The sequence below is a fragment of the Shimia sp. W99 genome (assembly GCF_053851455.3).
Genome location: NZ_JBSQBU020000001.1, coordinates 2516595 through 2573546, shown reverse-complemented (window position 1 = coordinate 2573546; position 56952 = coordinate 2516595). Strand labels below are relative to the sequence as shown.

Genomic DNA, 56952 nt, shown 5'->3' with positions numbered 1-56952 from the left:
CTGGCAGAACCTCGGTGGCTTCGCGGCTCATGTAATCGACCGGTCGGGGGAGGTCTGCCGGGTCCGACCGACCGTAGCCCGCGCGCGAATAGGCAAAGACCGGCAGGCCGGTTGCCTTGCCCAGTGCTTCTGGAAAGTCGCGCCAAAGCGCGACGCAGCCCAGCCCTTCATGCAGCATCACGATCACCGGGCCGTCCTTGGGCTCTGGTCCCCATGCCGCCCATTCCAACGCCTTGCCGCCCGCCGTCAAGCGCCCCGCGCCGGTCTTCCAGTCCAGCGCGGTCATGCGCTGTCCCGCAGTTTGAAACGCTGGATCTTGCCCGTGGCGGTCTTGGGCAGTTCGTCGACAAAGGACACCCAGCGCGGGTATTTCCACATGCCGATCTTGTCCTTGACGAAATCCTTGAGCGTCTGCCCATCCGGGGCGGTGGCGCCTTCCTTCATCACGATGAAAGCTGCGGGTTTGACAAGGTCCTCATCGTCGCGGCGTGCGACCACCGCGGCTTCCAGTACGCCGGGAAATTCGATCAGCGCCTGTTCCACTTCGAACGGGCTGACCCAGATTCCGGAGACCTTGAACATGTCATCCGTGCGGCCGCAGTAGATGTAACGCCCCTCGGAGTCGCGTTCGTACTTGTCCCCGGTGCGGGTCCAGTGACCTTCGAAGGTGGACTGGCTTTTGTGGCGGCGGTTCCAGTAACCCTCGGCGCTGGACGGGCCGCGCACGAGAAGTTCGCCAACTTCGCCCTCGGGCACGTCTTCGTCATGCTCGTCCACAAGGCGGACCTCATAGCCCGGAACCGCGCGCCCCGAAGTGCCATAGGCAATGTCGCCGGGGCGGTTGGAGAGGAAGATATGCAACATTTCGGTCGAACCGACACCGTCGATGATCTCGCAGCCCCAGAGTTTTTCCCAGCGCTCGCCGATTTCGCGGGGCAGGGCTTCGCCTGCGCTGGTGCTGATGCGGATGGCGTGATCCGGTGCGCCGCCCTTGGCCTCCTGTTCGGCGACCACCGCCGCGAAGAGCGTCGGGACGCCGCAGAAGACCGAGGGTTTTTCGCGGGCCATGATCTCGAACACCCCGTCCGGCGTGGGGCGGCCCCCAAAGATGACCGTGGTGGCGCCGACGGACATCGGAAAGGACATGGCGTTGCCAAGCCCGTAGGCAAAGAACATCTTGGCGACCGAAAACACGGTGTCATCTTCGCGGATGCCAAGCACCTGCGCGCCAAAGGTGTCGGCGGTGGCCTTGAGGCTGGAATGCACGTGGCGCACACCCTTGGGCGTGCCGGTCGAGCCCGAGGAGTAGAGCCAGAAAGCCAGCTCGTCGCCATGGGCATCGACCGTTTCGATTGGCTCCGCGCCCGTGGTAAAGGTGGTGTAGCTTTCGGTTCCCTCGGGGGCGTCGCCGATCACCAGAACCGCGCGCAACGCGGTGTTGTCGGCGATGGCCGGTTTCACGGTTTCCCAGAGCTGTTCCGACACCACGAGGATCGAGGCGCGGCTGTCATTCAGGATGGCCTCGTAGACCGAGGCCGACAACAGGGTGTTGAGCGGTACCGGAATGGCCCCGGCTTTCATCGCGCCCCAGAAGACGACAGGGAATTCGATCTGGTCGCGCACGATCATCGCGATACGCTCTTCGCGCCGCACGCCATGCCGGAGCAGCGCCCCGCCAAACCGCGCGGTTTCTTCGGCCAATTGCCTGTAGGTCAGGCTCCGCCGTGCCCCGTCCGCTTCGCGAAACGCGACCTTTTCCGCGCGTCCCTCGTTGATATGGCGGTCGACGAAATAGACCGCCGCGTTCTCGTTTCCTGACATGTCCTGTCCTCCCTCGCGCTTGGGCCGGCGCACCGTCCTCCCCGGTGTGCCGACTCGCCTATGCTTAATAGTGCACAAAAGATCGCGGATTTGTAGCAAAATTTTGCCAAGATAGGCAAAATAATGCATTAAATGGCGTTGAGTGGTCGATTGAGGCAGGGGAAAGGTCCGTGCGAGTGGGCTTGCCCCGCGAATTGGAATTCGCGGGGACGAGTGTTTTCCGGTGTCTTGATCGAACACGAAAAAGGGCCGCAGCAGATGCTGCGGCCCTCTCAACAGGTGATCCGTATTCGGATTACATGTTGTTCTTCTTGTACTCTTCCATCAGCGCACGCGCTTCGTCGATCATGGCCTGACCGTCAAGACCGCGCTTCGCCATGTCGGCGATCCAGGTGTCATAGATCGGCTGAACAACGGCTTTCCACTCCTGCGCATCGGCTTCGGAGACGGTGATGATGTTGTTCCCGCGGGCAACAGCTGCTTCACGCGCCGGGCCGTCCGAGTCGGCCTGGGTGCCACCGGCGAAGACCGAGAAGTCCAGACCCGAGTTCTTGTCGATTGCTGCTTTCAGATCGTCAGGCAGCGAATCGTAGCGGGGCTTGTTCATAGCCAGAACGAAGGTCAGGTTGTAGAGCGCCGGGCCTTGGAATTCAGTGTGGTTATCCACCAGTTCCGGCACTTTCAGAGCGGCGGTCACTTCCCACGGAATGGTGGTACCGTCGATCACGCCCTTGGACAGACCTTCCGGCACGGCCGGAACCGGCATGCCCACCGGGGTTGCCCCGGTCAGGGTCAGCAGTTCGTTCACGAGGCGCGAACCGCCACGGATCTTCATGCCTTCCAGATCAGACGGTTTGGCAACCGGCTTGTTGGTGTGGAACATGCCCGGACCGTGTACCCACGTGCCCAGAATGTGCACGTTCTTGAACTCGGTGTCCTTCATGTTCGCATCGAACATCTTCCAATAGGCATAGGACGCGGCGCGCGCATCTTCCACCATGAAGGGCAGTTCGAAAACTTCGGTCGACGGGTAGCGACCGGGGGTGTAGCCCACAACCGTCCAAACGATGTCAGCCACGCCGTCAATCGCCTGGTCCATCAGCTCTGGCGGCTTGCCGCCCAGCTGCATCGAGGGGTAGCGTTCGATCTTGATCTTGCCACCGGAGTCCTTTTCGACAGCGTCAGCCCAGACGTCCAGCACCAGCTTCGGTACGTTTGCCTGCGGCGGCAGGAACTGGTGCATGCGCAGGGTCACGTCCTGTGCCATGGCCGCGCCAGCGGTCAGCGCCGCGGCAGCCACGCCGCCGATGAGATTGAGAATTGTTCTGCGAGTGGTCATGTCTACCTCCCAAATGACCTTTGGCACTATAATGCCAAATTATTGCATGGTGTGCATAATAATGCCTAGCGTCACAATGCCAAGAACTATTTTACCGAGCGACACTGTGCCGATCCCCATTTCAAGGACGTCCACCTTAGCCTTTTTCTGAATTCTGCAAACGGGTTGTGCAGCATTCCAATCCCCTGAACGCAAATTCAATGAACAGGGGTGGGCTTCCAAGTGGAAACTTTTGCGTGGAAATCGGTAGTATTCGTGCTCCGTATTAGATGTTCGCGCATCATTGTTGCCAGACTTTTTCAAACCAGCAAAATGTAACCATCAAGGGCTAAATGTGCAGGAATCAGTAACATTTTGCACCATTGCTGATTTTGGGCTGGCAACGTTGCCCGCCGCGTCCCCTTTTCCGGCGTGCACTCCGGTGCATTGCGCTGCCTTGCAACACATCGTCCAAACCATGTTCCGGTTTGAGCCTGCACTTTATCGTGCACGGTAGTTGGGGCAGTGCCGCCGGTGGGTCATCGGCCCGAGCCAGCGGTGCCCGCTTGTGGTTGGCATTGGCTGGATCCGGCGGGTGCACGGCCTCTTCGGTGCGACAAACCGCCTGTGGCCGGGCAAGGATCCCGGGGCAGAATCGCCGCTTTGGTCTCTGACACTTTTGTCAAAAGAATCGAATCAAAGGCCGTCCTGTCGATTTTGTTTCGAAACGACCCCGCCTCGGCACCGGACACGGATTGTTGTATGGTTCGTCAACCCATGTGTGGCTACATTTCCGCATGGACTCTCAAAAACTCATGGGCTGCCAATGACCACACTCACCCGTCGGACCGTACTCAAGGGCGCTGCCGCCACAGCACTCTTTCCCACCATGCTGCGGGCCAATCCGGGGGAAACCCTGCTTCGGGCGGGTGCCGCCAATGTGCAGCTTGTCGAGGCAGAGTATCCCGCAACGCAGGTCTGGGGATTCAACGGGTCCGTGCCCGGACCAACAATCCGCGCCCCGCAAGGTGCGCAGACCCTCCTGCGTTTGCACAATGACCTGGAGCAGGCGACGGCGGTGCACTGGCACGGGCTACGGATTGACAATGCCATGGACGGGGTGCCGGGCATGACGCAGGACGCGGTGCCAAAGGGCGGAGAGTTCCTTTATGATCTGACCCTGCGCGATGCGGGCACGTATTGGTATCATTCTCACAACCGCTCCATGGAGCAGGTGGCGCGCGGGCTCTATGGCGTCATGGTGGTAGACGAACCCGACGCGCCCGAGGTGGACCGCGATCTGACGGTGGTTCTGGAGGACTGGCGCCTCACCCCCGAGGCGCAGGTGTCGGATGATTTTGGCAACATGCATGACCTGAGCCATGCCGGGCGCATGGGCAACTTTATCCAGGCCGTGATTGATCCTGCGCCCAAGGGGTTCGCCCCCAATGAAAGACTGCGACTGCGGCTGGTCAACGTGGCGACGGACCGGATCATGCCCGTTTCATTGCGGGGTGTGGAAGGATGGGTCGTTGCGCGTGACGGGATGCCGCTGCGCACGCCCGAAACGCTCGACATGCTGGTGCTCGGTCCGGCAGAGCGGGTGGATCTGATCGTCGATGTCACGGCAGAGACCGGCGGCGAGGTTCTGGTCGTGTTTCATCAGCGCGACACGGGTTACGTTTTGAACGAATACCCGGTCACGGGCGCGGGGACAGCGTCGCGCCGCCCCATGCCCAAGCCATTGCCGCCCAACCCGATTGCCACCCTGACCTCTACCGATGATGCACGCAAAGTGCCGCTCTTGATGCAGGGCGGGGCCATGGGGGGGCTTCAAGAGGGGCGCTACAAGGGCAAGACCCTCTCGATGCGCGAGCTTGTGGCCGAGGGGCAGCTCTGGACCCTGAACGGGGAGGCCGGGTTGCCCGAAACACCGCTGATCGAGGTTTCGCGCGGCGAAACCGTCGTGTTGTCGATGGGCAACGACACGGCCTTTCCCCATGCAATGCACATGCACGGCACCCATTTTCAGGAAGTTCTGGCAGATGGTACGTTCGGGACGCATAAGGATACGGTGCTGGTCAATCCCGGAGAGGCGCGGGATTTTGCCTTTGTCGCGGACAATCCCGGCAAATGGCTGATCCATTGTCACATGCTGTCGCATCAGACGGCGGGCATGAAAACATGGTTCCGCGTGACCTGATAGTCAGCTCAGCTTGGCCTGCTGCGCGGTGGGCGTGATGCCGAACTTCGTTCGATAAACACGCGCGAAATGTCCCGGGCTTTCAAAGCCGCAGGCCAGCGCCACTTCGGTCACGCTTTGATCCGTCTGCACCAGCAGGTTGCGGGCCCGTTGCAGGCGCAGGTCCATCAGGTATTTCTTGGGCGAGCAGTTGAGATGCCGTCCGAACTGGCGTTCCAGTTGGCGTGTGGAGATGCCGATCTCTTCGGCGATGAACGATGGAGATTTCGGACGTTCGATACAATCACTCATGATCTGGATCGCCTTCACGAGATGCGGATTGCGCATCCCGTGGCGTGATTGTAGCGAGACCCGCTGTTCCGCCGATCCCTCGCGCACGGCGTTGTAGACCATCTGGTCCGCCACGGCGATGGCAAGGTCCGCGCCATGGGTTTTCTCGATCAGGTGCAGCATCAGGTCCGCTGTCGCCGTTCCTCCCGACGCGGTGGTGATCGCTTCATCGGCAACAAATACACTGCTGACAAGGTTCACCCCCGGAAAGTCCTCCATGAACCCGTCATGGAAATCCCAGTGGATCGCCGCGCGCTTACCTTCCAGCATCCCGGCCTTGGCCAGAAGATAGGCAGCGGAACACAAGGCGCCCAGCTTGGCCCCGCGCGCCCGTTCGCGGCGCATCGTGTTAAGGAGTTCCGCGTCCACGTGTTTGTGGACATGGATGCCGGACAGGGCAAACACCCGGTCGCAGGCCGGTAGGTCGCGATAGGTGCAATCCACCAGTGTCACGATCCCGTTCGATGCCGTGGCGCTTCCGCCTTGCTTGCTGGCCAGCACCCATTCATAAAGCGTCTTTCCGGCGATGAGGTTGGCAATGCGCAACGGTTCGATCGCGCAGGAAAACGCGATGTGGGTGAATTCGGGCACCAGAAGAAAGGCAAAGCGTTCGGGACGGTCCATGGGCGGCGGGTCTCGTGATCAGGCGCAGCGTGTCTGGCGACTTTGCGCGCCCGAATCTGATTTGGCAATCGCTGCTTGCGTCCGCTTTAAAAGTCCTGGTTCAGGGCGTCTGCCGCCGGGATTTCCCGTTCGCGCCGCGCAATATAGTCCCGGAGCGCCTCGTCCCTGGCGGGATCCAGCAGCGGCTCTTCATAGGCGTTGAGCAGATTCCGCGCATGGGTCAGCGCCCGTTCGGTAATTTCGACCGACCCTTCCGCGATCCACTGCTCGATCGAGTTGTTGTCGAACATCTCGGGCATGAAGAACGCGGTTTGGAAATTCTCTTGTGTGTGCGGATGGCCAAGGTAATGCCCGCCCGGCCCGACATCCGGCACCGCGGCAAGCGCTTGGTCAAAATCGGCCCAGTTCACGCCCTCGGCCATACGATAGGCCATAGCACATTGTTCGGCATCGACGATGAACTTGGCGACCGAGCAATGCATGCCCGCTTCGTTCCACCCGGCGGAATGCCAGATGTAATTTGCGCCCGCATGCATCACCGCCGAAAGCGTGGTGGCGCTTTCGTATCCGGCCTGCGCGTCAAAGGTCTTGGCCCCCCCAAGCGTGTTCGACGTGCGCCACGGCACGCCGTAATGCCGCGCCATCTGGCCGATCATGAAGTTCATGAGGGAAATCTCGGGCGTCCCGGCCATCGGTGCGCCCGACTTCATGCTGACGGTCGACAGGTAATGCCCGTAAATCGCTGGCGCGCCCCTGCGGATCACCTGCGTATAGGCCAGCGCGCTCAGCGCTTCGGCATTGAGCTGTGCCACCGAGGCCGCCACGCTGGCGGGCGTATTGGCGCCGCCAAGCACGAAAGGCGAGCACAGCACCGGCTGGTTGCGCCGGCAAAAGGCGCGCATCGCCCCGAGCATGGTTTCATCCCAGACAAGGGGACTGTTGCCGTTGCAGTTTCCGGTGGTGACAGGGTGTTCTTCCATGAAGTCTTCGCCAAACAGGATAGCGCACATGTCCAGAACATCTTCGGCGTTCTTCGGGCTGGTGGTCATGCCCATGAAGGTCTTGTCCGAATACTTCATCGAGGAATAGGTGATACGCAGGTGCCGCTGGCTGATCGGGTGATCATAGGGCTCGACGATGTGATGGGCGCTGGAATGCAGGGCGGGCATCATGTGGCTCAGCTTGTGGAACATCGCCAGATCATCCAGCGTCGGGTTGCGCCGCACGTTGTCCAGATCACGCAGGAACGGTGCGCCGGTCATGGGCACGAACATCGCATGCCGCCCGCCAAGGCGCACATTGTTGGCCGGGTTGCGCGCGTGATAGGTGAAGTCTGACGGGATGGTCGCGATCAGCTCGCGCACCAGGCCGCGATCAAGGAACACGGTCTCGCCCTCGACCCGCGCGCCGGCCTTGCGCCAATCGGCCAGCGCGATTTCATCGCGAAACACCACGCCGACATTCTCAAGAATGTCCATCGAAGCCGCGTCGATCCGTTCGACCTGTGCCCCGTCCATGATTTCGCAACGCGGCAGGGTATTGGTCAGGCCGGGCAGCATCGTGAAATCATGTGCCGAACGCGCGGCACGACGGGCGGAGCGGCCGCCGGAACGGCGGCGGGAATCAAGAGCCATGAGGCATCTCCCGTTGACTGGAACGCCTTCAGCTTAGATCGGTGTTTCGCCGGGTTACTGACCGGAAACCGAACTGGGTTTGCAGGAAACGACGCCGCCGTCAGTGGCGCGTGCGCCGGTCCCAGACGATCCGGGTGCCGAGCTGCGCCATGTGATGCACGCCTTCGCCACGCGTCATCTCAAGGTGGGGCGGGGTCTCGATCACCTCTTCTTCGAAATGCTCGGGCGTCAGCGTCATCGCGCGCAGTTCCATGCCCTGACCATAATATTCCCGGCTCGATTGCACGGGCCTTATCAATTGGCCCTGCCATTCGAACACGGCCCCCGCATTGCGCCCGGTGCCATGGCGCGCCGTGATCTCGCGCCCCTCTGCGTTGACGGGATGCGCCTGCCAATCGCCGTCAATCGGGTCATCCGTGTGGAAAATCGCCAGCGCGCGGTAAGCCCCGCCCGAAAACGGCGATTCCATCGAGGTGATCAACCACCAGCGCCCGTCACGTTCGAAAACCACACTGTCCGCAGCGTTCACCCCGGTCAGGATCGAGCGGTGCAATCGCCATCCGTCCGGGAAGGAGGTGCATTCATAGAGGTCCAACCGCCCGTTCTTGCAAGTCTCGGGCAACATCCACAGCCGCCCGTCATGGCGAAACAGAAAGGGAAACGACGCATGTACGCCGGGATCGAGTATCGGGACGGCCTTGCGATTGCCGTGCAAGGGGATCGCGGCCAGCGTCGCCCGGTCTTTCCAGTAATTCAGGTCCTCGACAAACACCCATGTCTCTCCGTTCTCCTCGATCGGGAACGGATCGGCATAATAATGTCCAAACGGGCAGGGGAGTTCCTCTGGCGCGCCTGCGCCATCGCGGGTCATCACCACGAATTTCTCCCCCCACATGCGCCAGAACGGATCGTGGTCGAGATGGAATGCATCCAGCCGATGCAGGAATTGATCGACCACCTTGGCGATACGGTAACGCGCGCGTATCCATCTGTCCTGCCAAAACGGCGCGTCCGGTTTGACCTTGTTGCGGGTTGACAGGAACCGTGCCGGGCGGCCCGACGAGATATCGACGTCCTTTTCCGGGAGCACGATCTCGCCCTTGCAGACCCGCTCGGCGACCAGCGCGTTCAGCACCGCCTGATCGTGCATGTGCCGCTCAATGGGCTCTTTCGGGCGCATGATCTCGGGCTCTTCGGCCAGCGCGCACCAGCGCTTCATGATTTCGCGCATCTCGGGATTGCCCGCATCGACGCCGACCAGCCCCGAAACGCATTCCCGCATGCCCCATGTCCAGCGCGGTACGTCCAGTGCCTCAAGCACCTTGGGATCGCACCGCTCCTGCAACGGCGCCTGTCCGCGCAAAAGGTAAAGCCCATGCGCGCGGATATGGGCCAGCATCCCGTCAGGCGCCCCATGGGGCAGGTTGGCGCTGTCCATCCAGATCACCGGGCCGTCTGCGGCCTCGACCACATCCCAGAAGATCAGAGGTTTCCATGCATAGCTGCCCTCTGCAGGCACGTAATGGCCGGGCAGGGCGGCAAGATCGAGCGTGCGGAACGTGACCCAGTCAAAATGCGTTTCAAGCCTTTCGCGCTGATCGGCGCGCATGCCAAGATCATAGGCGACCCACGTCATATCCCGGTTCCAGCCCTTGCGCGCCACCGCCCGCAAAAGCTGATGCAGGGTCCGGGCATAGGTTGCGTCCGCGCCTGTCACAAAAATTGCATCATTCGGCCTTTGCATCGCGGCGCACCCGGGGTTATTTGCACTAACAAGCATTTAACCGGGCCGGACCGGGAATGACCAGATTTCATTCCGGGTCAGAGCAAGCCGGGGCGACAAGGGGCAAGGTGTTGATTTTTATCGCGGCAATCGTGGTGGCGCTGGGAATGGCCTATTGGCTGCATCACCTCTTTGAAGGGGAGCGATTGTTGCCCGACCTTCTGCGTGAACGCCGCCTTTCACGCCTGTCCCTGCAGGATCTGGACCAGCGTTGGCAGGCGGGCGAGACGTCGGACCTCATCGTGTCTCTGACCACCATCCCCAGCCGCATCTCGCGGCTTGAGACGGTGCTCAAGGGGCTGATCGACCAGTCGCGCCCGCCGAAGAAGATCGTGCTGAACGTACCGGATGAATCTCTGCGCGAGGACGAGCCTTACGTGATCCCCGAGGCGCTGAGAGGCCTGGCCTTTCTCGAAATCCGCCGGGGCCGTGACTGGGGGCCTGCGACAAAGCTCATCCCGACCCTGCTTGATGCCGCGCCCAACCAGGTGATCGTGGTGGTGGATGATGACCGTATCTATCCGCGCGACTTTCTGGAGACGTTTGAAAAAGGCATGGCGGATCATCCCAACACGGCGCTGACCATGGCCGGATGGGTGGTGCCCGAGGACTATCTGGACCGTCCGACCACCATCCTGAGCAACATCCTGCAGAAGCCTTCCGCCCCGGTGCGCGGCCATCGCCAGCGTCGCTTGTTTCCCGTTGACGTGTTCATGGGCGTTTTCGGCTATGCGGTGCAGCCCCGGTTCTTTGACCTTGAGGAGCTGACCGATTTCTCGGACACGCCGCGCGCCGCGTTTCTGGCGGATGATGTGCGCTCCAGCGCGCTCTGTCACGTGCCGCGCCGGGTGTTGCCCTGCAAGGGGCTGAGCTTTCTGCCCAAGGCCGATGCGGTGCATTACAAGGCCACCGCGCTGGGCAATCTGAACCGGGGCAACGGCGCACTTGAGGACCGCAACAATTCCAAGGCCATCCGCCACTATGCCGACCGTTGGCAGGTGGGCGGCCCGGCCAAAAGGTGACTGGTACATGGCAGGCAAACCCGATAGCGTTCCGGCCATGACGTCCGAGGGTAACGTGTCGATCGAACTCAGGAAAATTCCCGGACCGGAAGAGCGCGGCCTCAAAGCCCTGTTCCGGCGCCGCATGACCGTGATCCGGTTCCTGACAGTTACCAGCGGCGTGGCACGCGATCCGATCGTGCTTCTGACCCTGCTGGCCAGTATCAGCCGCTCGGGCATGATCTTTGCCATCAATGAAACCGCGCAGAATTTCGACGAGGGATTTGGCTGGAGCATCTGGCTTTTGATCGTGTCGGCGCTGACGATGCTTGTCGCTAGCTATTATCAACGCCTGCGCGCCTTTGGCATCATTACCCGGATCATGGCCCGGCTGCGGATGCGCATGGCGCATCAACTGCTGCGGGCCAATGTCGATTTCCTGAGTTCCAGCCCCCGGGGCGAGGTCTATTCCGCAGCCACCCGCGAAGTCGGGGAGCTTTCCGGCGCCGTGATCAACGTGATCGAGGCGATCGAGGCCGTCGTGGTTCTGCTCATTGCCGTGCCTTACCTGTTCTATGTGTCCTGGGCGGCCGGTCTTGCAGCGGTTTTCGCCGTCGTGATCGGCATCGCAGGGTATCTCCTTCTTGACCTGCCGGCGCGGCGCCACAACGCCAGCGCGTCCCAGACCTTTGCCAATTATTGCGACCGCATCGGAGACATGCTTTCGGGCTGGCGCGAATTGCGCCAGCGCCAGACCCGCCGCGAGGCGATTGAAGGCGTCACGATGCAGGCGATTTCGGACAATGTGGACAGCCATCGGAAATCGGAGACGCTTTATTCTGCGAGCACGCTGGTGGGGCAGTCCGCCATCGTGCTGTTGCTGTGTTTCGTGGTGATCGCCATTCCGCTGCTTCAGGGTGGGGACACGACCACGATGTTCCAGGTGCTGACCATCGTGTTCCTGACAAACGGTCCCATCGAACAGATGTTCAACATGATGCCCCGCCTGTCACGCGCCGAGAACGCCTATTACAAGATCCAGAATGTCGAGGAACGGCTGTCCGCAGCCCAGTCCAACGTTCTGTTCGGGGGCGGCGCGGTGCCGGACCGCTTTGAGCGGATCGAACTGCGTGAAGTGCGGGCCACGATCCGTGAACCCGGAAAACCGGATGCCGAACCCTTTCATCTCGGGCCGATCAACCTTGCCTTTGAACCCGGTGAAACCGTTTTCATCTGCGGTGGTAACGGCTCGGGCAAGACCACGCTTCTCTCTCTGATCACTGGGTTGCGGCACCCGGACAAGGGCGAAATCCTGCTCGATGGGCATGTGCTTGATGACGAGACGACGTCGGGTTATCGCGAATTGTTCTGTGGCGTGTTCAGCGGCTTTCACCTGTTTGACCGGGCATATGGCATGGATGACGGTGAGTTGGCGGAACTTGACCGGCGGATCACGCAGTTGGGCCTGTCCGAGCGGGTCAAGCTTCGCGAAGACCGCTTTTCCTCGACCTCGCTGTCGGCCGGACAAAGCCGTCGACTTGCCTTGGCCGTGGCGTTGGCGGAACAGCGCCCGATCATCGTGCTGGATGAATTCGCCGCCGATCAGGACCCCGCCAACCGGGCGTTCTTTTACGATGTGCTGGTGCCGGAACTGGCGGCTACCGGACAGCTTGTTCTGGCCATCACCCATGATGACCACCAGTTCGGCAAATGTGACCGCCTGATCAAGATGGAAGGCGGCCGCGTGGTGTCGGATGAACGTCAGACCAGAAAGGTCGCATCATGACGTCCCTGCCGCTGCCCGCGCGCCGCGACATCCTGCTTCTCTGGGTGGCCATCGCCTGCAATCTGCTGGTCGTGACCATGGTGAACCAACAGATCTATACCTCGCGCTGGGCCTTTGCGGAGCTGCGCCCCGACTATATCGCGCATTCGCCCCCCACGATCAGCCGCGCGCTTGAAGAGCCGTCCGTGGGGGATCCCTTTGCGATCTGGATGCTGATCTGCGCCCCGGCGCTGTTCCTGTCCATCCTTTTGTTCACCAGCTACTTCCGCAATCGGCTTGCACGACAGCCCGGTGTCGATCCGCGCCAGCTAAAATGGATCACGGTTTTTTCCATCGCGACCGTCGGCCTTCAGGCGCTGGCTTCGACGGGCATGATCATGCTCAGCCAGTTCCGCTTTCCCGATCACCACGAAATGCACATGGTGGGCAGCTACCTGTTCTTCTTTTCACAGGCAGGGGTGGTGTTTGTCGGTTCACACCTGTCGAACCTGCATGACGGGGTTGATGGCGCACAGCGGGTTCTGCCGCGATCGAGTTGCCGTTTCCGGCGCTATTACGTTCTGGTGCCTTACGCCCTGTCGGTGGTGTATCTGGGGCTGTTCATCGTCAAGGGGATCGATCTCTCGCCATGGAACGATGCGCTCTACATGGCCTATGTCACGACCGAGCTGATCCTGATCTCGTCGTTTCTGTTCTTTTTGCTGAGCTGGGTGTCGGATTGCCTGGTGACGCTGGGTGTTTACCGCCCGTCCTGATCCACCTGTCGCAACAGCCCGGTCGCGCGCCGCGCCCGTTGCAACGCCGTGACATGGGACAGGATTGCGAACCCGGCAAGGCCGACCCAGATCACCCAAGGGCCAAGAACCCCGGCAAGGATCAGCATCGCGCAGAGGTAAATCACCCGCTCCAGTCGTTCGAAGAAATCGGGCCAGTCCTCGTTGCTGATCTTGATCTCGATGGCGGTGCGCGCCTTGGCATATGAAGTGATCACGCTGCCCGAGAAACAGGCCAGCGCCAGCGGCCATTGGTCATAGACATGTGCAATCGTCGCCAGCACGGCGAGTTCCTGGTAGCGGTCGACCATGGCGTCGAAATAGCCCCCCGCCATCGAGCGCATGTCCCGCCGCCGTGCCACGGCCCCGTCCAGCGCGTCAAAGGCAAAGGCGACGGCAAGGCTCAGCCCGTAGATCAGCGGTGACCCATGCAGCAGGAACGCACCCGACGCGAGCAGGATCAGGACCAGCCCGGCGAATGTGACCTGGTTCGGGGTCATGCCTGCCTTGACCAGCGGTGTCGACATGGATTCCCAGATCGGGTCGATCTTTGCTTTCAACAGCCCGTCAATCATGGCTCAAACGTCCCTTGTTCATCCCCGTGCCCACCGTTTCGCCGATAGCTGCGCACGATGTCCGGGCGTATCCGGTTCAGTCGCTCAGCGCGGAGCGCCATAAGGTCGACCCGGACCGGGTCGGGTGTATAGATCGCGCTGGCGCGCTGGCCAAGGCGGGCGGCGGCCTGCGTGGCGCTGTCGGCCCAGCCCATGACCGGCGCGGCCAGCGTGGCCGCCCCCAGCATCCCGGCATGGCGCGCCTCGCCCACGCGCACCTCGCGGTCAAGCGCATCAGCGAGCATCTGTGCAAAGGCCGGCGTGGCCGCCGCCCCCCCGACAAGCGAAACCGGCCCGTCCTGACGCGCGCCTCGCTGGCGCGACACAAGGCCAAAGGCCCAACGCAGGTTTTGCACGACGCCCTCCACGGCGGCGCGGCGCAGGGCATCCGTATCGTGATGTAGTCCGAGCCCGTGAAACGTGCCGCGCAGGCGGCGATCATCCACCGGGACCCGTTCCCCCGTCATCCAGGGCAGGAACACCGGGTCATCCGCCATGAGCGGGCCCATCGTTTGCAGCGCGTCCTGCATGTCGCCCCCGGTGTTTTCGACCACCCATTGCATGGCCGACCCGGCGTTTTCCTGAGACGCGATCAGCAGTGGGCGATAGTCCAGCCCCGAGGTGATCGTGGCAAAGGAATGTGGCACGCTGAGCCGCCGGCCCGGAAAGAACCCGGCGATCCATGCGCTTGTCGCCACGCTGATATGCAGCGCGCCGTCTTCGACTTCGCCCGCCCCCAGCGCGGCGGCAGTGACGTCAATCGTGCCGCCCAGAACATCCACATCACGGTCCAGCCCAAGTTCGTCCGCTGCCTTTTCGGTCAGGCCACCTACACGCGCATCACCCTGGACGATGGGTGGCATCCGATCTATCGGCACACCCACCATCTTGCACAGGCGTTCGGACCAGCCCTCGCGCCCGCGCCGGGTGTCCATCACCCATGTCAGGTTGGCGGATTCAGCGCAGGAGGTGATTTCCCCGGTCGCCCGCGCCACCAGCCAGTCACGCGCATCCAACAGCCAGCGTGTCCGGGCCCAGATCTCGGGTTCGTTCTCGCGCACCCAGACAAATTTGGCTGTCGGGTCCATGCCATTCTTGGCCGGGGCGCCGTTGGCCAATGCTAGCCAGATCAACCCCTTGTCGGCGCGATACCCATGCACGCTGGGAAATCCGCCAATCAACTTGTTGCCGACCGCCGCGCCGCGTTTGTCCATCCATGTCAGGCAGGGGCGCAGTGGGGTGCCGTTCTCATCGGCGCAGATCACACTGCAGACCTGGCTGCAGAACACGATGGCGCCGACGCGTTTCCTGAGATCAGGCAACTCCGTGTGAAGCGCAGCGACCGCGCGGGCAAACCCGGCCCACCAGTCTTCGGGATTCTGTTCGGCAAACCCGTTGCCACCCAGCGCAAGCGGATAGGTTTCGGTTACGCGCGCGAGAATGTTCAGATCGCTGTCGACCACCCCGACCTTGACGCCCGAAGTGCCGAAATCCGCCGAAATCACCAGATCGCCATTGGCCAAGATGTCGTTCCCAATTGATGCCTGCCTGCCGCCGAAAAGGTCCGTGGCGGTGGTGTCCGGTCTGGCATGGTTCTCCCTGCCATTGCAACGGGACATTGCGGTGTTATTCGCTTGCCCCGGCGGCGGATGGGCGCAAATATGCAGAAATGACTGGTACGACCCCTCAATCTCCCTCAAATCCGGGCGAAAAAACCGACGTGGCGATCATGTGGGTCGATGACCAGTTCGACGGCTACCAGGCGCAACTGGCGCAATATGCGCGCACCACGCATGACACCAACCCCAACCGCACCCGCGACAATCTCGAATTGCTGCGCTATTGCCTGCGGTCGCTGGATGCGCACCTACCCGAGATGCGCCATCTCTACCTTTTCACGCAGCGCCCGCAAGTGCCCCCATGGCTGAACGCCGAGCACCCGGACCTGCGGCTGGTGCACCACGATGCGATCATGGATCCGGCCATTCAGCCGACCTTCAATTCCTTTTCGATCATGTCCCATGTGCATCTTTTGCCCGGGTTGAGTGACCAGTACCTGTTTTTCGAAGATGACATGATGCTGGCGCGTCCCGGCCTGTTGCAGGCCATGCAGCGCGACGGCATGCCGATCTCGTTTTTCAAGCAGAAGACGACAAAAAACGCCGATGCGCTTGATCCGGTCAAGGATGGACCGTGGAACCATGCGCTTGCCAATGCCAACCGGGTGCTCAACGAAACGTGGGGGGACAAGCCGCGCGCCTATGCGATTCATGGTCCGCGCCTGTTCGACAAATCCGCCGTTGCCGGGTTGATCGAGCAGTTTTCCGAAGATTTCGCCAAGACCCGCGTCACCCGCTTTCGCGACGGATCAAACCTGCCGCTCGAGTATTTTTACCCGCACGCCATGGTCGAACAGGGCGCGGCGGTGCCCTGCACCCCCGAGGAATCGGCGGCGATGGAAGGGTATGCCTCGCTGGAAAACGTGCTGCCATGGACATGGTTCCAGCTTTGGAACATGAAGCGCCGCGCGCCGTTCTGCTACACGCTGAACGACAGCTTTGGCCCTCGTCCCAACAAGCGGGTGGAACGATTGGTGCGGCGCTGGCTGGAGCGCGAGTTTCCCACCCCCTCGCGGTTCGAGCGTTAACCGAGCGCCTCTGCCAAGAGTTGCTCATAGGCCGGTCCGACCGTGCGCACGTCGAATCGCTGTGCCTGGCTGAGCGCCCAGCGGCGCATCTGGGCAAGGCGCGCAGGGTTTTCGGCCATGTCCAGTATCTTGCGGGTCAGTGCCCAGGTCTCTCCCGGAGGCACCAGCAACTCTTGTCCGGGGCCGCTTAGCACCGTGGCGTAGCCCGTATTTGCCGCTGCAATCGGCACGGTCCCCGCCGCCATCGCCTCGGCCAGAACTAGGCCGAAACTCTCGCCATGCAGGGCCGGGGCAATGAACAGGTCGGCCCCCGCCACAAGCGCGTGCGCGCCAGCTTGATCGGGAGGGGGGCAAAAAGTGACGCCGCCAATGTTGGAATGCTTGATCTGGTTGCGCAGCAACCCTTCTTCGGGACCGGCACCGGCCACGATCAGCTCTGCGTCGGGGCGTTCTTCATGCACACGCTTCCACGCTTCAAGAAGTACGGCCACGCCCTTGCGCTCTTCAAGCCGCCCCATGTAGACCGCGCGCAGCCCCTGCGCCAGAGGTGCTGCCTCTCCGGCGGCGCGCCATGCCGACAGATCCACCGCAGGTGGCAGGATGCGGGGCAGGGGGGCGACCTTGTTTGCCGCCCACTGGTTCTGCGGCGCTTTTGACGGCACGATCACCGTCTTGAGCCGCTTGTTGAAGTAATGCGCGCTGCGGCGCAGGAACCATGCCAGCGGGTCAAGCCCGGCTTTGGCGGGCAGGGTGGCGTGGAATGTGGCAATCGCCGGGAGCTCCAGTGCCCTCCAGACCTGCCATGGCATCATGGGTGTCCACGGCGTGTGCAGGTGCACCACCTCGGCGCCCCAGTTGCGCAGTTCCTCGACACAGGTCGCCACCTCGTCGCGCCGCGCGCGGCTGATCTCGAAACGGGTGCCGTGCACCGCGATATTGCGGAAATTGCCAAGGGTCTTCAGACCGGGCAGGTCGGCATGACCCGGGGGTGCCACGATTCGGACCTCGTGCCCCTGTTCTCGCAGCCACGCGCTCAGGTCACGAATATGGCTCTGGACCCCGCCAGGCCGGTTCATGGCATAGGGTGTGATCTGGACAATTTTCATTCGATGACCCGCTTCAGCGCAAAAACCACGTCCCCGATGCTGTAAATCATGACCGCGATGATTGCGGCCGGCATCAAGGAACCGGACAGCAGACACAAGGGGATAAGCCCGCTCAACCCGTCAAGAAACCAGGTCGCGCTCCAGATACGCGGCAGCGCGGAGGGCGCATCGGTCTCGGGGGCGCGGTCGTTGCAGACGCGGGCAAACAGGCGCAGCCAGGCCGCGGCGAACCCGATCATGGTCCAGAAGGTGCCACCCTCGGCCATCCGGTCCGCCAGAATCCCCATGGAGGCGTAAAGTACGCCCCAGGTGAACATGTCGAGCAGGAAGTCGTACCGCGCCCCGGCGGCGGAACTCTGGCCACTGGCCCGCGCCATGGCGCCGTCCGCACAGTCCAGTGCAAAGATCAGAAGTGCCAGCGCACAGGCCACGATCCCGGCCCCGGACAACGGCAGGAACAGCGCACTCAGCGGCAACAGCGCCACCGGGATCAACATCAGGCTCGTGACGCGGGTCGGAGTCAGCGGGATCATGAGAAACAGCCACGCCATGATCATGCCGGGCCAGCGGTAAAGCAGGAACACCGACCAGTTGGTCAGCCGCTCTTCGCGCGTTGTTTCACGGTTGCTTTCAAACACATGTCGCAGGGAATAGCGCATAGGACGGGTGCTCTTTTGCCTTCTTGCGGTTGGGGCGGACCTCACTTAGGGTCCGCCCCGTTCTTAGAGGGTTTTGGAAGCGGACAACATGGCTGATTTGAGCGCACTTATCCTTGCCGCCGGACGCGGTGTTCGCATGGGGCCTCGGGGCCGCTTGACTCCCAAGGGGCTGTTGGAAATCAACGGCGTGCCGCTGGTGGCGCGTTCGGTTGCGCTTTTGCAGGCGCGCGGGATCGAGGCCGTACGCATCGTCACCGGCCATCTGGATGACCAGTACCGCGCCGCGTTTGACGACCATGCCGGGGTCGAGCTGATCCACAACCCGCTTTATGATCAGACCGGCAGCCTGCAATCGCTGATGACCGGGCTTGAAGAACTGGACGGGCATGTGGTGCTGCTCGAATCGGACGTGATTTACGAATCGCGCGCCCTGTCACCCGTGGCCGCAGGTGAAACCCGCCTAATTGTGTCAGGCCAGACCAACGCCACGGACGAGGTCTATGTCTGGTCGCGCCCCGGCGTGAACGGAACTCCGGCCTTTGACACAATGTCCAAGAACATCAACGCCCAGCCGCAGCCGCATTTTGGCGAGCTGATGGGCATCACCTGTTTCGCCGCGCCCGAGGTTGCGCGCCTGCGCGACGCAGGGCGCGCGGTGCTGGCGCAGGACCCCAAGGCGGATTACGAGGAAGCGGTGATCGAACTGGCGCGGGACACCGACATCGAGGCGGTTCTGCTCGACGATCTGGCATGGACCGAGATCGACGACGAGACCATGTTCGCCCGCGCGATGAATACCGTTTGGCCCATGATTCTTGAACGGGACGGACTGGTGGGCTGACCCTCTATCGTCGCTGGATCTGCAGATAGCCTGCCTGCCGCAATTGCAGCAGAACGGCCAGAAGCACAGCCACCACCATCGGCCCAAGCGCCGCCGGATAGGGCGGCAGACGTCCGAAACTGCCCAGGGCCCAGAACACCTTGACCGACACCAGCGTGACATAGCCCAGCGTCGCCACCAGCAAGAGCCGGAACGGTGCCAGCCGCCGGACCTGTCGTGCGGCCATCGCAAGCGACATCCCCAGAAGAGCAAACACACCGGGCAGGAAAAACGCCGTATAGCGAATGGCCAGTTCGGTCGCGGCGTCATCCGCCGCACCGGTACCTTTGAGCCGTGCCACCTGGTTCAGCGCGCTGACCGGAACGTAATGCGCGCCGACCCCGTACCACTTGACCCTCTCCTGATTGAGCGGAAAGGCCAGTTCCATCTCGTCCAGCACTGTTGTGGCATTGCCGATCCCCGCCGCCCGGTCCCACAATGTCACCCCCTGCAGGACCCAGATGCCATCCCGCGCCGTTGGCTCTGCGGTCTCGGCAGTCAGCACTCGCGTCAGCGCGGGTTGATCAATGCCTTCAAACAGGTGCAGGTCGCGCAGCCCCGGCTCGGCGCCGCGCGTCACCTCGGCCCGGAGCGCACGCCCGCCGTCCACGAACCAGCGGTGGCTGAGGTGGGTCTCGGCAAAGCGTTCTCCATAGCTGCCCAACTGCAATGCCACCTGTTGCTGCACCGCCCAGGGACGCAGCCATGTCTGAAATGTGCCCTGCACGGCACCGGTCAACAGCCCGGTGATCAGCAGTGCTCCCAATGTCAGCGACGGCCCCGACCCGGCGGCTGAGAGGACAACATCCTCCATGCGCTGATGGCGCAACACCGTCGCCACGCCCGCGCCGATCAGCGCCGCCATGCCCAGAAGCCGGGTGATGATATCGACGGCGCGGTAGCCCGCATAGGGAAACAGCAGACGCCAAAGCGGCGTGTCGGTGTCATCGGCGCGCGTGCGGACCTGTTCCAGCGTGTCGGTCAGGTCGATGGTCAGCGCGATGATCAGCAGCGTGAAGAGGACAAATCCAATCGCCAGAAGATAGGCGCGCACCATCGCCCGCACGGCCAGCCCGGTATGTGCCCGCCAGTTCATGCGCCGCGCCCCTGCGGGATCATCAATGTTTCGCCGCGATAGGCGAGATAGGCCAGCGGCGGTGCGAGATAAACGACAAAGGACAACAGCGCCGTGAGCGCAAGCCCGATATCCGCGCTGATGCCAACCACAACCGCGCGCGCCATGACATCCCCGCTCATCAGCAGGACCGCCGCCAGCGGCAGGGCCACGAATCGTGCCAGACCGCCCCCTCCGGCCACCACCGCCGCAAGCGCCAGCAATGCGGCCGTCGGCACCATCAATGCCCGCGCCATGACCCGCGCAAGGCGCGGCGTTTCCTCGGTCGAGATGTCAAGTATGCGTTCCGCCCGGCTGCGTTCGCGTTTGGGCGGTGAGGTCACATCGGACATGCCAAAGGCAAAATCGGCGGAGCGGACGGCAAAGGTGCTGATCGACCGCATCGGGCGTGCCGGGGCGGGATAGGCGCCTTCATAGGCGGACAGATCCTCGAGCTCGATCTTGCGCTGACCTTTGTCGTCCGGGTCGGTCACGACCCAGTTGCGCGCTTGCATGGCCCGCCACAGTCCGTCCACATCCGGCTGAAAGATGAACAGCTGACCATGCCGGGTCAGGCTGTCGGGCGGCGGGGTGGCGATGAAGGTCACGTCGCGGATTGTTTGCAGGCTTTCCAGAGGGCCGGCGTGTTCAATTCGCGATACGATATGATCACGGCGCAGTTCAGCCATCTTGATCCGGCTGGCATAGCGCGCCATGGGCGACAGAAAGCCGGCGGTGGCAAAGCTGACCGCGCCGCCCAGAAGGCCCAGGATCAGAACCAGTTGCACGATCCGGCTCCAACGCACGCCGGCCGAGGCGAGGATCACCAGCTCACCACGGCTCCGGGCATCCGACACCACGAAATAGACTGCGATCAACACGCCGATCGCCAATGCAAGATCGGCAATCCGGGGCATCCGCAATACCAGCAGCACCCCGACATCCGCCGCCATCGCGTCATTGCGAAGGGCCTCTTCCATCAGGGTCGTGAAACTCTCGGCCAGAAAAATGGCCTCCACCGCCGCAAGGATCAGCAACAGGCGGATCAAGATCGGCAGACCCAGAATGTGAAAGAGCGATGCGAACAGTCTCATGGCGCGAGTGTCCCCGTTGCAGCCATCCCAGACAACCCGTTACAGCAGGGTCAGGACGAAATGCAGCGCCACCAGCCCGCCGCCCGCCGCGATCCAGCTATCCAGCGAATCCAGCACGCCCCCCTGGCGGCGCAGCACCACCGGGTAATCCTTGACCCCGGCCATCCGCTTGAGCCGCGACGCGGCCAAATCCCCCGCGATGGCCAGAACGGCCACCATGGCGGCGGCCCCAACAGACAGGCTCAGCGGCAGCGACAGCATCGGCGCGACCAGCGCGGTGATCAGGCACAGGCTCACTGCCCCGCCGATGAGTCCCTCGATCGTCTTGTTGGGTGAAAGCACCGGAAACGCCTTGCGCCGGCCAAAAAGCTTGCCCGACAAGAGCGCAAAACTGTCGAAAATCTCGACCATGGCATAGGCGGCAAACATCGTCACCCGCAGCTCGGGCTGTACTGTGCCATACGCCAGAAGCGTCATTGGCAGAACCGGGAAGACCATGAGGTCCACGATCCGGCGCGCGGCGCTGTCCGCGCCCTGTGCCATCAGCAGGCGCAGCAGCAGCAGCGGCCACAAACCCGCCATCGCCACGGCGACCCAGGGTTCGACCATGGCTGCAAGGCAAAGCCCGAGCGCCAGAACGGCCATGCCTTTTGCGGCCATCCCCGCGCCAAGCCGTACCGCGCCCGCCTCATACCCGGCCCGCAAAGCAACCAGCACCATCAGTGCGACTACCCCCACCGTGCCAGCAAGGGCGGCCCCGATCAGGATCGACGCGATCAGCGTCGCGCTGGTGAACACCTTGAGAAGCTCGGCCCCCGTGGCGCGGGTTTTCGGAAACACCCAGACAAGGCCCAACAGGACATAGCCCATGACCAAAAGCCCAGCCGCCGCCAGCGCCACCTGTTCAATCGACAAACCGCTCATGGGCCATACTTGCGGATGATGCGGCGCTGATGCCAGCGCAGGACGGGTGCGATCAGGCTTGTAAACCAGTGCAGCCCCGCCATCTGGAAACCGGGCGCAACGACCGGGCGACCGCGCGCCATGCCCTTGAGCATGCGGTCGGCCACGTCTTCAGGGGTCCACAATCCGCCCCCTTCCGAGATTTTCACGGTGGCGGCGGGCTTGGTTTCCATCTCGGCGGCCAGCATTGGCGTGTCCGTGTCCGGCGGATAGCAGATCGTGACGCTGATCTTCTGCGCCTCAAGTTCGAGATGCAGGATTTCCGCCAAAGCGCGCAGGGCGAATTTGGACGGCGCATAGGCGCCATAGCCATAGATGCCAAAAAACGCCGCGCCCGACGAAACCAACCCAATCTGTCCGCCACCAGCCGCGGCCATTGGCTCGGTCAGGGCGCGCACGAAATAGAGCGCACCGAAATAGTTCACGGCCATCTGCCGTTCATGCAGATCTAGGCTCTGGTCGCTGAACAACCCCGGCTGCGCGATCCCGGCGCTGGCAATCGTCACCTCGGGCGCACCAAGCGCGGCCACGGCCTCTTCCACGGCGGCCATGATCGCGGTGCGGTCGCTGACATCGACAGGGAATTCGCGCACATCGCAGGATGGCGCGACGTTCAGAATGGCCAGACGCGCCGCCGAAAGCTTGCTCGGGTCGCGTGCAAAAAGCGCGATGTCGTGGCCTTTTTGCGCCAATCGGATCGCAGCGGCCAAACCGATGCCGCTGGACCCGCCGGTGATAAAGGCCGGACGCATCAGGCGCCCGCCTCGCCCCCTTGGGCGAAATTCAGGATCACGTCATGGGCGTCGGTGTCTTCGATCTGTTCGGGGGGATGCTTGAACAGAAACGCGCTTGCGTCGACAATCGGCCCGGCCATGCCGCGATCACGTGCGATTTTGGCCAGACGGATCGCGACCAGCGCCTCTGCGGCCGCGTTCGGGCTGTCCTCGACATCAAGACGTACTTCGATATTGGTGCGCGCGCCACCGAACAGGCGGCCTTCCATGCGCACATAGGCGACCTTGCGGTCATTCAACCACGGCACGTAGTCGGATGGGCCAATGCGAATGTCGTCGTCCTGCAGACGGGTGTTGAGCACGGCCTGCACCGCTTCGGTCTTGCTTTCGCGCTTGTTGGTCAGGCGCTCCTGTTCGGTCATGTTCAGGAAGTCGGTATTGCCGCCGACGTTGAGCTGATAGGTGCGGTCGATCTCGACGCCGCGCATCTTGGCCAGGTTGGCAAGGGTGCGGTGCACGATGGTCGCGCCGAACTGTGCCTTGAAATCGTCGCCAAGGATCGGCACGCCTGCAGCGCGGAATTTCTCGGCCCAGACCGGGTGCGAGGCGATGAAGACGGGGATACCGTTCACAACGGCCACTCCCGCTTCCAGCGCGCATTCGACATAGAATTCAACGGCCTTTTGCGAGCCGACGGGCAGGAAGATGATCATCACTTCCGCATTCAGGCTGCGGAGTGTGTCGACCACCTCGGCCTTGCTCAGCGCCGGTTCCGGCGACAGGCGGAACGACCGGTCCTCGGGGTTTTGAAGCATATGCCAGGCCACGCCATCAAGATCCGGTCCGCGAAAGATCTGCGCGGTCTGATCGTCCAGCTTGGTATAGAATTTCTCGGTGCAGTTGGGCTGGGCAAAGGCGGCCTCGCCAAGCGGCTTGCCGACCTTGCGCAGGTCAACATCAAAGCCCCCGACCAGTTCGATATCTTGCGGGCGATACCCGCCAAGGTCGGGGAAGCTCACACCAACAGCGTCATCGCCCATGGCCTTGCAATAGGAAACGCCTTGAATCAGCGAGCTGGCACAGTTGCCAACACCCACGATCACGGTGCGGATGGGCGTAGGCGTCGTCTGAGAAGTCATTCGTGGTATTCTCCACCGGAAACGGCAATCAAGTGTGTGACATAACGGCCCGTCGCCGGATCCGTCGTATAAAGGCGCAGGCGCTCGACCCGGGGCAGTACACCGCCTTCATCAAGATCGAGAAACCCATAGACCAGCTCAAAATCACGATTGTTGCGCCGTGTCCATAGCGCGGCCTGAAAAGGTCCGGTCTGGCGCAGTTCGAGCGTCTCGGTGCGCATCGCATTGAAGGAAACGACAAAGTCCCGCCCGTTGGCATGGCGCCGCGTGCGGACGCCGTATCCGAAGACACGTTCATACCAGCGCAGGGCCATGGTTTGCCCCTGCTCCTCGTAGCGGCGCCAATAGCCGACGATCGGTCGGCGCGCGTCGAGCATGCCGTTGGCATCGAACTTCGCGGCATAGACCACGGTATTGGCGTTCATCGTGCGTTGAACAAAAAACAGCTGATGTCGGTCCTTGGGATGCGGAAAACCCTTTTTTGCGACCGGCAGCTGGCTTGTCGTCTTGCTTTCGCCCCAGATCAGGCGAGGCTTGGCCTCGACCTCCTGCGGCACCAGCGCGCTCAACACCCATGTCAGGCCCAGAAACAGGGCCAATGACAATGGGAGGTGACGCAACCGTGGCATGCCGTTACTCCGCGCTTAGACGATTCCGTGCCGCATGGGCGCCGCCCGAGGCCTCGACCACTGCATTGATCACCCGGTCGATATCGGCCTCGGTGTGGCTTGCGGAAATGAAGAACCGGATACGCGGCAGATCCTTGGGAACGCCGATCTGGATGACGGGCGGGGCATAGATCCCCTGATCCATCAGCTTCTTGGCAACCTGCAGGCATTCCATCGGTGTATCGAACATGATCGGCACAACCGCTTCGCCGACGGCAGTGCCGGTGTTCAACCCGGCCTCGCGCGCCTTGTTCAGGAACATGACGGAGTTTTCGCGCAGGCGCGTGACCCGTTCAGGCTCGCGGCGCAGAATGCGCAGCGCCTGGTGCGAGCTGGCCACCGTCGCCGGTTGAAGGCCGACCGAATAGATAAAGCCCTGCACGCCGAAACGCATGACGTCGATTGCCGCCTTGTTGCCCGCGACAAACCCGCCCGCCGAGGCAAAGCTCTTGGAGAGAGTGCCCACGGACAATTCGATCCGCTCGGGGTCAACGCCGTAATGCTCGCACAAACCGCGCCCCGTCGCGCCCAGCACACCATAGGAATGTGCCTCGTCCAGAAGGAGCCAGGCGTCGTGGCGTTCCTTGATCTCCAGAAGCTTCGGCAGGTCGGTGATGTCCCCGTCCATCGAGAACAGCCCCTCGGTACAGATGAGAACCCGCGTATACTTGCCGCGTTTCTCCTGCAAAAGCGCATCAAGCGCATCAAGGTCGTTATGCGGATAGGATACGACATCCGCCCGGACTCCCTGTGCCCCCACCATGATCGAGTTATGCGCCAGCTCGTCCACCACGATCAGGTCTTTATGGTGCATGAAAAGCCCGATGACGCTCACATTGGTCAGATAGCCCGAGATCATCGTCATGACCCCACCCACGCCAAGGAACTCGGCCATTTCCTCTTCAAAGGCGCGGTGCGCCATGCGTTCACCCCCCACCAGACGCGACGCGCCCGCACCGGTGCCGTGCCGGTCGATGGCGGCCTTGGCGGCCTCGGTGGTCTCGGGGTGGTGCATCAGGCCAAGATAGTCGTAATGGGCCATCGACAGATAACCGTCGGGCCACTGGTCGCTCATGTCCTCGAGCATGTCCGTGGCAACGAAATACGGGTTGTCCTCTTCGATCAGGAAGCCACCGCCAAGGCGAAAAAACCGCTCGGTGAATTTCAAGAAGCTTGAGGTCTTGCTTTCCATGTACGTCCCCGTTTCGGAGTATTCAATCAATCTGGTGCGCGTGATCTGGTTCGCGCTCAAACGAACTGCCAAAAAAAACCCGCTAATTGCGGCAATCCCTAATCCGTTGCCGCGCGAATATGAAGTCCCAAGTGGCAGGAGGCCACAAATTTCACCCGCGCCCTGGGCAAAAACACCCGTTTTCCCACAAGGTCACTTATCTTTGCGATAGACGAAACACCGCCCTTCAACCGCGCCGGGCGGGGTTGGCAGCTCGGTCAGGGCATCAAAGTACATCCGGTCCGACGACACCATGAGCCCGCCCACGGCCAGCATCGGTTCGATAAGCGGCGAGATTTCGCGCGCGAAGCGGTCGTTTTTCTCAAGGTTGTGGCCGCCGAGATCGGCGTGGATCAGGCTGGCCGTCGCGCCAAACCGCTCCAGCGCCGCCGGAAGCGTTTCACGCACGTCGCCAAGAATGGTCATCTCTGGTTCTGGTGTCGATGCCGGGTTGGATTCGACCTTGCGCTCGAACACGTAAATCGGTCGCCCCGCCATGATCTCACGCATGTGATCAAAGGTGCGCCCGTTGCCAAGGCCAAGCTCGAAAACAGGACCATCCATGCCCTTCGTCTGGTCGGCGGCGAAATTCAGGCTGGCGCGCTGTGACACCATTCTGTTGATGAAAACGTCCAGACGGCTCATGCGGGTCTCCTGATTTGCGGTCTTCAATCTCCTAGACCAGTTCCCGACCGGATGTCACCCCCACGTGGGTCCGGCAAATCACCTCTGATCAAAAGTCATCAAACTGTCGCGCCCTTGCGTCCATCAAGGCGCTAGAAGCTTGCGACAACGCGGATAATCATGTTCACTCGCAAAAAAAGCGTCCACCTGCTTGTCAGGGCGAATATCCGGGCGCGTCAGGGGAAATTGGTGTGACCGCATTATTGACTGTTGAAAACCTGACCATCGGCTTTGATAACGCCGCACCTGTCGTGGACGATGTCAGTTTTTCGGTGAAACCCGGCGAGACGCTCGCGCTGGTTGGGGAAAGCGGCTCGGGCAAGACGTTGAGTTGCCGCGCAGCGCTGCGCATCTTGCCTGCGGCGGCCCAGGTGCGGTCGGGCAAGGTGTTGTTTGCCGGACCCGAGGGGGCGACCCCCATCGACCTGATGCAGCGTAGCGAACGGCAGATGTGCCGGGTGCGCGGCGAACGCATCTCGATGATCTTTCAAGAGCCGATGCGCTCCCTTTCACCACTGCACAAGATCGGCAATCAGGTGACCGAGGTGCTGCGCCTGCACAAGCACATGGGCAAGGGCGAGCAGCTCAAGCGCGTACTGGCCATGTTCGAACGGGTCGGCTTCAAAGACCCGGAGCGCGTGTACAACAGCTATCCTTTCGAATTGTCTGGCGGGATGCGTCAGCGGGCCATGATCGCAATGGCCATGGTGGGCCGGCCCGAACTGGTGATCGCCGACGAACCGACAACCGCGCTGGATGTGACCACGCAGGCGCAGGTGCTGGGGCTGATCAAGGACCTTCAGCAGGAATATGGCATGGCCGTGATCCTCGTGACTCATGACCTCGGGGTTGTGGCGAACATGGCCGACAGCGTGGTGGTGATGAACCGGGGCCGCGTGATGGAATCCGGCCCCGCGCCGTTGGTGCTGAGTGATCCCAAGCATGGCTATACCCGCGATCTGATGGCCGCCGCGCCCGAAATCCCGGCAACCCCGGTCGACAAGGGCAAGGAGACCGAGCGCGACTACATCCTCGAAATGCGCGATGTTTCCAAGACCTTCACGCTCAAGGGATCCTCGCCGTGGAAACCCAAGACCGTTGTGCACGCGGTGCGTGGTATCGAATTCGGTGTCGAGCGCGGCAAAACCCTCGCAGTCGTCGGTGAATCCGGCTCGGGCAAGACCACATGCGCCCGCATGGCGCTGGGCGCGGAACGTGCTGATCCCGGCGCGTCGATCCTGTTCCGCTCGGAAAAAGGCGCTGAACCGGTGGACCTGCAAAAGCTGGACAATGTCGAACGGCTTGCGTTCCAGCGCAAGGCGCAGATGGTGTTTCAGGATCCCTATTCCACGCTCAATCCCCGGATGCGGGTCAAGGATGCGCTGATGGAGCCGATGGAGATCCACGGCATCGGCAACACGTCCGAACGCATGGATCGCGCAGCCGAAATGCTGCGCTGGGTCGGGCTGTCCCAGAACATGCTGACCCGCTATCCGCACGCCTTTTCCGGTGGCCAGCGGCAACGTCTTTCGATCGCGCGCGCCCTGATGCTGGGGCCGACTTTCCTTGTCTGTGACGAACCCACCTCGGCGCTGGACGTGTCGGTGCAGGAACAGGTGCTGACCCTGCTTGAGGAAATCCGCGACCGGCTCAACCTGAGCTACCTGTTCATTTCCCACGACCTTGCCGTTGTGGCACGGATTGCCGATGAGGTCGCGGTGATGCGCTCTGGTCTTGTCGTGGAACAGGGGCCGCCGGACCAGCTGTTCTACGATCCCAAACACCCCTACACCAAGGCGCTTATCGCGGCGCAGCCGGAACCGGACATCAACCGCCCGATCAACCTCAGGATCGTGGCGCAGGGCGCCGGGGAACCTTCGACATGGCCCGAGGCGTTCCGCTTTGACGGTCTGAATGCGCCGCCGCTCACCGAAACCGGGCCGGGCCACAAGGTACGTCGCCATGTTTAAGAAACATCTCTTTGCCATTGCCATGTCGCTGTCCGCCACGCTGGCCGGGGCGACCGAGGTGCAGGAAAGCGCCTTTTGGAAAGCCGAGGTCGATCTTGGCAATCTGCCACCCGTCGCGGACCGCGTTCCGTCCGAACCGCTCATTGTCGATCTTGAGCGCAAGGGGCGCAGTTTTGGCCAGCAGGGCGGCACCCTGCGCACCATGGTCACGCGGGCCAAGGACGTGCGCCAGATGGTCGTCTACGGCTATGCCCGCCTCGTGGGTTATGATGCCCGCTACGAGATCGTCCCGGATATTCTCCGGGCCATCGACATCGAGGATGACCGTAAGTTCACCATGCACCTGCGCGCGGGTCATCGCTGGTCGGACGGCCACCCGTTCACCTCCGAGGATTTCCGCTACTGGTGGGAGGACGTCGCCAACAACGAACTGCTCTCTCCCTCCGGCCCGGTCGATTTCTTGCGGGTCGAGGGCGAATTGCCCACCGTGACCTTCCCCGACGAAACCACCATCATCTACGAATGGTCCAAGCCAAACCCGCAGTTCCTGCAATCCCTTGCCGAGGCGCGCCCGCCCTTCATCTATCGCCCGGCGCATTTTCTCAAGAAGCTGCACGCCAAATATGCCAACGAGGAAGAGCTTGACGAGTTGCTCTACGAAGCCCGCGTGCGCAGCTGGCCTGCGCTGCACAATCGCAGCGACAACATGTACAAGTTCGACAACCCGGACCTGCCCACGCTGCAACCGTGGATGCTGGCCACCAAGGACGGCAAGAGCCGGTTCCTGTTCGTGCGCAACCCATATTATCATCGGGTCGATACCAACGGCGTGCAACTGCCATATGTCGACGTCGTGGAAATGCAGGTCGTCGCGCCGGGACTGGTTGCCGCCAAGGCCAACGCAGGTGAAGTGGACCTTCAGGCGCGCGGGCTGGATTTCAAGGATACCGCGATCCTCAAGAAGGGCGAGGCCAACGGCAATTACACCACCCATCTCTGGGGCAACGGTACCGCCTCGCAGATCGCGATCTACCTCAACCTGAACTACAACGATGACGGCTGGCGCGAGATGATGCGTGACGTCCGCCTGCGCCGCGCCCTGTCGCTGGCGATCAACCGCAAGATCATCAACAAGGGATTGTATTTCGGCCTCGCCAAGGAAGGCGCCATGACCGTGCTTCCGATCAGCCCCTTCTACAAGGAAGAAAACCGCAAGGCATGGGCCGATTACGACGTCGATCAGGCCAACGCGATCCTCGACGAAATGGGCCTGACTGAACGGGACAAGGACGGCTATCGCAAGCTGCCTGACGGGCGCCCGATGTGGATCGTGGTCGAAACCGCCGGTGAGCGGCAAGAGGTCGAAAACGCGCTCCAGATCATTATCGACAACTGGAAAGACATCGGGATCAAGCTGATCATGCGCCCGCTGGAGCGCGATATCCTGCGCAACCGTGTCTATTCGGGGAACACCATGGCGGCGGTCTGGTTCGGCTGGGACAACGGAATTCCCCAGACCTACACATCGCCCTCCTACGTCGCCCCGCATCACCAGGAGTTCTTTGCCTGGCCGAAATGGGGCCAGTACCACCAGACCAACGGTGATGCGGGCGAACCGCCCGACATGCCCGCCGCGATCCGCCTGAACGAGCTGGCCGAAGAGTGGAACCGCGCCTATACCGCTGTTGAGCGCGGGCAGGCCTGGCAGGAGATGATCGACATCCACGCCGATCAGGTCTTTGCCATTGGCATCCTGAACTCGGCCCCCCAGCCCGTGGTGGTGTCCAACCGCCTGAAAAACGTGCCGGAAAAGGCAATCTGGGCGTGGTCGCCCGGCGCCCATTTCGGCATGCACCGCCCCGACGAATTCTATTTTGAGGACTAGCAACACTTAATGGCCATCCTGCGCTTTGCCATCTTCCGGTTCTTCACGATGCTGGCCACGTTGCTGGTGGTGTCGGTGATGATCTTCATCATCATCAACCTGCCGCCGGGGGATTACCTTTCCAACCAGATCAATGAACTGCGCGCCACCGGGCAATCCAACGGCATCGCCAAGGCGGAATTCCTGCGCACCGAGTATTCCCTCGATCAACCGCTCTGGAAGCAATACATGATCTGGATGGGGTTCATGCCCGGCCCGCACGGGTTTCTGGGCATCATTCAGGGCGAGTTCGGCTGGTCCTTCGAATTTGACAAACCCGTGGCCGATCTGGTCGGCGGGGCGCTCTGGATGACCGTGCTGGTCAACCTTGCCGCCGTGCTGTTCATCTACGCCATCGCGCTGCCACTGGGCGTGATCGCGGCGGCGCGTTCCAAGACATGGATCGACTATACTTCGGCTTTTGTCGGCTATCTTGGCCTTGCCACGCCCAACTTCCTCTTGGCGCTGATCCTGTTCTATTACGGAAACCGCTATCTCAACCTGCCCATCGGCGGGCTGATGGATCCGAAATTTGAAGGCGAACCGATGTCGTTTGAGAAGATGAAATCGGTGCTGATCCACCTGATCATTCCGACCTTCGTGATCGGCACCTCCGGTGCGGCGGCCATGATGCAGCGCCTGCGCGCCAACCTCTTGGACGAGCTGGGTAAACCCTATGTGGAAACCGCCCGTGCCAAGGGGATGCGCGAAAGCGCGATGTTGGTCAAATACCCGCTGCGCGTTGCCTTCAACCCCTTCGTGGCCGACATCGGCACGCTGCTGCCTTCGCTGGTCTCCGGCTCGGTTCTGGTCTCGGTGGTGCTGGGCCTGCAAACCATCGGCCCCGTGCTGCTCACCGCGCTGAAATCACAGGACCTGTTCCTGTCGGCCTTCGTGCTGATGTTCGTGGCGCTTCTGACCCTGATCGGCACGCTGGTGTCTGACATCCTGCTGGCGCTGCTTGATCCCCGTATCCGCTTTGGAGGGCGTGAGAAATGACCATGACCCCCGACGGACGCTATGTTGACGACCAGCCCTATGAGCGCGACATTGGCGCAGAGGCGCGCCATGCCGATCTCGACATGTCCAATACGCGGCTTTTGTGGTTGCGCTTCAAGCAGCACAAGCTGGGGCTTATTTCGGCCCTGTTCCTTCTGCTCAGCTACCTGATGCTGCCTGTGGCGGGCTTCATCTCGCCCTACACGCCCAACGAGCGGCAGGAAGACTACCTCTACCACCCGCCGCAATGGATTCACTTCTTTCATGAAGGCAAGTTCATCGGACCGCATGTCTACGAGACAACAGCCCAGATGAACCTTGAAGAATTCGCGTGGGAATACGTGGCCGATGAAAGCAAACCCGCCAGGCTCGAATTCTTCTGCAAAGGCGGGCAATACCGCCTCGCCGGGCTGATCAAGACCGACACACACCTGTTCTGCGCCCCCGAAGGCGCCACCGTCTTCCTCTGGGGATCCGACCGATTGGGGCGCGACGTGTTCAGCCGCATCATGTACGGCGCGCAACTGTCGCTCACCGTGGGCCTTGTCGGCATTACCGTGTCCTTTGTGATCGGCATCGTGCTGGGGTCGATCGCAGGGTATTTCGGCGGCTTTCTCGACTGGATCATCAACCGGGTGATCGAAATCCTGCGGTCCCTGCCGGAATTGCCGCTCTGGCTTGCGCTTTCTGCGGCGGTGCCCTCGCACTGGGGGCCGGTTGCAGTGTTTTTCATCATCTCGATCATTCTTGGGATACTTGACTGGCCGGGATTGGCGCGTGCGGTGCGAAGCAAATTCCTGTCGCTGCGCGAAGAAGAATTCGTGCGCGCCGCCGAGATGATGGGGGCCAAACCAAGCCGCGTGATCCGCCGCCATTTGCTGCCCAACTTCCTCAGTCACCTGATCGCCTCGGCAACACTCTCGATCCCGGCCATGATCCTTGGCGAAACCGCGCTTTCGTTCCTCGGCCTCGGCCTGCGCGCGCCGGCGGTCAGCTGGGGGGTCATGCTGAATGATGCCCAGAACCTCGCCTCGATCGAGATCTATCCGTGGACCGCGATCCCGATGTTGCCCATCGTGGTTGTGGTGCTGGCCTTCAACTTTTTTGGCGACGGTCTGCGCGACGCGCTTGATCCCAACCGAAGCTAGGCCAAACAGGATGTGATCCGAAAAAGGCTCCCGCTCTTCCTTTTGCCAAAAATATCCCGGGGGGGGGCCGCCAAAGGCGGCGGGGGGCTGGCCCCCCTCCCAAAGCAACGCCCGCCGCGTTAATCCCGGTGTCGACCGATCCGATACCGACGCAATACCGACGCAACGCCGAAGCCGGTTTTGCCAACAAACAAAGGCGTTAACCCCCGAGTCGCCCCCTAGCGGTCGTCACCGCCCCCGGCGTCCGGTCCGTCGTCCTCGTCCATCGCGGCCTCCACCGCTCCGACAACCGCCTCGCGCTGCTTGGGCGTCAGGCCCTGCGCATCCTCATCCGCAATTCTGACCGTCACTTCGCGGTGGGCAAACTTGATGCCTTCGCGCTCGAACAGCTCGCGGATGTCCTGGTAGACTTTCTTGCGCACCAGCCATTGGTCGCCCGGCTTGGTCATGAACTTGACGCGGATGATCATCGCGCTGTCCTGCATCTCGACCACACCCTGAGACTTCAGGGGTTGGATGAAATTATGCCCGATCACCGGGTCATCCAGCAGCTCGATCCCAAGCTTCTTGACCAGCTTGCGCACCTTCTCGACATCGGTGTCATACGTCACGCGCAGCTTGAGTTTCATGATCACCCAATCCCTTGAGAAATTGGTCAGGTGCTGAATTTCGCCGAAGGGAATGGTGTGCAGCGGCCCAAGGTGGTGGCGCAGCTGAAACGAGCGGACCGAGATCTTCTCGACCGTGCCTTTGACGCTGCCGATGTCGATGTACTCGCCCTTGCGGAACGCATCGTCGAACAAGAAGAACGCGCCGGAAAAGATGTCCCGCACTAGCGACTGCGCGCCGAACCCGATGGCCAGGCCAACCACACCGGCACCGGCAAAGAGCGGGCTGACATTCACGCCCAGTTCCATCAACACGATCAGCGCAATCGTTACGATGATCACCAGCAGGATCACGCTTCGGAACAGTGGAAGCAGGGTCGCAAGGCGGCTTGCACTGTTGGCGCCGCCCTCGTCGCCAAGTTCCGCCTCCTCGGATTCATCCCCCTGTTCTTCCTGAATTTTTGTGTCGATCCAGATGCGGAAGACATGGAACACGATATAGCCGATGAACACGATAACCGCGACGTCGAGGAAACGGTCGGAAAGCGAGCTTTGCGACGACATGAGATCCTGTGCGCCAAAGATGCGCAGGGCTGCATAAAGCCCCGCGACCACGGCCAGTATCCCCGATACCCGCCGCGCAAGGTCCTCGAACGTGCTGATCCGGCGGTGATCGAGAAACCGTTGGATTTTCTCGAGTTCGTCTTCCTGCTGCGCATCAAGCGGCGCGCCGTCTTCCGCACTTTCGCGCAGCGCGTCCGCCGCCTCGTTCATTTCCTGCAGGTTTCGGGACCGGGCGAAATAGCGCTCGATGGCAAAGTTGATCGTGGCATAGACCACCATGATCGAAGTGAAGATGAAATACGCCCCGGCGATCAGCGGGATCGAGGTCGGCTGTCCCAGCACGAGGTCGAAGGCCAGCTCGGCCGAGCCGTAGAGAATGTAGAGTATGAAAATCGGGGCCCAGAGAATGCTGGCCCAACGGGTCAGCAGCGTCACGTTTTCCGGCGCACGCCCATTGCGCATCGCGGTCGAAATTGCCCTCTTGTTGACGAGAACCATCGAGATGTTGGCCACTGCGATCACCACAGTCAGTGCAAGCAGCATCACCGCGTAGACGTCGTAGTTCAGGCCCAGTTCCTTGAGCCAGGCGCCGAACACCGTCGCGCAGATGTCCAGAATGGCAAGCGAAAACGCCCAGTGATGCAGGCGTTTGGAATCCTTCGTGGTCAGCGCGGGGATACGGTATTGCGCAAGGTAGGGTGACAGGATCATACGCCAAACCAGCGACACGACCCGGCACAGGGCATAGGCCGCATTGATCGAGACAATGGTGAACCGGATCGCGGTATCATCGGCCGGGCCGTGAATGATCAGCCCCAGCAGGAAAGCGATGAACATCGAAATGGCCACGCCGATCACACCCGCAACAAAACGCACGACGAGGAATGGCAGCTTCTCGGAATAGCCCTGCGGGTTTTCCTTGATCATGGGTATGACAAACCGCGCAGCCAGTTTCGGCCCATAGACAAAGCGTTCAAACAGCATGCCCATGAAGAAAAAGCCCAGCATCCACAATAGCGTGCGAACGAAGGCCATGATCGTTCCATCCGGGCTGGACGCGCGCAGAATGAACAGAACCTCGTTGATAGCGGCCGGGAGCGCATCCAGACGGCTGTTCAGCACAGAGCGGAAATCGTCGACCTCGGATTGCACCTGCATCAGCGCACCCTTGTCCTGATCCTCGGATGCGTCTTCCGCGTCGCCGCTGGACGGGGCAGCATCGGGATCGACGGGCTGCCCGCTGGCGTCGAGGATGATCACGCTCATCCCGTTGCGCGCCGCTTCCTCGACGATGCTTGCAATTGCCGGATTCTGTGGCGCATCCACTGTTTCCTGGGCATCAGCCATGTGCAGCGGGAGCAGCAAAGCCAGGCAAAGAGCCACAATAATCGAGGTGAGTAACTGGCGCATGGTGGTTTCGCGATCCTCTTCTATACGTCCAATCTCTAGCGCGACTTGCAGGTGCGGGCAAATCGCAATGCCGTGCTGTTTGCTGCGCAACACAAACGCACTTTGGCATTGGTGTCCCACCTTTGTTTCCCTTGCGGGAGTTTTTCCCGCTTTGGGCGTGACAACAGGTGCCATTTTCTATAGCGCAGCACTGAACCTGTCAGACAAACGGATACTGTGAGGCAAGGAACCCGTGAGCCAAGCGAAACAGGACGAGATTGCCGTTTTGGGCCAGGGCCATGTGGGCCTGCCTTTGGCGCTGGCCCTTGGACGGTCGGGGTACGAGGTCATCGGCTTTGATACCGACACCCGCAAAACGCGCGCATCCGACATTGTAGACGAGCTGGAAAGCTGCTCGGCCGAGGTTCATGTCCGGGACCTACATGTTCATGCAGATGACATCCGACATGAGTATGGAATATCTCCGGTTTTGGAGCCAGACGCGGGTACATATGATGGGATCGTTATCGCGGTGGCCCATGGCGTGTTCGCCAGCATTTGCGGAGCAGCAATCAGGGCACTCGGAAAGCCGGGCGCTTTGCTTTACGATATCGAGGGTTTTTGGCAAAATCCGAGTCGGATTTGAGGTTGTAACAAGGTGGAGAGCGGGGCGAGGGCGTGTCTGACGCGATTTCCATAAACTGCGAAAACGGGGCAGGAGACTCGCCGCGCGTGCTGTTTTACAGCCATGATACCTATGGCTTGGGGCATCTGCGCCGGTCGCGTGCGCTGGCCAGCGCGATCACTCAGGCGGACGAACGAATTTCTGCGCTGATCCTGACCGGTTCGCCGGTGGCCGGACGGTTTACCTTTCCCGAGCGCGTTGATCATATCCGCTTGCCCGGTGTGACCAAAACGCCGGACGGGGACTACAAGTCGGAACGGCTCGGGTTGCATATCGACGAAACCACGGCGTTGCGGGCCGGGTTGATTAAGTCGACGGTCGAGCATTTCGATCCCGACATCCTGATCGTCGACAAGGAGCCGACCGGGTTCCGGGGCGAGTTGTTGCCCGCGCTGGACTGGCTTAGGGACAAGCGCAAGGCCCAGATCGTTCTTGGTTTGCGGGATGTGCTGGACGACCCTGAGGTGCTGGCCGCCGAATGGGACCGCAAGGAGGCGCTCGCCGCGGCGGAAAAATATTACGACGAGACGTGGGTCTATGGCCTGCGCTCGATTTGCGACCCGACCGAGGGGTTGAGCCTGTCGACCTCGTTCCGGTCGCGCATGAAATTCACCGGCTATCTGCGCCGGGACGAACTGACCGAAGGTGAAATCCCGCTGGAACCCTATGTGCTGATCACGCCCGGCGGCGGTGGTGATGGGGCCAGCATGGTGGACCTTGTCCTGTCGGCCTATGAACGCGCACCGGATCTCGGGCCAAACGCGCTTTTGGTCTATGGGCCCTTCCTGTCGGGTGTTCAGCGGGCCGAGTTCGAAATGCGTGTCGCCGCGCTGAACGGGCGGGTGCGAGCGGTGGGCTTTGAGAGTCGGATGGAGAACCTGTTTTCCGGGGCGCAGGGCATTGTCTGCATGGGCGGATACAACACGTTCTGCGAGGTTCTGTCCTTTGACAAACCCGCCGTGATCGTGCCACGGACGAAGCCGCGTCTCGAACAATATATCCGCGCCAGCCGGGCCGAGGGATTGGGGCTTGTCCGGGTGCTGGATGAATACCGCGACGGGCTGACGGCGGATGCGATGATCGCCGCAATTCGTGCCTTGCCGTCCCAGCCCAAGCCCAGCTCTGCATTTGTCCCCGGGCTTTTGGACGGGCTGGATTTCGTGTCTGGCCGGGTCCTGCAGATGCTCGGCCTGCAGAAGTCCCAAGGGGTCGCATGACGTCTGCAAAACGCAAGCTGGCGGTGGTCGTCAAGGGCTGGCCGCGGCTGTCCGAAACCTTCATCGCGCAGGAACTGGTCGCTCTGGAAGAGGCCGGTTACGCGCTCGATCTGTGGTCCCTGCGCTTTCCCACCGACAAGAAGCGCCACCCCTTGCATGACCGCCTTCAGGCCGAGGTGCGGTATCTACCGGAATACCTGCATCAAGAGCCGTTTCGGGTGCTGCGCGGCGTTGCAAAATGCGTGTTCCGCGACGGTTTTACCAGGGCATTTGGGGCTTGGTGGCGCGACTTGCGGCGGGATCGGACCCGGAACCGCGTGCGCCGTTTTGGACAGGCTTGCGTGATGGCAGCGGAAATGCCGTCAGAGACAGCGGCCATCTATGCCCATTTCATGCATACACCGGCTTCGGTCGCCCGCTATGCGGCGATCCTGCGAGGCGTGCCCTGGGCCGTGTCCGCCCATGCCAAGGATATTTGGACCTCGCCCGAGTGGGAAAAGCGCGAGAAGCTGCAGGACGACACGTTTGGCGCGACCTTCCTGGCCACCTGCACCGGGGTGGGGGCGTCGCATCTGCAAGAGTTGGCCGACCGCCCTGACCGGGTTGAACTGGTGTATCATGGGCTCGACATCGCCCGGTTTCCGCCGCCGCCCGAAAACCGCCCGGATGCCGACGCCACCCGGTTCCTGTCGGTTGGACGTCTGGTTGAGAAGAAGGGGTTTGACCGTCTTCTCGAAGCATTCGCACGCCTGCCGGATGATCTGGAATGGCACTGGGAGCATATAGGTGGCGGTGGGTTGAGCGATGCTCTCAAGACGCAGGCCGACCGGCTGGGGTTGGTGGGGCGGATCACTTGGCGCGGTGCGTGTGATCAGCCCGAGGTGATCGAGGCTATGCGCCGGTCCGACATTTTCGTGCTGCCCAGCCGGATCGCCGACGATGGCGACCGTGATGGTTTGCCCAATGTGCTCATGGAAGCGGCCTCGCAAAAACTGTGCCTTCTGTCCACGCCGGTTTCGGCCATTCCCGAATTCATCACCGACGGCGAACATGGCGTTCTTTCAAGCGATGCACCTTCGGACCTTGCCGCTGCGCTGGAACACCTGGCTCGCGACCCGGCACGCCGCGCGGAACTGGCAGAGGCAGCCTATGGTCGTCTGAACGCCCATTTCCTGATGGCACCGGGGATTGCGCAGTTGGACCGGCGGTTGCAAAGCCTGTTGACGGCGGCCCGCTGATGGCGCGGATCGCCTTTTTCGCCCCTCTGAAATCGCCCGATCATCCGGTGCCCTCGGGCGAGCGTGAAATGGCGCGCAACCTGCTCAAGGCACTTGCCCGCGATGGTCACCAAGTTGAACGGGTCTCCGAGTTTCGCAGTCTGGACAAGCAGGGGGATCCGGTCCGGCAGGCGGTGCTGATCACGCAGGCCGAAGCCGAGGTGCGCCGACTTGTGGCGAAAGCTCCTTGGCAGGCCTGGGTGACATATCACAGCTATTACAAGGCGCCCGACCTGCTTGGCCCGGCTGTCTGTGACGCGCTTGGCATTCCCTACCTCACCATCGAAGCAACCCGCGCTGCCAAGCGATTGTCAGGGCCCTGGGCGGTGTTCGAAGAAAGAGCCGCCGCGGCCTGTGACCGCGCAGACGTGCTGTTTCACTTCACCGCTCGCGACGCCGACGGGTTGCGCCCTTTCCTGCGGCCCGATCAACGCCTTGTGCATTTGGCCCCGTTTCTCGGGCAAGTGGACTTGCCGCACATCGCGGCGCCATGCGATCCCCCTATCATCCTGCTTGCCGGAATGATGCGGCCCGGAGACAAGCTTGCCTCCTATGAGATCGCCGCAAGGACCCTGGCGCAATTGCCTGACGGACCATGGCAGGCAGAGATTGCCGGGGATGGCCCGATGAGGGACGAGGTTGCCGCGTTGTTCGCGCCGTTCGGGCAGAAGGTTGTATTCCTTGGGCAGTTGGACAGCGATGGTATGGCTGCAGCCTATCGCCGGGCGCGGGCCTTTTTCTGGCCGGGGGTGAACGAGGCCTTTGGCATGGTGTATCTCGAAGCCCAGGCTGCCGGGGTGCCGGTGGTTGCCGAAGATCGCGAAGGGGTTCGCGATGTTGTCGCCCCCGGTGGCCTTGTGCCCGCGCAGACGGAAGAAGCCCTTGCCGCCGAGTTGCATCACCTGTTGAATGACACCACCTATCACGCACGCCGTGCACAAGAGGCGCGCACAAGGATCGCGGCGCGCCACCTGATCGGCGCAGCGCGTGACACGCTTTGGGGCACACTTGCCCCGATGATACCGGAGGCCGAATGATCCGCTTTGCCATGATGCGCCACGGACATACCGACTGGAACCGCGCGGGCCGGATTCAGGGCCGCACAGATATACCGCTGGACGACATGGCGCGCGCAGATTTGGCCGGATACGCACTGCCGGATGGCTGGCGCGACGCTGACGTTTATGCCAGCCCCCTGACCCGTGCTTGTGACACGGCCCGGATCGTGGCCGGGCACACACCAACGCTGGTACCTGAACTGATCGAGATGGATTGGGGTAAATGGGAAGGGCTCAGGGGCGTCGATCTCAAGGCGGACCCGACCTCTGGTTTTCGCGATATCGAACATTGGGGCTGGGATTATCGCCCTCCCGAAGGGGAAAGCCCCCGCGATGTCTGGGCGCGGTTGGAACCGTGGTTGATGTCGCTTGAACGCGACAGTATCGCGGTGTGCCATATCGGCACGATGCGTATCGTTCTTGCACGGGCCCATGGGTGGGATTTTGACGGCCCCGCGCCCTATCGCATCAAACGGAATCGCCTGTTCGTGGTCGAGATTTCGGACGCGGGTGTGCGTGTGGCGGACCCGGATATCGTGCGATTGGAGACGCGCCAGCCATGAAAGTTCTGATCGCGGTCACGCACCTGCTTGGGGCAGGCCACCTGTCGCGCGCGGTGACACTGGCGCGGGCATTTTCCGATGCGGGCCATGAGGTGACGGTGCTCTCGGGGGGGCGCGCGGCACCGCATCTTGACATGGATGGCCTGAACCTCGTCCAGTTACCGCCGCTCACCTCGGACGGCACCAATTTCACCCGTCTTCTGGATGAAGATGGGCAGGTGGCGGATGAAACCTATCTTGCGAAGCGGACGGCGGGCAAGGTGGAAACGCTGCGCGCCCTGTCCCCTGATGTGCTCATCATCGAGCTTTTTCCCTTTGGCCGCCGTTCACTGTCGGGCGAGTTTCTCGCGCTGTTGCAGGCGGCGGGCCAAATGCGCCCCGAACCGCTGGTGCTGGCCTCGATCCGGGACATTCTTGCGCCGCCTTCCAAGCCTTCCAAGGCTGACCGCGCACGGGATATCCTTCTGGAACACTATGACGGGGTGCTTGTGCATTCCGACCCGAAAATCACCCGGCTGGAAGACAGTTGGCCGGTGGCCGAAGTGATCCAACCTTTGTTGCATTACACCGGGTATGTCGCGCCGCCGCCCGCCGCGCCGCATCCAACCGGAGTGGGACAGGGTGAGATCATCGTCAGCGCGGGTGGAGGGGCTGTGGGGCAGGCTTTGTTTGAATGTGCAGTCGAGGCGGCGCGGCAATCTCCGTTGTCTTGGCGCCTGCTGGTGGGCGGCGCAGAGCGCAACGACCGGATCGCAGAACTTGCGGCGCGAGCGGGAGATCTTGAGATCACCATCGAACCCGTGCGCCCGGATTTTCGCGAGATGCTGACCGGGGCGGCGGCTTCGGTGAGCATGTGTGGATACAATACGGCGCTGGACCTGTTGCAGACCGGGCTTCCCGCTGTTCTGGTGCCATTTGATGACGGCGGTGAAGTCGAACAGAGCCTGCGCGCCCGCGCGCTCGCCGCGCTTCCGGCGGTGGATGTGATTTCGACCGCCGAGTTGACGCCCGAAGCCATGGCGGCAGCAGTCGACACCGTGATGTCAGAGGGACGGCGCAGCGGCGATGGCCTTGCCATGCGGGGCGCTCAGGACACCGTAGAGATTGTGGAAGACCTTCTCGGGAAGATGCGCAAATGAGGGTCGATTTTGCCAGTTTTCGTGCCGAGTTGACCTTGTGGCGCGCGCAGGGGAAATCCTTTCCGCTCTGGTGGCGGGACGACGACGCGGTGGCGCCGACCGCCGCACTGGACCGTCTTGCCGTGCTTAGCCACGAGACCGGCGTCCCCGTGCATCTGGCGATCATCCCGCGCGAGGCGACACCGGAATTGGCGCCGGCTCTTGACGACAGCTTTGTGCCGGTCGTGCATGGCTGGGCCCATGCCAACAACGCGCCGGAAGGGCAGAAGAAAGCCGAGTTCGGACCGGGCCGTCCACAGGCCGAGGTCGAGTCCGATTTGAAGGCAGGTCTGGCACGGATGGAAGACCTGTTCGGCGCGCGATTGGCGCGGATGTTCGTGCCGCCTTGGAACCGGTTGGACAATGGTGCACTGCCTTTGTTGCAATCGCTGGGATACGAGTCGGTTTCGACCTATTTGCCGCGCAAGTCGGCCGATGCCGCGCCGGGGCTGGAACAGATCAACACCCATATCGACCCGATCTTCTGGCGCGGCACACGTGGGCTTGTACCGCCAGAAGCTATTTTGGAACAGACGGTTGCCCTGTTGCGTGACAGGCGGGAGGGGCGGTCAGACAATGCCGAGCCCTTGGGGTATCTGACACATCACCTTGTACATGACGCGGATATCTGGGAGTTCTCGCGTCAATTCATCTTGGAACTTTGCGAGGGGCCCGTGACGCTCTTTCGGCAAGACGGAAAGGACAGGACATGAGCCGTTTGGATAGCATGATGCGGCGGCTGGCCGCCCAGCGGGACGGGCTGGAATGGGGGCACGCCTGTGTGGCCGGGGTCGAAGGTGACTATGTGGATATGGGGCTTGGCAATGGCCGCACATATGACCACCTGCGCGAGATCGCGCCCGATCGCCGGATCTGGGTCATCGACCGCGTATTGCAATGTCATCCTTCCTGCATTCCACCCGAACAGGATTTCCTGCAAGGCGAAGCCGAGGACATGCTCAGGAAACTGGCCGCGAGCGGCGCCAAGATCGTTTTGGCGCATTATGACTTTGGCTTTGGTGAGAAAGACAAGGACGTGGCCGAAGCCGCGCGTCTTTCGCCCATGATTGCCGACATCATGGCCCCCGGCGGTGTTCTGGTCTCAGGCCAGCCATTGGTCGGTTTTGAGCAGGTGCGTGGCCCGGAAACCGTCGCGCCGGACCGCTACTGTTTCTATAGAACCTGACCCAAAGGCGTTAACAAACGCTTTCCGCGCAGATCATTCCGCCGCTGGCAGCTTGAACGCGGCGGCCTCGGCCTTGGTGAGCATGGCCCCTTGTTTGCGCTCCTTGAGCACTTCGCGGGCATGGGCGTACATGTCGTCCTGCCAGAAAATCAGACAGCCGTTGCACCCCTTGCCACAGCAGCCTTCGGTGCCTTTGCGGTTGGTCTTGAAACGGCGCGTGTTGGTGTCGGCCTCGATCGCCTCGACCAGCGCGTCGCGGCGACGCTTATAGGCGGTTTCATTGGTGGAATCCTTCACCTCCATCGCCAGCGCCGTCTTGTCGAGTTGTAGCCTTTTCCACTGTTCCTCGGTCAGCGCGCGCTCCTTGCGCAGCACGGTCATCGGCGGGAAGTTCTGGCGCAGATCATCCATATCCTCTTGTTCAAAAAGAGAAAATGGCAGGCGGATCACGGTTTTGGTCGAGCCGTGGATGACCTCTTTCTTCTCACCCGTTTCGGCCACTTCATATTCGTAACCGCGCAGAAGGATCGTGTTGCGGGCCACCGGCGAAACGATTTCGATCACGTCGCCCGGCTCGAGCTTGTTCTTGACCTCGACAAGGAACGCGTCGTCCTTCACGTCGGTGACGAACCCGGCATATTCCCACTGGGCAATGGCCTGGGTCTGTTCGTACCCATGCGCGAGGTTGGTCAGGCGGCCTTTGTGGAAGGCGAGCGTGTAACCACGGTTGCCCACGGTTTCCAACTCTTCCATGTAGTCGGCTGCGTTCCAGTTTTCGGGGTCTGCATAATAGTCGTCAATGGCCATGCGGTAGGCGCGGGCGACGATGGCGGCATAGTATTCTGACTTGCCACGGCCCTCGACCTTGAGACTATCGACGCCGATGCGCAGATAGTCGTCGAGCTTGGGCATCAGGCACAAGTCTTTGGAATTAAGGATGTAACTGCCACGCTCGTCCTCCTGGATGGGTAGGAATTCGCCCGGGCGCACCCCTTCTTCCAGCAGGAATTCGAACATGTGCAGGTTGTCTTCGTCGACGATCAGCTCCTGCACGGTGCCATCCTTGAGGCGCATGTGGAACTTGTAGTTCCAGCGGCAGGAATTGGCGCAGTTGCCCTGGTTCGCGCCACGCTCGGCCATGAAGTTGGACAGGAGACAGCGGCCCGAGTAGGTCATGCACATGGCGCCGTGGATGAAGGCTTCGAGCTTGATATCAGGACATTTTCCGCGGATTTCTTCCAGTTCCGGAAACGACACTTCGCGCGCCAGAACCACCAGGTCGGCGCCTTGGGATTGCCAGAACTGCGTGGTCAGCCACGAGGCGATATTGGCCTGTGTCGACACATGCAGCGGGATTTCGGGCGCGCGTTCGCGCACGAACTGGAACACGCCGGGGTCGGAAATGATCAGCCCGTCAGGCTTCACCTTGCGTACCGTGTCGATATATTCGTCGAGCTTGGGTATATCTTTGTTATGACTAAACAAATTGAGCGTGAGATAGGCGCGGCGGCCATGCGCGTGGCAGAACTCGACGCCCTCGATCACCTCTTCCAGAGAGAATTCCGACTTGGTCCTGAGCGACAGGTCAGGCGTGCCAAGATAGACGGCATCGGCACCGTAAAGCACCGCCATCTTGAGTTTTCGCAGGTTGCCCGCAGGCATCAGGAGTTCGGATTTTTTCTGGGTCATGAGTCGCGCATCCATGATAAGAGGGCCGTCTTACACGGGATCTGCCATTGGCGCAAATCGCAGTTTTGGAGGCGTCGGTATTACGTCGGTATCATGTCGGTATTACATCGGTGTTGATATCAAGCCTGTGCAGATGGAATGAGTTTTGCTGTTTCGAGTTGGAAGTAAAGAAATCGGCTTGGCCTACCGGCGAAAGGTCAGGAACCCCGGTGTCATGTTCGGGTGGGATTGTACCGCACGTGCGTTCGGACGTAGACCCGGCGGGCCAGATCCGGCGGGTCGAATCTCAGCCGGGGCACTGGTGATCCGTGGGCGTAGAACGCTGATGCCCATTGCCAAATGTGAAGCAGAGGTGATCCGGACATGAGCATTGCCGACAAACACGCCATCGTCCTTGGCGGTGGCTCGGAAGCAGGGGCTGCAATCGCGGAAGCACTTGCCCACGCCGGGGCGCGGGTGACCGTCTTGGGCCGAAGCGAAGCGCCTTTGCGGGAGGTTGCGAAGCAGCACAAGGCCATTGGCTGGGTGACATGCGACGTGACCGACCGGGACGCCGTCGGGGATGCGTTTCGCCAGGCGCGGGGGCTAAACGGTACCGTTGAGATCGTGGTTGCCGCTACCGGGGTCGGGGAGCGCGTGCCATTTGAGGAGATGACGAACGAGCAACTGGATGCTTCGCTAGCGGTCAATCTCAAGAGCGTGTTTCATTGCTGGCAGGCCGGGTTGGCTGACATGCGCCGGCATGACTGGGGGCGGCTGATCGCGGTGGCCTCGATGGCCGGGTTGAAGGGCTCCCCCTGTGTCAGCGGCGATTGCGCCGCCAGATTTGGGGTGGTGGGGCTGACGCAGGCATTGGCGATTGAGTTGGATACGAGCGGGATCACGGTCAACGCGATTTGTCCCGGCTATTCGGAAACCCGGATCCTGGACCAATCGCCATCTGATATCGTGGAAAAATCCGGGGTGGATTTGGACAAGGCAAGGGCCGCCTTGCTGCAGATCAACCCGCAGCGCCAATTCAATCGGACAGACGAAATTGCCGGTGCGGCGCTCTGGCTGTGTTCAGAAGAAGCGGGCGCGGTCAACGGGCAAGTGCTCAGCCCGTCGGTGGGTGAAAAATGAGGAGCCCCGGCCGGAAGCTAGCGGTAGTGGCAGCCCTGCGGCGCATTGTGCGACACCCGCAATCCTATGGTGTGCCGGGTTCTCAGCCATGGGAAAGGGGGATCACCCGCCATGGCGTAACGCTTGCAAAACCATGTCAAAGCGGTCATCGAATCCCATAGTTATCCCCGGTCCGTAGCCGCCATCGCGGTTCCGACCTTGTCCGAGACCGGGACATTCCAACCTTTTCGATTGCGGGAAGACACATGACCAAGCCCCCCTTTGACCCAAGCCGGGACGGCGCGAAGATGTCCTTTGTGGATGCGATGTCCTATGGCGACTACCTCCATCTGGACGCGTTGCTAGACCAGCAGTTCCCACTTTCCGGTGCCCACGACGAATTGTTGTTCATCATCCAGCACCAGACCAGCGAGTTGTGGATGAAACTGGCCATTCACGAACTGGGTGCGGCGCGGCAAGCGCTGGTCGACGGCGACATGGCGCATATGTTCAAGATGCTGGCCCGAGTGAGCCGGATTTTTGAACAGCTCAACAGCGCGTGGGATGTGCTGCGCACCATGACGCCCGCCGATTATACGCGGTTTCGCGAGGCGCTGGGGCCGTCGAGTGGGTTCCAGTCGTGGCAATACCGGATGATCGAATATGTGCTGGGCAACCGGAACCCGAACCTTCTGAAGCCGCATGAGCATGTGCCGGACGTGCACCGCATTCTGTCCGCAGAGCTGGCGCGTCCGAGTTTCTATGACGAGGTGATTGCCCTCTTGTACCGCGAACTGGACGGACCGGATGCCACCCCGCCCGCGCCCCGGCTCAATGCGCCCCATGAGGCGATCCCCGAAGTGCAGGCGCGGTGGAAGCGGGTTTACGAAGATGTCGACGCCCATTGGACCCTTTACGAACTGGGCGAGAAGCTTGTGGATCTTGAGGATTATTTCCGACGCTGGCGGTTCAACCATGTGACCACGGTGGAACGGGTGATCGGGTTCAAGCGCGGGACAGGGGGAACTTCGGGTGTGCAATATTTGCGTAAGATGTTAAGCGTCGAGCTGTTTCCCGAACTTTGGCATCTGCGAGGAGAATTGTGATCATGGGTGTGACACTGCCAAGAAAAGAGCTGTTCGATATCCCCGAAGGGGTCATCTATCTTGATGGCAACTCGCTGGGTGTTCTGCCCAAAGGGGCGGCCGAGCGTGCCGCGCGCGTGATCCGCGAGGAATGGGGGCAGGAGTTGATCCGGGCGTGGAACACAGCCGGGTGGATGGCCTTGCCGCAGGATGTGGGTGATACGCTGGCGGGGCTTCTGGGCGCGCCTGCCGGATCGGTAGCCACCGGGGATACCCTGTCGATCAAGGTTTATCAGGCTCTTGCCGCCGCGCTGAAGATGCGCCCGGACCGTCGGGTGATCCTGTCGGACAACGGCAATTTCCCGTCCGACCTTTATATGGCCGAGGGGCTGATCGGGACCATCGACAAGGGGTACGAGCTGCGCACACCCGCGCCTGAAGAAGTAATGGAGGCCATCACCGAAGAAGTGGCCGTGGTGATGCTCACGCAGGTCGACTATCGCTCGGGGCGGATGCATGACATGGCGGCGATCACGCAGCGCGCGCATGACATGGGCGCGGTGATGATCTGGGATCTGGCCCATTCGGCGGGCGCGGTGCCGGTGGACCTGACGGCCAGCAACGCGGAATTCGCGGTGGGCTGTACCTATAAATACCTCAACGGCGGGCCCGGCGCCCCGGCCTTTGTCTATGTGCGCCCTGATCTTGCGACCAGGGTACAGCCGGCGTTGTCGGGGTGGCTTGGTCATGATGCGCCCTTTGCCATGGAGCGCAATTACCGCCCGGCCATGTCGACCGAACGCATGCGCGTCGGTACTCCCGCGATCCTGCAATTGTCGGTGCTGCAAGAGGCGCTCAAGGTGTGGGAGGGCGTTGACATGGCCGATTTGCGCGCCGCGTCGATGCGCCTGTGTGATCTGTTCATCACGGAAGTTGAGGCGCGCTGTCCGCAGCTGGAACTGGCCTCGCCGCGCGATGCCGCGCTGCGCGGTTCGCAGGTGTCGTTCGGGTTCGAGCACGGCTATGCAGCGATGCAGGCAATCATTGATCGTGGCGTGATCGGCGATTTTCGCGCGCCCAACATCATGCGGTTTGGCTTCACACCCCTGTACATCGACGAGAGCGACGTGATCGTCGCAGCGAAAATCATTGAAGACGTGATCACGCAGGAGCTTTGGCGGGACCCAAAATACCAGACGGTTTCAAGGGTCACGTAACATCGGGCTGCCCGTTTCGGCGAGTTTGCCGGGTGGTCAAATTCGAGCGTGCGCGCCCGGCTGCTTTGCGCAGGCCGGGCGCTTTCTGTTCAGGGTTGCGTCAGAACTGCCAGCGTGCGCCGAACATCACGGACGATGCATCGCGATAGGTTACGCCGGTTTCGTTCAGGCTGTACTGGCGATAGCCGAGATAGGCCTGCACTCGGGCGCGGTCAAAGTTCTGAACCACGCCGATGCCCACCGAATCCGACTCGGACCCGGCAGAAGTCTTGTCCTGACCTGAATAATAGTCGATCGCGAGCGCGGTCTTGCCCGCCGCCAGCCAGTCCGCCTGATAGCCGATCTTGCCATAGACATAGTGCCCCGTCTCGCGACGGTCGCCAGCGGCGACGGTGACGTTCCAGCCCGAGTCATGCAGGGCGCTGAACGAACCGATCGTGTCGCGGCGTTTGGTGCCGTTGCCAAACTCGTTGTGCGAATACGCCAAGCCACCCGCGAGCTTGTAGGCGCCAATCTGGCGCGCATAGTGAATGCCCACATCCGTCACCTCCTGGTTGACGTTCTTTGCAAGCACTTCTTCGCCATAGCTCACCGACAGCTTGAAGCCCTTGTAGGCCGGGGTGTCATAGCGGATGCGGCCCTTGCGCCCGCCGTCAAAGCTGCCAAACGCCTGCGCGATGGTTTTCAGGGTCAGAGCGCCAGCGGTGGTGCGAAAGCGGAATGCACCGGCGGTGTCGGGGATCGAGTTGTAGAGCACGAGCGTGGTGCCCGACAGATCTTTGTTGGCCGCGCTGTCGCTCGACATGCTGCCCTGACCGAGGAAGAACGTGCCATACCGATCGGATTTCCAGATCGCCTCGACCTTACGGATATTTGTCCGGCGCCAGTTGGCGGCATCCGGCGTGAAGCCCTGGGTCATCGCCGCAGAGGGGCGCAGACCAAACGAGGTTTCAAGGTTGATGGCGAATTCGCCACTGTCCGTAGGCTGGCGGAACCAGATGCCCATGCGGCTGTTCGAGTTGGTGTTGTCGACAATGCCGTCCTTGGTCGAAACGCCGTCGTCAAAGGACAGGTAGGCCGGGTCGAACTGACCGTAGAACTGGAAACTGCCACCGCCCGAGGTCTCCCAGCGGAATTCTGCAAGGGCGGAGGTCGAGGTGGCGGCAAGCAGTGCGGCGGCAATGAACGGGGCTTTGATCGGCGCGGACATGGCGTAAAACTCTTTTGGCTGTGGGGTGGGTCATGGGCGTCTTCCAATCAAGACGCGCGGCCCGTGCGCCTTCTAAACCTCATCGCTGGCCCTAGGACCAGAGATACGAGGGTAATGCGCCAGGGATTGTCGCTTTGAGACAACAAATTCTGCTGCGCGTTGGCGGATTTTTGCGTAGGTCTGACTTACGAACGGCACAAGGAAACGCACATGACCCGGATCACCCCCGATCTTCTGTCCCAGATCCGCGCGCGATTTGCGCAGGTGGAGGCCTGTCCCGAACAGGGAGAGCGCGTCTTCTTCGAAAATGCCGGGGGTGCGCTGACGCTGAAATCGGTTGTGGAAACCTCGACCCGTTATGCCGCCATTCCCGACAACCAGGGGCGGGACAATCCGGGCAGTCATGCGCTGGTGCGCACGATCGCCAAAGCGCGCGAGGATATGGCCGCCTTCATGAATGCGCCGGGCGGACAGTTCTTTGTGGGCGAGAGTGGAACCGAACTTCTGTTCCGCCTGATCATGAATGCCTGTCTGGGCGCCGGGGAAGCGGGCGGCATCGTGCTTGGCACGACGCTGGAACACCCCGCAACCCGAAGTGCTGCGGCGCGCTGGGCGCGGGTGGCGGGGCTGGATCATGTTCTGGTGGCGCATGACGCTGCCACGGGGACCGTGGGGGCCGAGGCCTATGCCGCCGCCGTGACTGCGGACACACGCGTGGCGACCATCGTGCACACTTCGCCGGTGACGGGCATGGGTGTTGATGTGGCAAGTGTTGTGGCCGCGATCCGTGCCGTGGCGCCCGCGTGTTTTATCATCATCGACGGCATCCAGCACGCTGCGCATGGGCGCATCGACCTCACCGCCTATGGCGCGGATGGCTACGTGATCTCGCCCTACAAGGTTTTTTCCCGGCATGGCTATGGCGTGGCATGGATTTCCGACCGCCTGACAGCCTTGCCCCATGACAGCCTCATCGGCGGCCCGGAAGACAATTGGGAAATGGGCACGCGCGACACGGGCGCCTATGCCACCATGTCGGACGTGGTGGCGTATTTCGAATGGCTCGGGGGGCAGGTGAGCGACGCCCCGGACCGGCGCGCGAAATTCGTCGCGGCGGGGGATGCGATCCACGCACAGGAGGCGGCCCTCTGCCACGCGATGATCCATGGCACCGGCAACCTGCCCGGTCTGGCCGAGATGGAGAAGGTCACGATCATCGGTGGAATCGATAACCCGGCGCGCGAGGGGCTGGTGTCGCTCGTGGTCGATGGGGTGCCATCGGTCGAGGTGGTTGCGCGGCTGAACGCCGAAGGCATCCGCACCCATCTGCGCAAGGACGACCATTATTCCGGCAATATCCTGACGCCCCTGGGGTTGAACAGCTGCGTGCGGGTGTCGATGTGCCATTACAATTCAGTGCAGGAAGTGGCCAAGTTCCTTGAGGTGATGAAACGGATCGCGGGCTAGTCGGGCCTGCGCCGGGTTTCATATCCTCGACAAGGCCCTGTCACAGAGCTGTAGTATACTCTGCCTAGGGTTCGCGCCAAACTGGACCGAATTTCAAGGATGCCTATTATGAAGCCGACCCATCTGATTGCTGTTCTGGCAACGTCGACCTGCCTGACCTCTGCAGCTTTGGCGGATACGCTGACCCGTGTCGCCACCGTGCCTGTTGGCGGTGAAATCACCGGCATGTTCCTTCAGGACAAAGACCTCTTTTTCAACGTGCAGCACCCGGCGTCTGACCTGCCCACGGCCTTTGCCAAGGCCACCGTTGGCGTGATCGCCAACGCCGATTTTGCTACCGGTGAACTGGCCGTGCCGACAAGTGATGCCGACAAGGCCGTGGTCAAGAGCACGCTGGGCGATTACCAGATCCTCGTTCAGGAAGGCGATTTTGGCCGTATCGGGCACATTGTCGGCGCGGGGGGCGAGATCAAGATTTCCAACGACCCGGATTTCAACGCGTTTGTTCCGACAGGCGACAATGCCGGGTATCTCTTCACCAACTGGGAAGACCGCCCCGGCGGCATGTCCCGAGTCAAGATGAGCCGGGCCGTGGACGGGATGTGGCGCGTGGACGAAACCGACGCGAAGATGCTGGATTTCTCCGGTGTGCAGGGCACATGGGTGAACTGTTTCGGCACGCTCAGCCCGTGGGGCACGCCGCTCACCTCCGAAGAGCTCTATTTCGATGCAACTTCGGATTGGAACAACCCCGAATACAAGTATATCGACGGCGTCAAGGCGCTGGAGAGCTATGTCGGCGCCTATCCGAACCCCTATCGCTATGGTTATATCGTGGAGATCACCGACCCGGCCGGGGCGGCGACTCCGGTCAAGCTTTTTGCCCAGGGGCGTTTCAGCCATGAGAACGCGGTGGTCATGCCGGATCAGCGAACCGTGTATCTCTCGGACGATGGCACGGATGTGGTGTTCTACAAATTCGTGGCCGACACGGCGGGCGACATGAGCGCTGGCACGCTCTATGCGGCCAAGGCCAAGCAACTGGGTGCACCGGGCGCGGATTCGGCCAGCACGGGTTTCCAGATCAGCTGGATTGAACTGGCGCATGGTTCAAACGCGGAGATCGAAGGCTGGATCGCGCAGTATGACGGGATCACGCAGGACGATTACGTAGCCGGGGAAAACAGCTATATCTCCGATACCGAGGTTGCGGCCTGGGCCATGGGCGAAGCGGAAGACAATCGCGTGGCTTTCCTTGAATCCCGAAAGGCCGCCGTTGCCAAGGGCGCCACGGCCGAGTTCCGCAAGATGGAAGGTGTGAACATCAACCTTGACGCCGTCAAGGACGGCACGGTGCCTTACATGTACATGGCCATGTCCGCCGTGGAAAAAGGTATGTCGGATGATGCGGGCGACATTCAGGTGTCTCAGAACAAATGCGGCGTGGTTTACGAGATGAAGCTCGATCCCAACTATAACGTCGGCATGATGGTGCCCGCCGTCGCCGGTGGCCCCTATGACAAGAACAACGGCGCCAACGCCTGTGCGCTCGACAATATCTCGAACCCCGACAACATTGTGGTTCTGGATAATGGTGACGTGCTGATCGGGGAAGACACCGGCAAGCACGAGAACAACGCCATGTGGCTGTGGCGTCGCGGCTAAGCCGTGGCTCAGGGTAAACGACCTGTCGGGGTGGCTCAGGCGAGCCGCCCCGTCTGCACAATCAAGGACGCGCCGCGATGAAAGCTCTCACAGTCCCTCTTTGCCTTCTGTTGACCGGGCCTGCGTGGGCGGGGTCCGACCTTGACAGCATGGACAGCGCGGCCTTGATGCAGGCCCGGCCCGGCTCCGAGGAGCTGGCCGCTGTCGGGCGGCGCTACAACCCCGAAGCGCCGGTGCCGCCGATGTGCTACACGCGGATCGAGGGCAAGCATAACCCCTGCTATGTTTGTCATCAGAGCTATGACGACGTCACGCGACCCAACTACATGGGCGACGGGTCGCTTCAGCAGGAGTACGCCTTTTCCGACGCGGCGCTGGTCAATCACTGGACCAACCTTTTCGTGGACCGCTCTGAAGCGGTGGCGGCGATCCCGGATGACGAAATTCTCGCCTATATCAATCAGGACAATTACGATGCGCTGCCTGCGCGCCTGCAGGCGCAGGACTGGCAGGGCTGGATGCCGGATCTTGCGGATTATGGCGCGGGCGCGGCGGCTTTTGATGAACAAGGGCTGGCGCGGGACGGATCGTGGTGGGTGGCCTTTGTCTACAAACCTCAGCCATCGACCTTCTGGCCGTCAAACGGGTCGACCGATGACGTGCTGATCCGCCTGCCTGCGCCCTTCTATACCGATGAAAACGGCGCCGAGTCGCGGGCCGTCTACATGGCCAATCTCGCGCTTCTGGAAATGGCGTTTCAGGACTTTGAAGACACCACCCTGCCGATGGTGGACGAGGGGGCGATTGGCGCGGATATCAACGGCGATGGCGTGCTGGGCAAGACCGGCAAAATCCTGCGTCGCGATCACTTCCTCGGCGCGGCGTCGGATCAGCCGGTGCTGCGCATGCTCTATCCCGAAGGCACCGAGTTCCTGCATTCCGTGCGTTATGTCGGTGTGGGCGAGGATGGCGCAATTCATGTGCCACGGCGCATGAAGGAGCTGCGCTATATGGTGAAGTCGCGGCTCTATACCGCCCCGGCGCTGGCCTCGCTTTATGGCAATGAAAACCAGGAGAAGCTGGACGAGAACCTGCCCCGATATATCGACCTTGGGGATCGCGGCATGGATACCGGCTTTGGCTGGACCCTGCTGGGGTTCATCGAGGATGCCAATGGCGAGTTGCGGCCCCAAACCGACGAGGAACAGCTGTTTTGCCGGGGTTGTCATGCCTCGGTTGGGGCGACGCTGGACCAGACATGGGCCTTTCCGCGCAAGCTTCCCGGTGCCGAAGGCTGGGGCTATATCGACCTCAGATTGATGCAGGATGTGCCAAACCGGGGTCAGGCACGCGGCGAGATCGCGACCTATCTGGAACGCGCTGGTGGTGCTGATGAGTTCCGCTCGAACGACGAGATGCGGGCGCGGTGGTTTGATGCGAAAGGACAGGTCAATCACGCGGCCATGCAGGGGCGCAGCGTCTACGACCTGATCACGCCCAGCCCGGAGCGTGCGCTGGCAATGAACAAGGCCTATCGCGTGATTGTCCGGGAACAGAGTTTCCTGTTCGGGCGCGATGCCACGGTCAAGCCGCCGGTCAACGTCCATGCCGAGATCGACAGCGCAACCGCACCGACCCTTCCGCCGGAGTTCCGCTACAAGCATGACATCCGTTTGGATTGGCACCGCCGCGCCGAGTAAAGGAGCCAGTAAAGAAAAAGCCCAACCGGATCGCGCCGGTTGGGCTTTGTTCTTGTTTGTCTTGTGCGGTTCCTAGTCTTCGCCGCGGGCGAGGAAATAGGCGCTGAAATACCCCAGCAGGCACCAACCCACGGCAGCCACACCCAGCGAGATCGTGGCGAACTCTGCCGAAAGCTCGGGCGGGGCGATGCCGAAATAGGTGTCCAGATGCGGCGCGCCGAACAGGTGCGGCATCAGGATCAACAGCAGGGCAACAGCGTGGACAAGAACGCCCCTGCCAAAGGCAATCAGCGCAAGGCCAATCGCCGTGGCAAGGATCGTGCCGATCCACCAGACCTGCCGCGGGGCCACTTCGGCGGCGGGTGTTCCGGGCAGTTCCGGCGGCAGGCCCATTGCCGGGGCAAGTTGCACGGCGATAAAGCCACACAGCCCCCAGATCAGGCCGTTCTGCACGGTGATCTGCAGCCCGGTGCGTTCACGGGCAAAGCCCATCGCCGCCACAAGCAAAAGGCCGTAGCCGGTATAGGTCACGACATTGAACGCCACGGTCATCAAGTGACGTCCCCATTCATTGCCAAGGCCGGGCGCGCCCTTTTCGGACTGGGTCATGCCATCAACAAGAAAATGCACACGCGCACCGGATTCATAAAGTTCGCCCTCCAGCAAAAGCGGGATGACAAAAACGAACTGAAGCAGGGCTGCGATCAGCCCTGCAATCAGGCCAGCGAACACGGCGCTGGATAACAGATTTTTGGTCATTGTCTTACGACAGGCGCCTGCTTAGTGGCAGGGAAAGGCCATCGCGTGACGTTGATCGTGCGCGGCGTCATGCAGCACGGTGGCCTGCGCCATTCCCGAAACGGTCAGCAGGGCAACGCCAACGGTCATCGCGAGAATGAATGCGAGGCCGTGGGTTTTGGCTGCGGCGAAAGATGCAGTTTGGGTCGTCATGGTCCTAGTCTCCTTTCCCGTCACACCCGACGGGCGATTGGGGTTGCATTGCGCACGGCTGGTCTCCTGGCTTGCGGGTCAACGCGGTGCATTCCCTTCCCAGAGCCGGGGCTCCAGTGGTATTGAACGCGCGCTCGCCGCTTACAGTCGCGGGGGCGGCTGCGGCTTTGGGCTAGGCCCGTTTCCGCATTCCCATTTCATCCTTGGACACGCATTTGCGTCCGCAGAAACCGTACTTTTCCTGTTTGGACTGTTCGCCCCCCCTTGGTCAAGGCGGATTCCGACCTCTGAATGCGCTGAAACGGCCTGTGGCGCATTTGCACTTTGGTCGGGTTTGTTCAATATCTTGTGGATAACTGGCGGTCCGTCGCCACATTCAGTGGTTAGGCGTTGACTCAGGGGCGGCGCAGTTTGCAGACTTGCCGAACCCGGAATCAGGAGACGCACGACTTTTGCGCTTTTCGAAACTCAGACTCAACGGCTTCAAGAGCTTTGTCGATCCGACCGACCTGATCATCGCGGATGGTCTGACCGGGGTTGTCGGGCCGAACGGCTGTGGCAAATCCAATCTTCTGGAGGCGCTACGTTGGGTGATGGGCGAGAACCGTCCGACGGCGATGCGGGGCGGTGGCATGGAGGACGTGATCTTTGCCGGGGCCGCGACCCGTCCGGCGCGTAACTTCGCCGAGGTGAACCTGCTTCTGGACAACTCTGAACGGCTCGCGCCCGCCGGGTTCAATGACGAAGACAGCCTTGAAATCGTGCGCCGCATCACGCGGGACGTGGGCAGCGCCTACAAGGTCAACTCCAAGGACGTGCGCGCGCGCGACGTGCAGATGCTGTTCGCCGATGCCTCGACCGGTGCCCATTCCCCGGCGCTTGTCCGGCAGGGCCAGATCGCGGAGCTGATCAACGCCAAGCCCAAGAACCGCCGCCGCATTCTTGAGGAAGCCGCCGGGATTTCGGGCCTGTACCAACGTCGCCACGAGGCGGAACTCAAGCTCAAGGGCGCCGAGACCAATCTGGCACGCGTCGATGATGTGATCGAGCAGCTGGCCAACCAGCTGGCGCAACTTGCGCGGCAGGCCCGGCAGGCCGCTCGCTACCGCGCGATTGGCGAGGAGCTGCGTCAGTCTGAGGGACTGTTGCTCTATCGTCGCTGGAAAGAAGCGGACGAGGCGCGCGCCAAGGCTGATGACGAATTGCGCGAGCGCACCACCGGCGCGGCGCAGGCCGAAGGCGCGGCGCGCGCTGCGGCCAAGGCGCGGGTGGCGCGGGATGAAGCCCTGCCGCCCTTGCGCGAGGAAGAGGCTATCGCCGCCGCCGTTCTGCAGCGCCTGCAGGTACAGCGCGATACGCTCAACGATCAGGAAGCCCACGCGCTGCAGATCATCGAGACGCTGAAGAATCGCATCGTGCAACTGGCCCACGACATGGAACGCGAGGCCGGGTTGAACCGGGATGCCGGGGAAACCATCGAGCGGCTTGAATGGGAACAACGCGAACTGGCCAAGGCCGGGGAAGGCCACGCCGAGCGTCTCGAAGCGGCCGCGGACGAAGCGCGCGAGGCGGCAAGCGTGTTGCAGGAGCGCGAATCGGAACTGGCGCAGCTGACCGAGGACGTGGCGCGGCTTGCTGCCCGGCACCAGTCGGCGCATCGTTTGCTGGAGGACAGCCGCAAGACCCAGGCCAAGAGCGAGACCGAAGCCGAAAAGGCGCGCGCCGCCGTGGCCGAGTCGCGGGAAGCACTGGAGCGGTCTGCCCAGGAGCTTGAGCACGCGCGTGAGGCCGAGGAAGAGGCCATCGAGGTGGCGCAGGCTGCCGAGGAACGGCTGGCCGCGACCGAAGAGGAACGCGCCGAGACGCAGGCGCGCGAGGCAGATGCCCGCGCCGAACGCTCCGAGGCCGAAGGCGAGCTGAACGCGCTTCGGGCCGAGACCACGGCACTGGCCAAGCTGGTGGAGCGGGACACGGCCGAGGGTGGGCAGATCCTTGATCGGCTTCAGGTGCAGCAGGGCTTTGAGAAGGCGCTGGGTGCGGCGATGGCGGATGATCTGCGCGCGCCGGAAGTGGACGAGGATGGCCCCTCTGGCTGGTACGTGCTGCCGCCCTATCCCGAGGATCAACCCTTGCCAGACGGGGTCACATCGCTGGTGCAGCACGTGTCGGTGCCCGAGGTTCTGGAACGGCGGATGAGCCAGATCGGACTGGCGTCGAGCGAAGATGCACCGCGCTTGCAGCCCTTGTTGAAGCCGGGTCAGAGGCTGGTGTCTCTGGAAGGCGATCTGTGGCGCT

At 61.9% G+C, this 56952-nt stretch carries 48 protein-coding genes and 1 riboswitch (2 of these 49 running past the window's edge); of the genes, 25 read left to right on the top strand and 23 right to left on the bottom strand.

Translation table 11 applies throughout. The features are described from left to right. The 3 genes from ACS3QZ_RS12650 to ACS3QZ_RS12640 form a co-directional block, all read right to left on the bottom strand. Positions 1–286: the 5' portion of an alpha/beta fold hydrolase gene (locus tag ACS3QZ_RS12650; RefSeq protein WP_456038150.1), read on the bottom strand. 539 nt of this gene lie to the left of the window's left edge; the window shows 286 of its 825 coding nt (coding positions 1–286); it begins with the start codon at positions 284–286; its stop codon lies beyond the left edge, outside the window. Continuing rightward, positions 283–1821, bottom strand: coding sequence for a benzoate-CoA ligase family protein (locus ACS3QZ_RS12645; RefSeq protein ID WP_456038149.1), 1539 nt, complete (start codon positions 1819–1821; stop codon positions 283–285). The genes ACS3QZ_RS12650 and ACS3QZ_RS12645 overlap by 4 nt, the downstream gene beginning before the upstream one ends. 295 nt (positions 1822–2116) lie before the next feature. Continuing rightward, the gene (locus tag ACS3QZ_RS12640; RefSeq protein ID WP_456038148.1) at positions 2117–3160 is read right to left on the bottom strand and encodes a TRAP transporter substrate-binding protein; all 1044 of its coding nucleotides are present in this window, start codon (positions 3158–3160) and stop codon (positions 2117–2119) included. Between the two features lie 805 nt (positions 3161–3965). On the opposite strand from ACS3QZ_RS12640, the gene ACS3QZ_RS12635 reads away from it, so the two are divergent. After that, positions 3966–5342, top strand: coding sequence for a multicopper oxidase family protein (locus tag ACS3QZ_RS12635; RefSeq protein ID WP_456038147.1), 1377 nt, complete (start codon positions 3966–3968; stop codon positions 5340–5342). A gap of 3 nt (positions 5343–5345) precedes the next feature. On the opposite strand, the gene ACS3QZ_RS12630 is transcribed toward ACS3QZ_RS12635, so the two are convergent. The 3 genes from ACS3QZ_RS12630 to ACS3QZ_RS12620 form a co-directional block, all read right to left on the bottom strand. Beyond that, positions 5346–6296, bottom strand: coding sequence for a GlxA family transcriptional regulator (locus ACS3QZ_RS12630; protein ID WP_456038146.1), 951 nt, complete (start codon positions 6294–6296; stop codon positions 5346–5348). 86 nt (positions 6297–6382) lie between these two features. After that, positions 6383–7930, bottom strand: coding sequence for a trimethylamine methyltransferase family protein (locus ACS3QZ_RS12625; protein ID WP_456038145.1), 1548 nt, complete (start codon positions 7928–7930; stop codon positions 6383–6385). Between the two features lie 100 nt (positions 7931–8030). Further along, positions 8031–9647: a glucosamine inositolphosphorylceramide transferase family protein gene (locus ACS3QZ_RS12620; protein ID WP_456038144.1), complete on the bottom strand. Its 1617-nt coding sequence runs from the start codon at positions 9645–9647 to the stop codon at positions 8031–8033. Positions 9648–9730: 83 nt separating this feature from the next. On the opposite strand from ACS3QZ_RS12620, the gene ACS3QZ_RS12615 reads away from it, so the two are divergent. The 3 genes from ACS3QZ_RS12615 to ACS3QZ_RS12605 are packed head-to-tail and all read left to right on the top strand — an operon-like array spanning position 9731 to position 13255. Then, entirely contained in the window at positions 9731–10735 is a 1005-nt protein-coding gene (locus ACS3QZ_RS12615; RefSeq protein WP_456038143.1) for a glycosyltransferase family A protein, read from the top strand. A gap of 7 nt (positions 10736–10742) precedes the next feature. Continuing rightward, the gene (locus ACS3QZ_RS12610; RefSeq protein ID WP_456038142.1) at positions 10743–12500 is read left to right on the top strand and encodes a cyclic peptide export ABC transporter; all 1758 of its coding nucleotides are present in this window, start codon (positions 10743–10745) and stop codon (positions 12498–12500) included. Continuing rightward, entirely contained in the window at positions 12497–13255 is a 759-nt protein-coding gene (locus ACS3QZ_RS12605; protein WP_456038141.1) for a Frag1/DRAM/Sfk1 family protein, read from the top strand. The genes ACS3QZ_RS12610 and ACS3QZ_RS12605 overlap by 4 nt, the downstream gene beginning before the upstream one ends. Here the strand turns inward: ACS3QZ_RS12605 and ACS3QZ_RS12600 are convergent. Together ACS3QZ_RS12600 and ACS3QZ_RS12595 are read right to left on the bottom strand one after the other, a co-directional pair. Then, complete coding sequence (locus ACS3QZ_RS12600; RefSeq protein WP_456038140.1) at positions 13240–13848, bottom strand: CDP-alcohol phosphatidyltransferase family protein; 609 nt, start codon at positions 13846–13848, stop codon at positions 13240–13242. The two genes, ACS3QZ_RS12605 and ACS3QZ_RS12600, sit on opposite strands and share 16 nt — an antisense overlap. Continuing rightward, on the bottom strand, positions 13845–15410 hold the full coding sequence (locus ACS3QZ_RS12595; RefSeq protein WP_456038139.1) for a xylulokinase: 1566 nt from the start codon (positions 15408–15410) through the stop codon (positions 13845–13847). The genes ACS3QZ_RS12600 and ACS3QZ_RS12595 overlap by 4 nt, the downstream gene beginning before the upstream one ends. A 146-nt stretch (positions 15411–15556) precedes the next feature. Between ACS3QZ_RS12595 and ACS3QZ_RS12590 the strand changes: the two genes are divergently transcribed. Then, on the top strand, positions 15557–16534 hold the full coding sequence (locus tag ACS3QZ_RS12590; RefSeq protein WP_456038138.1) for a stealth family protein: 978 nt from the start codon (positions 15557–15559) through the stop codon (positions 16532–16534). On the opposite strand, the gene ACS3QZ_RS12585 is transcribed toward ACS3QZ_RS12590, so the two are convergent. Both ACS3QZ_RS12585 and ACS3QZ_RS12580 read right to left on the bottom strand, forming a co-directional pair. Beyond that, positions 16531–17640, bottom strand: a complete 1110-nt coding sequence (locus ACS3QZ_RS12585) for a glycosyltransferase family 4 protein (RefSeq protein WP_456038137.1) — start codon at positions 17638–17640, stop codon at positions 16531–16533. The genes ACS3QZ_RS12590 and ACS3QZ_RS12585 overlap by 4 nt on opposite strands. Next, a complete protein-coding gene (locus tag ACS3QZ_RS12580) occupies positions 17637–18299 on the bottom strand; it encodes a CDP-alcohol phosphatidyltransferase family protein (RefSeq protein WP_456038136.1) in 663 nt (220 codons plus the stop codon). The genes ACS3QZ_RS12585 and ACS3QZ_RS12580 overlap by 4 nt, the downstream gene beginning before the upstream one ends. A gap of 88 nt (positions 18300–18387) precedes the next feature. Here ACS3QZ_RS12580 and ACS3QZ_RS12575 point away from each other — a divergent pair, with 88 nt between their 5' ends. Continuing rightward, positions 18388–19140 carry a phosphocholine cytidylyltransferase family protein gene (locus ACS3QZ_RS12575; protein WP_456038135.1) on the top strand — a complete coding sequence of 251 codons (753 nt, stop codon included), beginning with the start codon at positions 18388–18390 and terminating at the stop codon, positions 19138–19140. A 4-nt stretch (positions 19141–19144) separates the two neighbouring features. Here ACS3QZ_RS12575 and ACS3QZ_RS12570 read toward each other — a convergent pair whose 3' ends face one another. From ACS3QZ_RS12570 to ACS3QZ_RS12535, 8 genes are all read right to left on the bottom strand, one after another. Beyond that, positions 19145–20275, bottom strand: a complete 1131-nt coding sequence (locus ACS3QZ_RS12570) for an LptF/LptG family permease (protein WP_456038134.1) — start codon at positions 20273–20275, stop codon at positions 19145–19147. Continuing rightward, positions 20272–21387, bottom strand: a complete 1116-nt coding sequence (locus ACS3QZ_RS12565) for an LptF/LptG family permease (protein WP_456038133.1) — start codon at positions 21385–21387, stop codon at positions 20272–20274. Before ACS3QZ_RS12565 ends, ACS3QZ_RS12570 begins: the two co-directional genes overlap by 4 nt. 39 nt (positions 21388–21426) lie before the next feature. Next, the gene (locus ACS3QZ_RS12560) at positions 21427–22311 is read right to left on the bottom strand and encodes a phosphatidate cytidylyltransferase (protein WP_456038132.1); all 885 of its coding nucleotides are present in this window, start codon (positions 22309–22311) and stop codon (positions 21427–21429) included. After that, entirely contained in the window at positions 22308–23102 is a 795-nt protein-coding gene (locus ACS3QZ_RS12555; protein ID WP_456038131.1) for an SDR family oxidoreductase, read from the bottom strand. The genes ACS3QZ_RS12560 and ACS3QZ_RS12555 overlap by 4 nt, the downstream gene beginning before the upstream one ends. Further along, positions 23102–24223, bottom strand: a complete 1122-nt coding sequence (locus ACS3QZ_RS12550) for an inositol-3-phosphate synthase (RefSeq protein WP_456038130.1) — start codon at positions 24221–24223, stop codon at positions 23102–23104. The genes ACS3QZ_RS12555 and ACS3QZ_RS12550 overlap by 1 nt, the downstream gene beginning before the upstream one ends. Then, positions 24220–24852, bottom strand: a complete 633-nt coding sequence (locus ACS3QZ_RS12545) for a DUF4833 domain-containing protein (RefSeq protein WP_456038129.1) — start codon at positions 24850–24852, stop codon at positions 24220–24222. Before ACS3QZ_RS12545 ends, ACS3QZ_RS12550 begins: the two co-directional genes overlap by 4 nt. Before the next feature lie 4 nt (positions 24853–24856). Continuing rightward, positions 24857–26083 carry an aminotransferase class I/II-fold pyridoxal phosphate-dependent enzyme gene (locus ACS3QZ_RS12540; protein WP_456038128.1) on the bottom strand — a complete coding sequence of 409 codons (1227 nt, stop codon included), beginning with the start codon at positions 26081–26083 and terminating at the stop codon, positions 24857–24859. A 192-nt stretch (positions 26084–26275) separates the two neighbouring features. Then, complete coding sequence (locus ACS3QZ_RS12535) at positions 26276–26767, bottom strand: class I SAM-dependent methyltransferase (protein ID WP_456038127.1); 492 nt, start codon at positions 26765–26767, stop codon at positions 26276–26278. Positions 26768–26997: 230 nt separating this feature from the next. Between ACS3QZ_RS12535 and ACS3QZ_RS12530 the strand changes: the two genes are divergently transcribed. The 4 genes from ACS3QZ_RS12530 to ACS3QZ_RS12515 are packed head-to-tail and all read left to right on the top strand — an operon-like array spanning position 26998 to position 32847. Further along, positions 26998–28776, top strand: a complete 1779-nt coding sequence (locus ACS3QZ_RS12530) for an ABC transporter ATP-binding protein (RefSeq protein WP_456038126.1) — start codon at positions 26998–27000, stop codon at positions 28774–28776. Continuing rightward, entirely contained in the window at positions 28769–30661 is a 1893-nt protein-coding gene (locus ACS3QZ_RS12525; RefSeq protein WP_456038125.1) for an ABC transporter substrate-binding protein, read from the top strand. Before ACS3QZ_RS12530 ends, ACS3QZ_RS12525 begins: the two co-directional genes overlap by 8 nt. Before the next feature lie 9 nt (positions 30662–30670). Continuing rightward, positions 30671–31699: an ABC transporter permease gene (locus ACS3QZ_RS12520; RefSeq protein WP_093091588.1), complete on the top strand. Its 1029-nt coding sequence runs from the start codon at positions 30671–30673 to the stop codon at positions 31697–31699. Beyond that, on the top strand, positions 31696–32847 hold the full coding sequence (locus ACS3QZ_RS12515) for an ABC transporter permease (RefSeq protein WP_093091586.1): 1152 nt from the start codon (positions 31696–31698) through the stop codon (positions 32845–32847). Before ACS3QZ_RS12520 ends, ACS3QZ_RS12515 begins: the two co-directional genes overlap by 4 nt. Positions 32848–33065: 218 nt before the next feature. On the opposite strand, the gene ACS3QZ_RS12510 is transcribed toward ACS3QZ_RS12515, so the two are convergent. Continuing rightward, on the bottom strand, positions 33066–35429 hold the full coding sequence (locus ACS3QZ_RS12510) for a mechanosensitive ion channel domain-containing protein (RefSeq protein WP_456038124.1): 2364 nt from the start codon (positions 35427–35429) through the stop codon (positions 33066–33068). A gap of 232 nt (positions 35430–35661) precedes the next feature. Between ACS3QZ_RS12510 and ACS3QZ_RS12505 the strand changes: the two genes are divergently transcribed. The 8 genes from ACS3QZ_RS12505 to ACS3QZ_RS12470 are packed head-to-tail and all read left to right on the top strand — an operon-like array spanning position 35662 to position 42572. Beyond that, entirely contained in the window at positions 35662–36054 is a 393-nt protein-coding gene (locus tag ACS3QZ_RS12505) for a UDP binding domain-containing protein (protein ID WP_456038123.1), read from the top strand. Between the two features lie 32 nt (positions 36055–36086). Further along, positions 36087–37310: a glycosyltransferase family protein gene (locus ACS3QZ_RS12500; protein ID WP_456038122.1), complete on the top strand. Its 1224-nt coding sequence runs from the start codon at positions 36087–36089 to the stop codon at positions 37308–37310. Next, entirely contained in the window at positions 37307–38548 is a 1242-nt protein-coding gene (locus ACS3QZ_RS12495; RefSeq protein ID WP_456038121.1) for a glycosyltransferase, read from the top strand. Before ACS3QZ_RS12500 ends, ACS3QZ_RS12495 begins: the two co-directional genes overlap by 4 nt. Further along, entirely contained in the window at positions 38548–39624 is a 1077-nt protein-coding gene (locus ACS3QZ_RS12490) for a glycosyltransferase family 4 protein (RefSeq protein WP_456038120.1), read from the top strand. The genes ACS3QZ_RS12495 and ACS3QZ_RS12490 overlap by 1 nt, the downstream gene beginning before the upstream one ends. Further along, a complete protein-coding gene (locus ACS3QZ_RS12485) occupies positions 39621–40208 on the top strand; it encodes a histidine phosphatase family protein (RefSeq protein ID WP_456038119.1) in 588 nt (195 codons plus the stop codon). Before ACS3QZ_RS12490 ends, ACS3QZ_RS12485 begins: the two co-directional genes overlap by 4 nt. Continuing rightward, positions 40205–41347 (top strand): glycosyltransferase family protein, encoded by a 1143-nt coding sequence (locus tag ACS3QZ_RS12480; RefSeq protein WP_456038118.1) that lies wholly within the window; start codon positions 40205–40207, stop codon positions 41345–41347. The genes ACS3QZ_RS12485 and ACS3QZ_RS12480 overlap by 4 nt, the downstream gene beginning before the upstream one ends. Then, positions 41344–42099, top strand: coding sequence for a polysaccharide deacetylase family protein (locus ACS3QZ_RS12475; RefSeq protein WP_456038117.1), 756 nt, complete (start codon positions 41344–41346; stop codon positions 42097–42099). Before ACS3QZ_RS12480 ends, ACS3QZ_RS12475 begins: the two co-directional genes overlap by 4 nt. Next, complete coding sequence (locus ACS3QZ_RS12470) at positions 42096–42572, top strand: class I SAM-dependent methyltransferase (RefSeq protein WP_456038116.1); 477 nt, start codon at positions 42096–42098, stop codon at positions 42570–42572. The genes ACS3QZ_RS12475 and ACS3QZ_RS12470 overlap by 4 nt, the downstream gene beginning before the upstream one ends. A 33-nt stretch (positions 42573–42605) precedes the next feature. On the opposite strand, the gene ACS3QZ_RS12465 is transcribed toward ACS3QZ_RS12470, so the two are convergent. After that, positions 42606–44261 (bottom strand): U32 family peptidase C-terminal domain-containing protein, encoded by a 1656-nt coding sequence (locus ACS3QZ_RS12465; RefSeq protein WP_456038115.1) that lies wholly within the window; start codon positions 44259–44261, stop codon positions 42606–42608. A 363-nt stretch (positions 44262–44624) separates the two neighbouring features. On the opposite strand from ACS3QZ_RS12465, the gene ACS3QZ_RS12460 reads away from it, so the two are divergent. The 3 genes from ACS3QZ_RS12460 to kynU all read left to right on the top strand — a co-directional run bounded on the left by ACS3QZ_RS12460 (position 44625) and on the right by kynU (position 47664). After that, positions 44625–45383 (top strand): SDR family NAD(P)-dependent oxidoreductase, encoded by a 759-nt coding sequence (locus tag ACS3QZ_RS12460; protein ID WP_456038114.1) that lies wholly within the window; start codon positions 44625–44627, stop codon positions 45381–45383. Positions 45384–45628: 245 nt separating this feature from the next. Further along, positions 45629–46468, top strand: a complete 840-nt coding sequence (locus tag ACS3QZ_RS12455) for a tryptophan 2,3-dioxygenase (protein WP_456038113.1) — start codon at positions 45629–45631, stop codon at positions 46466–46468. Positions 46469–46470: 2 nt separating this feature from the next. Continuing rightward, entirely contained in the window at positions 46471–47664 is a 1194-nt protein-coding gene (gene kynU / locus ACS3QZ_RS12450; RefSeq protein ID WP_456038112.1) for a kynureninase, read from the top strand. Between the two features lie 100 nt (positions 47665–47764). Here the strand turns inward: kynU and ACS3QZ_RS12445 are convergent, their stop codons facing one another. Next, the gene (locus ACS3QZ_RS12445) at positions 47765–48874 is read right to left on the bottom strand and encodes a porin (RefSeq protein ID WP_456038111.1); all 1110 of its coding nucleotides are present in this window, start codon (positions 48872–48874) and stop codon (positions 47765–47767) included. 210 nt (positions 48875–49084) lie between these two features. Between ACS3QZ_RS12445 and ACS3QZ_RS12440 the strand changes: the two genes are divergently transcribed. The 3 genes from ACS3QZ_RS12440 to ACS3QZ_RS12430 all read left to right on the top strand — a co-directional run bounded on the left by ACS3QZ_RS12440 (position 49085) and on the right by ACS3QZ_RS12430 (position 53706). Beyond that, positions 49085–50341 (top strand): aminotransferase class V-fold PLP-dependent enzyme, encoded by a 1257-nt coding sequence (locus tag ACS3QZ_RS12440; protein ID WP_456038110.1) that lies wholly within the window; start codon positions 49085–49087, stop codon positions 50339–50341. Positions 50342–50449: 108 nt separating this feature from the next. Then, entirely contained in the window at positions 50450–52006 is a 1557-nt protein-coding gene (locus tag ACS3QZ_RS12435) for a PhoX family protein (RefSeq protein WP_456038109.1), read from the top strand. A gap of 77 nt (positions 52007–52083) precedes the next feature. Further along, positions 52084–53706, top strand: a complete 1623-nt coding sequence (locus ACS3QZ_RS12430) for an Aq_1262 family (lipo)protein (RefSeq protein WP_456038108.1) — start codon at positions 52084–52086, stop codon at positions 53704–53706. 72 nt (positions 53707–53778) lie between these two features. Here the strand turns inward: ACS3QZ_RS12430 and ACS3QZ_RS12425 are convergent, their stop codons facing one another. Both ACS3QZ_RS12425 and ACS3QZ_RS12420 read right to left on the bottom strand, forming a co-directional pair. Beyond that, positions 53779–54465 carry a CbtA family protein gene (locus ACS3QZ_RS12425; protein ID WP_456038107.1) on the bottom strand — a complete coding sequence of 229 codons (687 nt, stop codon included), beginning with the start codon at positions 54463–54465 and terminating at the stop codon, positions 53779–53781. A gap of 21 nt (positions 54466–54486) precedes the next feature. Then, on the bottom strand, positions 54487–54657 hold the full coding sequence (locus ACS3QZ_RS12420; protein ID WP_093091554.1) for a CbtB domain-containing protein: 171 nt from the start codon (positions 54655–54657) through the stop codon (positions 54487–54489). A gap of 39 nt (positions 54658–54696) precedes the next feature. Next, positions 54697–54907: riboswitch (cobalamin riboswitch) on the bottom strand. A gap of 202 nt (positions 54908–55109) precedes the next feature. Between ACS3QZ_RS12420 and smc the strand changes: the two genes are divergently transcribed. Next, positions 55110–56952: the 5' portion of a chromosome segregation protein SMC gene (gene smc / locus ACS3QZ_RS12415; RefSeq protein ID WP_456038106.1), read on the top strand. 1613 nt of this gene lie beyond the right edge of the window; 1843 of the gene's 3456 nt are visible here — the first part of the coding sequence; its start codon is at positions 55110–55112; the stop codon falls past the right edge of the window.

Coding starts and splice junctions, on each gene's coding strand:
- ACS3QZ_RS12645 (WP_456038149.1), bottom strand. CDS start 1,821: ATGTCAGGAAACGAGAACGCGGCGGTCTATTTCGTCGACCGCCATATC.
- ACS3QZ_RS12640 (WP_456038148.1), bottom strand. CDS start 3,160: ATGACCACTCGCAGAACAATTCTCAATCTCATCGGCGGCGTGGCTGCC.
- ACS3QZ_RS12635 (WP_456038147.1), top strand. CDS start 3,966: ATGACCACACTCACCCGTCGGACCGTACTCAAGGGCGCTGCCGCCACA.
- ACS3QZ_RS12630 (WP_456038146.1), bottom strand. CDS start 6,296: ATGGACCGTCCCGAACGCTTTGCCTTTCTTCTGGTGCCCGAATTCACC.
- ACS3QZ_RS12625 (WP_456038145.1), bottom strand. CDS start 7,930: ATGGCTCTTGATTCCCGCCGCCGTTCCGGCGGCCGCTCCGCCCGTCGT.
- ACS3QZ_RS12615 (WP_456038143.1), top strand. CDS start 9,731: ATGACCAGATTTCATTCCGGGTCAGAGCAAGCCGGGGCGACAAGGGGC.
- ACS3QZ_RS12610 (WP_456038142.1), top strand. CDS start 10,743: ATGGCAGGCAAACCCGATAGCGTTCCGGCCATGACGTCCGAGGGTAAC.
- ACS3QZ_RS12605 (WP_456038141.1), top strand. CDS start 12,497: ATGACGTCCCTGCCGCTGCCCGCGCGCCGCGACATCCTGCTTCTCTGG.
- ACS3QZ_RS12600 (WP_456038140.1), bottom strand. CDS start 13,848: ATGATTGACGGGCTGTTGAAAGCAAAGATCGACCCGATCTGGGAATCC.
- ACS3QZ_RS12590 (WP_456038138.1), top strand. CDS start 15,557: ATGACTGGTACGACCCCTCAATCTCCCTCAAATCCGGGCGAAAAAACC.
- ACS3QZ_RS12585 (WP_456038137.1), bottom strand. CDS start 17,640: ATGAAAATTGTCCAGATCACACCCTATGCCATGAACCGGCCTGGCGGG.
- ACS3QZ_RS12580 (WP_456038136.1), bottom strand. CDS start 18,299: ATGCGCTATTCCCTGCGACATGTGTTTGAAAGCAACCGTGAAACAACG.
- ACS3QZ_RS12575 (WP_456038135.1), top strand. CDS start 18,388: ATGGCTGATTTGAGCGCACTTATCCTTGCCGCCGGACGCGGTGTTCGC.
- ACS3QZ_RS12570 (WP_456038134.1), bottom strand. CDS start 20,275: ATGAACTGGCGGGCACATACCGGGCTGGCCGTGCGGGCGATGGTGCGC.
- ACS3QZ_RS12565 (WP_456038133.1), bottom strand. CDS start 21,387: ATGAGACTGTTCGCATCGCTCTTTCACATTCTGGGTCTGCCGATCTTG.
- ACS3QZ_RS12560 (WP_456038132.1), bottom strand. CDS start 22,311: ATGAGCGGTTTGTCGATTGAACAGGTGGCGCTGGCGGCGGCTGGGCTT.
- ACS3QZ_RS12555 (WP_456038131.1), bottom strand. CDS start 23,102: ATGCGTCCGGCCTTTATCACCGGCGGGTCCAGCGGCATCGGTTTGGCC.
- ACS3QZ_RS12550 (WP_456038130.1), bottom strand. CDS start 24,223: ATGACTTCTCAGACGACGCCTACGCCCATCCGCACCGTGATCGTGGGT.
- ACS3QZ_RS12545 (WP_456038129.1), bottom strand. CDS start 24,852: ATGCCACGGTTGCGTCACCTCCCATTGTCATTGGCCCTGTTTCTGGGC.
- ACS3QZ_RS12540 (WP_456038128.1), bottom strand. CDS start 26,083: ATGGAAAGCAAGACCTCAAGCTTCTTGAAATTCACCGAGCGGTTTTTT.
- ACS3QZ_RS12535 (WP_456038127.1), bottom strand. CDS start 26,767: ATGAGCCGTCTGGACGTTTTCATCAACAGAATGGTGTCACAGCGCGCC.
- ACS3QZ_RS12525 (WP_456038125.1), top strand. CDS start 28,769: ATGTTTAAGAAACATCTCTTTGCCATTGCCATGTCGCTGTCCGCCACG.
- ACS3QZ_RS12520 (WP_093091588.1), top strand. CDS start 30,671: ATGGCCATCCTGCGCTTTGCCATCTTCCGGTTCTTCACGATGCTGGCC.
- ACS3QZ_RS12515 (WP_093091586.1), top strand. CDS start 31,696: ATGACCATGACCCCCGACGGACGCTATGTTGACGACCAGCCCTATGAG.
- ACS3QZ_RS12510 (WP_456038124.1), bottom strand. CDS start 35,429: ATGCGCCAGTTACTCACCTCGATTATTGTGGCTCTTTGCCTGGCTTTG.
- ACS3QZ_RS12495 (WP_456038121.1), top strand. CDS start 37,307: ATGACGTCTGCAAAACGCAAGCTGGCGGTGGTCGTCAAGGGCTGGCCG.
- ACS3QZ_RS12490 (WP_456038120.1), top strand. CDS start 38,548: ATGGCGCGGATCGCCTTTTTCGCCCCTCTGAAATCGCCCGATCATCCG.
- ACS3QZ_RS12485 (WP_456038119.1), top strand. CDS start 39,621: ATGATCCGCTTTGCCATGATGCGCCACGGACATACCGACTGGAACCGC.
- ACS3QZ_RS12480 (WP_456038118.1), top strand. CDS start 40,205: ATGAAAGTTCTGATCGCGGTCACGCACCTGCTTGGGGCAGGCCACCTG.
- ACS3QZ_RS12475 (WP_456038117.1), top strand. CDS start 41,344: ATGAGGGTCGATTTTGCCAGTTTTCGTGCCGAGTTGACCTTGTGGCGC.
- ACS3QZ_RS12470 (WP_456038116.1), top strand. CDS start 42,096: ATGAGCCGTTTGGATAGCATGATGCGGCGGCTGGCCGCCCAGCGGGAC.
- ACS3QZ_RS12465 (WP_456038115.1), bottom strand. CDS start 44,261: ATGACCCAGAAAAAATCCGAACTCCTGATGCCTGCGGGCAACCTGCGA.
- ACS3QZ_RS12460 (WP_456038114.1), top strand. CDS start 44,625: ATGAGCATTGCCGACAAACACGCCATCGTCCTTGGCGGTGGCTCGGAA.
- ACS3QZ_RS12455 (WP_456038113.1), top strand. CDS start 45,629: ATGACCAAGCCCCCCTTTGACCCAAGCCGGGACGGCGCGAAGATGTCC.
- kynU (WP_456038112.1), top strand. CDS start 46,471: ATGGGTGTGACACTGCCAAGAAAAGAGCTGTTCGATATCCCCGAAGGG.
- ACS3QZ_RS12445 (WP_456038111.1), bottom strand. CDS start 48,874: ATGTCCGCGCCGATCAAAGCCCCGTTCATTGCCGCCGCACTGCTTGCC.
- ACS3QZ_RS12440 (WP_456038110.1), top strand. CDS start 49,085: ATGACCCGGATCACCCCCGATCTTCTGTCCCAGATCCGCGCGCGATTT.
- ACS3QZ_RS12435 (WP_456038109.1), top strand. CDS start 50,450: ATGAAGCCGACCCATCTGATTGCTGTTCTGGCAACGTCGACCTGCCTG.
- ACS3QZ_RS12430 (WP_456038108.1), top strand. CDS start 52,084: ATGAAAGCTCTCACAGTCCCTCTTTGCCTTCTGTTGACCGGGCCTGCG.
- ACS3QZ_RS12425 (WP_456038107.1), bottom strand. CDS start 54,465: ATGACCAAAAATCTGTTATCCAGCGCCGTGTTCGCTGGCCTGATTGCA.
- ACS3QZ_RS12420 (WP_093091554.1), bottom strand. CDS start 54,657: ATGACGACCCAAACTGCATCTTTCGCCGCAGCCAAAACCCACGGCCTC.